The sequence below is a fragment of the Microcoleus sp. AT3-A2 genome (genome assembly GCF_036705685.1).
Taxonomy (GTDB): domain Bacteria; phylum Cyanobacteriota; class Cyanobacteriia; order Cyanobacteriales; family Microcoleaceae; genus Microcoleus.
Genome location: NZ_JAUBVF010000052.1, coordinates 1 through 46,406, shown reverse-complemented (window position 1 = coordinate 46,406; position 46,406 = coordinate 1). Strand labels below are relative to the sequence as shown.

Sequence of the window (46,406 nt, the reverse complement as noted above, 5' to 3'; positions counted from 1 at the left end):
TTAGCAGGCATTCACTTTTTCTGAATATCATTATGTTATATTATACCAATATGCGTTTTAAATGCACAACAGCTTATTAGAAGCAAAAGGCATCATTATTCTCGGTGCTGATTCAAAATTTTACAGTTTCAACACTAATAAAATTCACCTAAAACGCGCTTTATCTGAAGCGAGAGTAGCTACTGCTCCCTATGAAGTCATTTCCGATGCTAACCATGTCCAAGGAATTTGCGAGCGACTCAGTACACCCTTAATTGTAAAACCAGCAATGCTGTCTGGAGGTAGCTATGGGCTTTCTTTGAAGTCGGTTGTCTACAGTAATGAACAGATCAGCACACAGGTTAAATATTTACTACAACCAAATCACGGAGGAATGGTATTTACACCCGACAGTATCTTTGTCGAACAGTTTATCAATGGTCTTGAATTTACCGTCTTTCTCATCGGTTCTTATCAGCAGCCAGAAAATATCAAAATCTATCCACCTGTAGAAATTATTTTTAATTCTGACTTACCCGAAACCGAACAGTTTTTATCGCACGATCGCTACTGGGGAAAAGATGAGGGAAAAACATCTTGGCAAATGGAAAAACCCTTTGTTCATTACAAACTCGTTGCTTCTAAGCTGAGTGAAAGACTTTGTGATTTAGCTAAACGTGCTTACTGTGCAGTAAGTGGCAATGGTTATGGACGGGTAGATATACGAATGGATAAAGTATCTCAAGAACTATTTGTCTTAGAAGTAAATGCAAACTGTGCCATTTCTTCCAAATCTTTCTCTACCTTCCTTGATCCATTAGAAACACCAGTTGGTACTATCTTGCATCTTTCTGATACGCCCTTTGCACAACTGATGTCAGAAATCATTGCTGAATCTTTGGCTAGAAATTATAAAAAGGCTCAACCATTCAATCAAAATGAATCTAATTTGGTTTCTCAAAGAACTGAATAAATACATCGCTCCCTACAGATGGTTAGCCAGTATTCTCATCGCTCGTGGACTTTTTGAGGCAGCCTTTGACTCCTCAATTAGAATTAGCTTAAAGTTCATTATCGATGCTGCCATCATTCCCCAAAATTACCATCTCCTGATTTTAATTCTTCTATTATTGGGTGCGGGAGCGATTTTGTTTGTGTTCATCGGATTATTGGGAGATTTCTGGGCAGCACGGTTTAACATTTCCGTCACCAACAATATCCGCCATTCTATGTTCGAGCGCCTGCAAAACCTGTCTATGGAGTTTTTTGGGCGACGTTCAGCCGGAGATATCGTCAACTGTTTTTCAGCCGATACCGAAAAAGTAGAAAATAGCTTGCTCTACGGACTAATCCTAATTTTAGAACTCTCTAGCATCGTATTTTCTACTATTTTTATGTTTTTCCTCAATTGGCAGTTAGGTCTAATTAGTTGTATCGGGTTAACCTTTTGTGTTCTTGCACCCGCCCAAGTTAGTCAAAAAGCAACGCAAAAAAACTATCAACTGAGAGACAAACAAGGAGAAATTGCTAATGTCGTTCAAGAAAATATCCTCTCTCAATCAGTTGTTAAACTGTTTGGCTTGCAGCCCAGAACAATTAAGAATTTTTCCAAGGATTTGCAGACACTAAAAAAAGTTTATGTTCAAGCCAAGTTTTCCTCTTATTTAGTCCAAAGGATTCCCACTCTAGTCTTTGTCTTTGTCCAACTAGCCGTTATCAGTATCGGCGCGGTTATGACCTATCGAAATATCATTACAGTTGGAACCCTCGCCTCTTTCCAAGTTTTATTAGTAGGTTTAAATTTAAATATTCTCAGCTTTACCTTTTCCCTCCCCTACCTCATAGAAGGCATAGCTGGGATGCAACGCATTAATATTTTATTGGCTGAAGTTCCCCAAGTCCAAGACGCACCTGATGCGATTGAATTACCTCATTTTTCCCGTGAAATTAGCTTTAATAATGTGACCTTCAACTATTCCTCAGATAGAAAAGGCGTTAATCAGTTATCCCTAACCATCAAAAAAGGAGATTTTGTGGTATTTGTCGGACATTCCGGTGCGGGGAAAAGTACCATTGTTAATCTCCTAACCCGCTTCTATGACCCCAATCAAGGTAGTATTCTTTTTGACGACATTGATTTGCGTTCCTGCACTCAAAAATCGCTGCGCGAGCAAATTGGGCTGGTTTCTCAAGAGGTAATTTTATTTAACACTTCCATCCGTGAAAATATCAGAATGGGCTATTTAGAAGCCACCGATGAACAAGTAGAAACCGCCGCCAAAAACGCCGAAATTCACGAATTTATTTTGACCTTACCCCAAGGTTACGATACCCCTGTGGGTGACAGAGGCGGACAGCTATCGGGGGGACAACGGCAAAGAATCGCCCTCGCTAGAGCATTAGTTAGAAATCCTGCTATTTTGATTTTAGATGAAGCTACCTCAGCCCTCGACCCATCAACAGAAGTTGAGATTATGAATACGATCGAACACCTTACTAAAGAACTTACAATTATTATGATCACCCACCGTATGGCTCATGCCCTGCGTGCTGATAAAATGTTTGTGCTGGAAAATGGCAGTATTGTGGTATCAGGTTAGCCATACAGATTTGATTCAACAAAAAAGAACCCGTACCACACTTTGGCAACAAGTTAATGGGGGAAATACCGATGCTATGGGAATTGCCAGTATCTAGGGCGGTGCAGTCAAATCAAAATATAATAAACTGCTACGCAGCTTAACAGTCACCCTGGGTTCTGAGGGAAGGGTTGAGGGTAGCCCCTCAACCCTTCCCCGCTAAAAATATTAGTGTTATTTTCGATCGTCGATACAGGGCGAATAATTTTTGACGATCGACAAACAGTTCCGTCCATCAGCCGTTCTCTCGTAACTAATACTGTCTGCGATGTCTTTGATTAATTTTAGACCCCGCCCGCCCGGAGAGTGAACATCGACTTTTTCCGAAATATCTTTGATTTTTTTCTCTAAATCAAACGGATCGCCCGAGTCCCAAATTTTAATCTCTAAAGATTCAGCGAACACCGCCACCTGAATGTCAACAGGCAAATCCGCTGGTTTGCCCTTGTGGGCGTGACGCACCGCATTCGTAAAGCCCTCAGCCAAAGCTAACTGGCACCTTATCCACACACTTGTAGGAATTCGCGAGTCGTACAATTGTGCAAACCACGACAAAACCCAGCTTAATCCATTCAGACCTGTATTGACTTGAATATCCGCTTTTTTTAGCATCGGCAACTTTTCGGAACCCTTACCCTTTAATTCAATCACGCTCACCACAGAAGTTCTTCATCGGCCGGTGGGCAAAATACAACGAGACAAAATACAACCCTATAAAATACAACGAGACAAAGTATAACGGCGGCAAAATTGAATGGTAGTTTGAGGATACTAGCTTTGGTGGGCCGTGGATAAATGTCTAATCCACTAATCGGTTGGTCACTATACCATAAATAGCATTTTTATGTCAACCAGCGCCTGTGGCAAATAAAAGTCTATAAAAATTTATATTCTGAGTATAAACTGAGTGAAGTTCGATCGCGCCAAATTTCCATCAAATTTTAACGTAAATTGAACTCAACGACCCGCCCTCAAAAGCAATTACCTCGAAAGCGATGTCAATAAACTATACTCAATCTCAGACAAGGGCGCTGACAGGATATATTTTAAATGACCCCCAGACCTTGAAAAACTTGTAGTACCTAAGTGCCCATGTTTCAAATTCTGGTTATTGACGATGATACGGCTGTTCAAGAACTGCTGAGAAGAACCCTGAAAAAACAGGGTTACGAAGTAACAGTAGCAAGCAATGGCGAAGACGGTGTAGCCCAGGCGCAAAAATTGCGTCCGGCCCTGATAATTTGCGATTGGATCATGCCGCGCTTGACCGGCATCGATGTCTGCCGTCGAGTTAAGGCAGATCCGGATCTGTCAACTACACAATTCTTTTTGTTGACTTCTTTGGGTTCGATCGCCGATCGAGTCAAAGGCCTCGACGCCGGTGCCGACGATTTTATCTCGAAGCCGATCGAACTCAACGAGTTACAGGCGAGAGTACGCGCCGGATTGCGGCTGCACCAACTCAGCCGAGATTTAAAAATTGCCAAGCAAAATCTGGAAGCAGAGTTAGCTGAGGCGGCCGAGTACGTGCAATCACTGTTGCCAGATCCGATGACGGAACCTTTCAGCATCGAGGCAAAATTCATTCCTTCCCGGCAGTTGGGGGGAGATTGCTTCGACTACAACTGGCTAGATGGCGATTATTTGGCAATTTACTTGCTAGACGTAGCCGGTCACGGTTTGCGGGCGGCGCTGCCTTCTGTGGCCGTGCTGAATTTGTTGCGATCGCGCACTCTGCCCAACATTGACTATTACAAACCCAGCGACGTTTTGCGCGCCCTGAACACCACCTTCCAGATGAGCTACCAAAATGACAAGTATTTCACCATCTGGTACGGCGTTTACAACCGCATTTCTCGCCAGCTAGTTTATGCCAGCGCCGGCCATCCACCGGCCGTGTTGATTTCCCAGTCGCCTGCGAGCACTGCTAAAATCCAGCGATTAAAAACCCCCGGAATGCCGGTCGGAATGTTCCCCGACGCCCCCTATGTCGATAATTGCTGCGATGTCGAGGATTTGAGCACTCTCTACATCTTTAGCGACGGGGTATACGAGATCCACCAACCTGACGGCAATATCTGGGGGCTTGACCCTTTCGTAGATTTGTTAGCAGCTTACAACGGTGCAAGTGCCGACCAGTTAGAGCTGGTTTTGAACTACATTCAAAAGTTGAACGCTAAAGCAGTTTTTGATGATGATTGGTCTTTACTCAAGGTAAACTTTGGCTAGCTGATTTCTTGCAGCGCATCTGCGACAAAATAGCAAGAAGGCAGCAGCCAAAAGATTTAGTTAGTTGAGAGAATTTTGCTATTAAAAGCATCGCGGGTCGGAAATATCTCGAAAACTCGATCCATGCTGGTGAGTTCAAATAAGATGCGGATTTGCTCGTTGATAGAACAGACAACTAATTGACTCCCAGCGGCCCGGACTGTTTTGAGCGCCAAGACTAAAGCGCCCAAACCAGAACTATCCATAAATGTCACATCAGTGAAGTCTATCAATACCACATCGGCTCCCGCTTCCACTAGGTCGCTAATCTCTTGGCGGAATTGACTTGCCTTGGTGCCGTCTAAAATGCCAGAGGGCTGAATAATTTTAACTACAGGACTCATATTTTGCGGTGGGAATGTCAGAATTTCTAGCCAGACTAGGCTAGTATAGCTGCGAGATGGACTCTGATCCAAATAAGAGAGGGGGAAAGCACCAGAGCCTGAGAGCGGGAGAATAGTTTTGAGTGCAAAAGATGGTGCTCGTCGCGGATCGTAACGCTGCTCAGAGTCGCAGCCCTTCGCCGGGAGTGAATTTTAAGATAGGGACAATCTTTGTCCTGCCGAAGGCCTTCTGGTATTAATCAAACTGGGCTAACTTTGGCGCGGTAGAGCAGTTTTTCGCCTTGTCTGTAGCCTGTGTAGCGGACTTTGACGGGTTCTCCGGGATCGGCTGTTCCTTCCATGAGCTGGTGCTGTTGGGGGTTGTAGGGAATCTCGGCTCCGACTGGGGCGATCGACTCCACTCCCCAATGCTCTAATAACTGCTCGACGGGCCGCAGCAGGGGCAGTAGTTTCTGAGCCCGCAAGTTGTGATTTTCCTGAGCTTTGCTTGCTGCAGTCGGCCACTGCAACATCCAAGATTCTAAAATTTGCACGCTAGATAGCTGGAATTCTTGCATCAAAGATTCTCGCTGCTGTTCGATCAAAGCTTGCAGGCGCTGATATTCTTGTTCGAGGGCACTCGGTGGTGCCTGTTCTAACTCTACATAGTTTGGCGCCAAGGTTGCGAGCAGTTCGGTTAAGGAAATTTGCAAAGCTTGACTAATTTTGAGCAGGATGTCGGCTCGGGTTTGCAAAGCTAAGCCGCGACGCAGGCGACTTAGCTGGATGTCGGAAACTCCTGCTTTTTTGCTGAGTTCTCGATCGCTCGAAAGCCCCGCCTGTTCCATCAGGCGTTGCATTTGAGGAGCATAATCTGGAATATTGGCAGTCACGAAAAACTCATCCAAATTAACTATTAGCCGGGAAGTCCCGGGTGTATATTTAGAGGGGATTAATCAGAGCGCTGTGCCCCGTACCCCGTTGGGAATTACTCCTTGGGATGAAAGGCTCGTCGGGTTTCGGTACCGAAACCGACAATTATTCTTTTATACCCCAAGATGATCGGGAAATACTCTGATACTATATTAGCAAGTGGGGGTGGAACTACCTCACTATAAAAAGCCTTTGAAAAAAAGGAAAAAGAAGCCTGCGGTCTAACTGTACTCAGTTGACCGTCAGGTTTGTTCACTAAATGGACATATTCTCGATCGTAAACTGTCACGAGCCTTAAGGAAATACATCTGTGGGGCGGGCTCGGACGCCCACCCCACAACTTTTTTTGTGGCTATTTGACGGCAACTTTTTCGGCGGTGGCTGTTGCAGTTGTCGCAGAACCTTGCAAATGCGCTTCTAGGAACCACAAACGCTTGTCAATTGTCCGCGAAATTTCGGTGTAGAGATCCGCTGTATCGGCATCGCCTAGTTCGTCTGCTTTGCCGATGGCGACTCGCAAGTGTTGGGCGTAGGGTGCGTAGCGATCGGCCAAAGCCGTCACATATTCTTTCCCGTCTAAAATGTCGAAAGGAAATTCTGGCAAAATCGAATCTGCAGCGGCTGTGCGGGCTGTTCCTACAGCCAAACCGCCCAAAGCTGTGACCCGTTCGGCAACCAAATCGATGTATTCTTCGAGTTCTGTTGCCATTTCGTCAAATAGCAAGTGCAACTGGTAGAAGTCCATGCCTTTAACGTTCCAGTGAGCTTGCTTGACTTGAGTTTTTAAGTCCAGAGTCGTTGCCAGCGTGGCGTTGAGCAGCCCGACTACTTGAGAGCGGGTGGCTGCTGACATATCGATGCGGGTAGGGTAAAGATGTTGTTTGTGGTTGTTGGTAGTCATAGGTTTTTAGCTTGTTATTAGTGATTGTCGATCGAATATCTTAGAAAGGTTTGGGCGATCGAATGTTTGCCTGTCGTGAATTTCTATTGAGAGGCTCAGGCTAAGTGCATCTGCAACACCGCACGGGTAGCTCGGCGTACTTTACAGCGGATAGTTTCTAAACCGAGACGCTGGCAAGCTTCGTAGCGGTGGCAGCCGGAAAATCCGTAATACTGTCCATCTACTTCTAGCACATCGATGGGTTCGTTTAAACCTACCTCGCGGATGGATTCCATGAGGGCGGCTACTTTGGTTTGGTCGTTGACTCGCGGCAGGGGGCGGCGAATCTGGTTGAGGGGAATTTCTTCTATCCTCATGGCGGGTCTCTTTTTTGCTTGTACTTAAATCATACTCGTAATGACTTCGACTTGGCAACAAAAATTAGGACTTACGCAAAAACCTGGTTTCTGCGGGGAATATGGGGGTTAGAAAATCCCAACTACTGCTATCTGGCCCGAAAATCCCATACAAATAGCTATGAATTGGCAACACTCAGCACAGACAGGATTTTTCATGCCTTTCGATAGATCGATCGACCTCAACCTTCTAGGTACAGTAGGAGAAAAGATAAATTGTGGCTTGAAATTATGGCATCCTCCCAACCCCTCAAAGGAATTGAATTGATCGACTGCGCCAAAGCTAACGCCCAACAAGGAATCGCCACCGCCGCGAAGCTTTGTGGCTACGGAGGCGACCTCAGCACCTTCGAGCGGGAACTAAAAAAGGCTTGCCAAGACATCGGCGTCGAAGTCAAGGAGTTAAACGACTTGATTACGAATCAGCAGATGATGAAACAAGGAATGGGCATTGAAATCGCTCCAGATACTCCCTCAGAACTCTAGCCTCAATCTCCACCGCACCAGTTTTAGAGCTAAGATTGCCCTGACAACAGTATTTTGAGTCTGCTAGCTGAGGCAGGCTAGAATGTTTTGCATGGGAGGTTCCGACTTTTGGCAGGAGTCGTGTTTTCTCCCGCGAAGAGGGTGCTTTCTGGAGGGTGCACAGATTGTTAGGAGGACTGTCGTGTCAGATCAGCAAGACCGAATTATGCGTTTGTTTATAGAGGAGGCTAAGGAGCACCTCGATACTCTAGAAAATGGTTTAGTGGATTTAAAGTCCACGATGAAAGACCCCGAAAGCGTCCAAGAGATGTTTCGAGCCGCCCATTCCGTGAAAGGAGGGGCGGCTATGCTTGGCTTAGATAGTATTAAAACAACCTCTCACCGCTTGGAAGATTGTTTTAAGGTGCTCAAGGACGGGCCCGTCAAGCAGGTTGACCAAACGGCAGAATCCCTATTTTTAAAGGGAGTTGATACGCTTAAGGACTTGCTGGGGCGACTGGAGGGGCCTTTCGGCTTGAGGAATGAGGAGGGAGAAAAACTTGTGCAGCAGGTGATGCCTGTTTTTGCTCAACTGGAAACTCACCTCAATAAATTGGCGTCGGGCAAAGTGCAGGCTGCTGGGTCTGGCGCCCCCGCCGCTGCAACAGCGGGCGCTGTGCCGGCGAATTTTGCTGTTGAAGTGATGACTTTACTCAAAGAAATGTTGCAGGTGTTCAAGCAGAAAGAATCGCCTGCTAGTCGCTCTGAGTTGACGGCTGTGTGCGTTCGCCTCTATAAGTTGGGAGGTAAAATTGAGACTTGGCAAAATTTAGTTAAAACCGCTAGAGCGGCGATCGTTAATCCCAAAAACTCTTATAAAGTCTTAGCTCCGCTGATTATCAAAGAACTCAAGGAAGCTGGCGATTTAGTACAAGTGGGGAAAGTCAAGGCGATCGTTCCGAGTAAAAATTTGCTACTTTTGGCAGCAAGCCCAAAACCAGCAGCCCCAGCAGACCCAGTAGCCCCAGCCGCAGCGTCGAAGCAAGTCGCACTTCCCGCCGAACCGAAGGCCGTAGTCAAGCTTTTGCTCAAAACTTTCAACAAAAAGCAACTCTCGGAAATCGCCAAGTTACTGGTTAACGCCATCAAATCCTCGAACTAGGAGGTGTTGCAGTAGAAGATAGAATCAAAGCAATATTTGTGAGGCGGATAATTTTCTGGTGGGTGCTGGCAGCCGCTCGTTGAGCAGTAACTCGAAAAAATTCACTCACTCGATATTTTTGCCCTCTACCTTCTACTGTTGGGCAAGCCTGCGTTAGAATTAGTGAATATGTAGGCGTGCAATATTGTACCAGAATTAAAAATCGAGCAGGCTTTATAAGGCGGTAGCTGTGAAACCAATTAGTTCATTAGAAGATGCTTTAAACCGCTGTCAGGCGATGGGAATGCGCTTGAGCCGCCAGCGTCGATTTATTCTAGAACTTTTGTGGGAGGCAAAAGAACACCTCTCGGCTCGCGAAATTTACGATCGCCTCAACAAACAATCGCATTCGATCGGGCATACTTCTGTGTATCAAAATCTAGAAGCTTTGTCGAGAGCAGGGATTATTGAGTGCATAGAACGCTCGGAGGGACGCTTGTACGGCAATGTCAGCGACTCTCACTCTCACGTCAATTGTCTTGATACGGCTCAGATTCTGGACGTTCATGTGGAACTGCCGATCGACTTGATCGAGCTAATCCAAGAGCAAACGGGTGTCAAAATTGTAGACTACCGGATAGATTTCTACGGATATCGCTCGGCAGAGTCCGCTACGCAAGCATCGACTGTCAGCGATACGCCCAAGGCTTCGTAACGGATAAAGCAGCGGCTGTGGGAAGGAAAACCGATATTTGTACTGGGCTGATCGGTCGTATAAAATGATTCAAGTATTTAGCTCGGTTTGATCGGTTTTTTTGCCGTGGCCCACCGGAATTCGGCACAGTAGAAAAAAAATGAAAATAGAAAAATGAAACTTGATCGACAAGTTTGGCGATCGGGAATAAAATTTACGACTAAACCAAAAAATCAGTTCTACCGGCTACACGTAAAAGTGTAAACCAAATCCGGCTGTAGTGTCCCCTTGATTTTTTAATCGGCTTGGAGGAGACGAAAGTTTGTGTGGTTGCGGTTGAAACCGCTGAGTCTGATAAGGGAATTTCTGATCCGGATTTAATATTAGACCTTAGTTTAATCGCTCTCACAATTCATGTGCAGAGTCAATTCTAAAATCTAAAATCTAAAATCTAAAATCTAAAATTGCTCGACTGACGGGGCTTTATACTGTTTTTTCTGCTAAACGGCCCCGGGTTCTGTCAATAATTGTGTGATAACTGGTATGATTTACGTGCTTCGAGAGCCTAAAATACTCGGAAGCAACCAGTGGGGCCAGACACAAACCTCACTATAAAACGCCGTAGAGGGAAAGATTGCCAGTACCTTGAAGGAAGTTCTCGATCTCCTTGACAGGAGTTAGAAGCCCACATCACAATCTATGATTTGATGTGGGAGTGTCACGTGAAGAGTGCGCATTACAGGACAGGCTGAAGTAATGGCGAGACGACAATCTGACCAATTCCACATACCACCGCAATACAACCCATCCCCCAAACCGACGGCACAGTTCAGTGCAGAGGCGACAGGTGATGCGAGTTCCTCAGTAACGGCGCAGCCGACCGAGGGAAAAAGAACTTTTTGGCAGTGGCAGCTTATCTGGCTGAGTCTCCTGGTGGGATTTGGAGTAACAGGTGCCGCTGCATTTCTGTGGTTGCTGACGATGCCGCCGCCGCCCAATTGCCAGCAACTGTCGCCACTGGCGGCGGATGGAGAGCGACTTTACTGCGCTCAACAAGCTGCTAAGTCGGGCAAGCTGGAACAGCTAGAATCGGCAATGGCACTGGTGCAGGCTTGGCCAAAAGAACATCCGCTATACTCGCAGGGTCAACATTTGATAGGGGAATGGTCGAAAGCCATTCTGGGATTTGCCAGAGCAAAAATTGAGAAGGGCGATTTGAAAGGCGCCCTGGAGATTGTGGCGAAAATTCCGAAAACCAGTCCGTCTTACCCCGAGGTAGAAGAGGCTGTTACTGCTTGGGAAAAAAATTGGCAGGAGGGCCAAAAACTCTACGATACAGCCCTAGCAGCTTTGAAAAGTGAGGATTTAAGGAAAGCCTGGGATTATGCTCAAGCTCTATTTAAGCTGGAAAATATTTTCTGGAGTCAGAAGCGTTACAACGAGCTGATCCAGCAGATTTCTTTGGAAAGAAACGGCTGGCAGCGCTTGCAAGAGGCTAGAGATTTGGCGAAGGACGAAACTCCGCAAAAGTTCGCTGAGGCGATCGTCCTGGCTCGTAAAATAGACTCGCAGCTTTTTGCCCGCGCTAAAGCTGAGAAGGAAATTGAGGGCTGGAGTCGGACTTTGCTGGCAATGGCTACTAAGCGGTTGGAGGCGAAAGATTTGCCGGGGGCGATCGAGGCTGCTTCTGTTGTGCCGCAGGATTCGCTACTGTTTGCGGAAGCTCAAGATTTGATGCAGTTGGGTAGGGCTCAGGCAGTGACCTGGAACCAGTCGATATCAACTCCGCTGCCACAACACATTTTTAGCTTGCTCGAAGGGCAGGGGGCTGCTAGCCAAATAGCTCCGGGTCGCCCTCTGTACAAGCAAGCTCAAGTTCAAATTGAAACTTTACAGGTGCAGTTTCAAGATTTGCTGCGGCTACAAGTGGCGAGTACGATCGCTAGTTTCGGTCAGATAGGGACGTTTGGACTCGCGATCGAGCAAGCGCAAACCATCGGACTTAAGCAACCGCGGCGGATTCACGCTCAAACTTTGGTGGCTGCTTGGCGTCGGGAAATTCAGCGGATCGAAGACGAATCTTTTCTGACTCTGGCGAAGCAGTTGGCCCAAGCGCAGACGGTTGAAGGACTCAAGGGCGGTATGGCTCAGTTAGTCCTGGTTGCTCAAAACCGCCCCCGCAGGATAGAAGCGCAAACTCTCTTGGCTCAGTGGACGAAACGCATAGAAGTTATTCAAGATCAGCCTTTTTTGGATGAAGCGATCGCCCTGGCGAAGCAAGGAAAACTTAGTGCTGCTATTGAAAAAGCTTCGCAAATTAAGAGCGGTAGGACTTTGTACGCGAAAGCTCAAGATAATGTCTATCAGTGGGTGAGCGAACTGCAAGTTGCTCAAGACCGACCGATTCTCGATCGAGCTGCGGAATTGGCGTCTCAAGGCAGTCTAGGAGCGGCGATCGATACGGCTTCCCAAATCGGTTACGGTAGGGCGCTGTATTCAGAGGCGGCAAGTGCGATCGGGCGCTGGAGTGCTGAACTCAGAGCCAACAGTGCACCGCCGCCGGAACCCGCTCGCGATTACGCGCCGGCTCCTGCAGAGGAGTACGCGCCAGCTCCTCGACAGGAGGAGTACGCGCCAGCTCCGCGACAGGAGGAGTACGCGCCAGCTCCGCGACAGGAGGAGTACGCGCCAGAGCCAGAGCCTTACTATCCGCCTGCTAGACAAGAGGCCCCGGCTCCCGAACCTTACTATCCGCCTGCGAGAGAGCCGGAACCTTACTATCCGCCTGCTAGAGAACCGGAACCAGAACCTTACAATCCGCCCGCGAGAGAGCCGGAACCTTACTATCCGCCGGCCAGACAAGAAGCCCCGGCTCCGGCTCCGGAACCTGCTGCTCCTCCGGCTCCGGCTCCGGAACCCGCGCCGCCCTCGATTCCTGAATCGGCTGGGCCTCCTGATGCTAATTTGCTCCCGGAGTAATTGGGTTTTCGCGCGATCGGTCTCTAAAATCTCAAATCTAAAATCAAGTGAGTAATTTCCAAGTGCTGACGATCGAGGGCGACCCCATTTTCCGGCTGGGGCTGCGAGTTGCTTGCGAGCAGTATCCAGACTTGCAAGTTGTTGCAGAGGTTTCAACGGCAACCGAGGCTTTGCGGGTTGTAGAAGCTCGCTCTATCGGCTCTGGAGCTGCCAAGAAGCCTGCAGATTTGGTAATTCTGGCTGTTGAGACTTTAAATTTGCGATCGGGCCAAACAGAGGCCCTGGCTTTTTGTCGCGAACTCAAAAGTTTGTACCCCAACCTGCCCCTGTTGCTGCTAGGCGGGCCGCTGACACCCGATCTGTTGGCGGAGGTACAGGCGGCGGGCGCGAATGGCTATTGTCCTAAAGGTAGAGATATTTCCCTGACAATCGAGGCTATTCGCGCGGTGGCATCTGGTCGCACTTATTGGGCGACGGATGCGGGCACTAACCCGGAAATAGAACTAAATGCAGCGGTTGTTCAAACAGTAGAAAACTCCGCAGTAATTGCAGATAAAAATGCAGATAATTCTACAGTTGATACGCCAGTACACAAAAAAATGCTGGCTTATTTTTGTCAGTCTGGACTACGGGAAATAGATGCAACTTTGGCGGTTGTCCAAGCTGATTTGCAAGAGATTAAAGCGGCAGCTCCGACAGATTTGCCCTCTATTTTAGATGGGGTTGTACTCAGCGGGCGCCGCAGAGAATTGCTGGCTGCTCGCTGGATTGTCAGTCAGTTATTATTTGAAGGAAAAGGGGAGAAGGAAGAAGGAAGAAGGAAGAAGGAAGAAGGAAGAGGGAAGAGGGGAGAAGGCAGAAGGGAGAGGGGAGAAGGCAGAGGGGAGAAAGAAGAAATTAGAGGCGAGAATTTGTTAAATAATTCTCAATCGCAATTAGCTAATTCCCAAGTTTTGGCTGAATCTTTGGTGGTTGCAACTAATTGGCAAGGTAGCTTGTTTGACTCGGCGGCAGCTAAATGGCAGTTTGATTTGGTGAATTTGACTGGCTTGCCTTTGGAAATCGATATTTTGCGATCGCCCAAAAAGCGTGAATTGATGAGTTCCATCCTGCGGAAGTTAAAGGATTTGCTGGAGGAATTGCGCTTTTCGCAAGTGCAGGAAACTCAATTGTCGCAAAAAATGCCTGCTATTTTACGGGATTTGTGGGAGGCGACAATCATAGATTTTTTTGGCAGATACTATACATTGCCAACGGGAGAAAATCTGGTTTTTGATGGCAGTCAAACAAGCTTGAAAGTTGCAGAAAGTCAAGGGGAAAGCGCTGGTTATCTCTTGGCAGGCAGCGGCGTAGAAATTGTGCCGATGCTGCTGGCAGATGCTGATGTAGTTGCAGCACAAATCCTTGACAAAATACCGATGACAGTTGATTTTTTTGCACATTTGCTATTTGAAATTCCTCTAACAGTTGACAATATTTCTTGTGTTGCTGGCAGCCCGGAAGCAATGCAGCGAGCTGAAGCTTTATTAGAAAATTTGGCAATTCAAGTTGCTAGCGGAGTGGTACAGCCTCTACTAAATAATTTGGCAAATATTGAAGAAATCAAGCAAATTTTTTACGATGGTAAGTTGATTTCGACGCGAGAAATTGAGAAATTTCGCAATGATTTGTCGTGGAGATATAGCTGGGATAGATATTTTGTGGAACCGAAAGCTATTTTTGAAAGCAGGTTTTGGCTGTTTGTTTTGGGCGATTCTGGAATTAAGAGAATTTCTATTTATGCTCCGAGAAATCTGGAGTTAGCACAGTTGTCTGGGTGGCAGTTAGCCTTGACTTTGCTGCTGGAAACCAGGGATGCGATCGCACCTAGAGTTCGCGCGGTTATTTCGCTGTTGGGTGCTGGCGTTGTTTACTTTTTGACTCAGGTTATAGGGCGGGGAATTGGTTTGATAGGGCGGGGAATTATCCAGGGTATTGGTAATTCTTTGCAAGATAGTAAGTTTGGGAAAAATGGGTGATTAGTCATTAGTCATTAGTCATTAGTCATTAGTTGGTAGTTATGAGTGAGCTAAAATATTTATAGCTGGTGGTATGATAACTAAATGGTAGACAGTTGACCAAAAGCAATTGGATCCTGGGCCCCCGGATTTATCTGTGGGATTAATCTAAAATTTAAAATGGGTTGACTTTTTATGAGTATTATGATAGCGATAGATGCCGATCGCATAAACAGTTTAGATTTGTCTCCGGTGCGGACTGTGATTGAAAAGTGGCTGACCGAAGGAGTGATCGCCCAAAAGGAACAACAGCTACAATTTGAAATTGAGTATCCCCGCGAAGAGTTAGATCCGCGAGAAATTTCGGAAATTCCCGAAGTGCGGCTGTGGTTTATTCGCTTGGATGCTTGTTACCCTTGGCTGCCATTTTTGCTGGATTGGAAAGCGGGAGAATTGGCGCGCTATGCGGCGATGTTGGTGCCGCACCAGTTCCACCGCACCCAAGGTATTCAGTACAATCCTGAAGCTTTGGAAATGTTTTTGATGAACAAAATTTTTGTGTTGACTGATTGGTTGAATCAGCAGGGAATCCCCAGTAAATCGAAGTTGATGGCCATGTCGCAGATGTTTGGTTATGATTTGGAAGATGCTTTTTTTGATGTGATCGTGCCCCACAAATAAGCGATTGCGCCTCAAATTAAAATCGTCCTAATTAGGTATAGGTAGGCTACTCTATACCTTAAGAGTTACCAACAAAGGTATAAACCCGGTTTCTTCCCTTGTGTGGCGGGCTTTCCAGTCCGCCTCCCCAGCTATATGTTCTATCCACAACAGCTTGATTAAGCTTAACAGCAACCGTACTCAGACTTTAATACAATCCTTAAACCAGCGCGCCTCAAAAAATTGTTGCTGGACTTCACAATTTTCTCAGAATTGATAGTTAGTTTAAATAGACAACGATCGCCCTATTCAATCGATCGAGGAAATTTACCATGACAACAGATTACCTCATCGTCGGCAGTGGTTTATCAGCACTGGTTTTCGGAGCTTTGATGGCAAACTCCGGCAAAACCGTACACATCCTCGAAGCTCACGAGCATCCCGGAGGCTTTGGTCACACCTTTACGATGGCCAAAAAATACACCTTTAATGCCCAATTCCACTACGTTTGGGACTGCGGCGAAGGACATACAGTCAATCGAGTTCTCAAAAAGCTCGGTCTCGATCGAGATGTCACCTTTGAACGGTACGATCCGAATGGCTACGACCACATGAGAATGCCTGGATATGCGCTCGATATTCCCTCGGAACCAGAGGAACTGATCCGCAGATTGTCGGCGCTGTTTCCCGAAGCGGGCGAGAGAATTCGCCAATTCGTCAACGAAGTCGAGAAAACCGGCAGCGGACTCAGAAAACTCGCTCCTCCCGTCAAACCAATTGAATTGCTCAAAAATTTCGGTGACGTATTCTGTGCTGTCCAACACCTCAACAGTACACTTCAGGACGTTTTCGACAAGTTCCAACTCCCGCAAGCCGCCCAAACCCTATTAGCCCTGCAATGGCCAGACTTTTTGCTGCCGCCAAATCAGCTTTCTTTCTATGCTTGGATTGCCTTGTTTAGAGGCTATCAAGAAGGTGCATTTTACCCGACGCAGCATTTTGAAGATGTCATCAATTCTTTAGTTAATGTCATTGAATCCAACGGGGGGAAAGTTCTATTAAATCATGAAGTCACGAATTTTAGGGTAACAAACAGAACAGTAACTGGTGTTGAAGCGATGGATTTGACCACCCATCAAACCCATGAATTCACGGGCGACACGGTGATTTGCAACCTTGACCCGAAAAGAGCAGCCAAGATGATTGGAGAGGAACAGTTCTCTAAAACAGTGCGACGGAAACTCAACTATGAGTATTCTGCCTCTAACTACATGGTGTACTGCGTTGTCAAAGATATCGATCTCCGAGACTATGGATTTGGCAAGTGGAATACGTTTCATTCTGAGCACTTGGATCTAAATGAAGCTTTTGCTCAAATGTATGAGCAAAATGATTTTTCTCGTCCGAGCTTTGCAATTACAACGCCAACTTTACTGACGGAAGCGCGGCGGGATTGTCCTGAAGATTGTCAAATTGTCGAATTTCTGACTGTTGCTAATTACAGCTATTTTAAACAGCTTTGGGAGACCGATCGCAAAGCTTACAGACAGAAAAAACAAGAGATTCTGGACTCGATTTTAGATGTTGTGGAAAAACACTATGTTCCGAATTTCCGCAAACACATGGTCTTTCATATTACCGGAAGTCCGACGACTAATGAGCGCTTCTGTTGGTGTCCTAACGGTAATTCCTACGGTTCCAGCCTGACGCCACGCAACATGGGAGTCGATCGACTAAATCATGAAACATCCCTCAACAATTTCTATTTCTGCAACGCCTCCTCGGGCTATCCAGGCTTTGCACCGACATTTTGGACGGGGGCGCTGCTTTATCAACGTTTATCCGGCGATGCGATTTTAGGCTAAGGAAAATTGGCAATTGGTTATTTTCCTGTTTCTCTCGTTCCTTGGCTTTGCCAAGGAATGAATTTCACTCTTGCTCTGCCTCCTCTTAAAAATCTTTCGTTTCTGATCTCGTTCTCTCGTTCCTTAGCTCTGCCAAGGAATGAATTTCTGGAGGCTCTGCCTCCTCTTAAAAATGACCAGGCATAGCAAGAGTGAAATCCGTTCCCAGATAGAACCCGGGAACTAAAATTTCTTCCTTCTTCCTTCTTGCTTCTTCCTTCTTCCTGACATCCGTTACATCCGTTACATCCGTTACATCCGTTATATCCGTTACAGAATCCGTTGCCGAACTTCGTTCTATCAATCTAGGAGTGAACTATGAGAATTGCAATTGTTGGGGGCGGAGCGAGCGGTATGGCAGCAGCCTACTGGCTCGATAAACAGGGGCATCACGTCACGGTGTTGGAAAAGCAGCCGATTTTAGGCGGACACATTCGGACGCTTAACAAAAATGTTGCGCCAAATCAATCTGAGTGCAATGAAATATTAGAAAATGGGGTGCTGGAATTTCCCACTGTGTTTTACAATTTCGTGGCTTTTATGCAGGAGCTAGGGGTTGAATTAGAACCAGTGCAGATTGGTTCCGCGCTGTTTCTTAAAGATGGCGATCACTTTTTGTCTAAGGTCTCTATCCGGAAAAATTTTACCGGAATCCAACGCCTGATCGAGTATTTGCGGCTCGATAGTATCTACGCTCGTTCGGCTGCATTTATTTTAAAAATGCGGTTTGCTAAACAGCACGATTTCTACGATATGCCACTTTCTCAGAGTTTGAAAAGCTCGTGCGTCCGCAATTATTGGCTGAAGTTGCTGACGATGTACAGCTACTCGATACCGTTTGAATCGGTCGACAATTTTCCGGCCCAATTGGCGCTGCCTGTGCTGCGCGACTATGCCTCGGTCAACTGGGTGAGGATTAAAGGCGGGGTGTATTCTTACATTGAAAAGATTCTGGAGCGGTTTAAGGGCGATATACGGCTGAATGTGGAGATTGCCCAGACTTTCAGAAGTGCTGATGCTGTAAAAATTGTGCTTTCTAATGGGGAGAGTCAGGAATTTGATAAGGTGGTTTTTGCGATGCCACCAGACCAAGTGATGAGGCTATTGTCTGATCCGACGGAGGCGGAAACGAAGCGGTTTTCGGCGTGGAAAGCTAATTATGCAACCACGGTACTGCATTCGGATACATCAATGTACGATCGCTACGGTATCCGTAAGTTATCAGAATTTGATTTTTTCGAGACGGACAACGGATGGGGATATAATGCGAGCTTAAATCAGCTTTGCGGTATCTCCTCGCCACGAGAGTACAGTTTAGCATTTCAATTGGAGGAGTCGATCGCCAAAAAAGAGATTATTCACATTCAGAAACATCACACGCCGCTGTACACTGTCGAGTCTTTTCGATATCGAGATGAAGTTATAGAGACTAATGGCGAGAACAACACTTATCATGCGGGAGCTTATTTGGGGAATGGTTTGCACGAAGGAGCTATTACCTCTGCTTTGCGAGTCGCGAAATTAATTGGGTGAGCTCAATTGTGATGCTACAAACTCTTGCAAATATCAGTAAATTTCTTGCCGGTGCAACACTCTCACAAAAGTAATGATGTCGGCATCAAAAGTTAAACCAATGCGAGAGTCGTCGACTCGGATGCGAAATTAATTTTTGGCCTTGCCTAAGCTGCGACACCACGTGCTGCAGTTAAGTAGACATCATTGCTCAAAGATGGGGGGATTGTTGATCCGGCTAACTGAGTACCCTCAAAGTTGGTTCCCGTGAAACTTGCGCCGCTCAAGTCGGCTTCGCTCAAGTCTGCATAGCACAGCCTAGCCCAATCGAGGTTTGCTTGCACCAAAGAAACCCCCACCAGATTTGCCCTGGTTAAATCTGCTCCCATCAACTGGACGCCCCGCAACTGAGCCCCGCTGAGATTGGCGGCTAACAAGTTCGAGCCTTCCAAATTTACCCCGTTCAGTTTGGCTTCGCTCAGGTTGATGCCATTGAGATCCGTCCTGCTCAGGTCGATGCCATTGATATAAGCTTTGCTGAGATAGATGCCTGTTAGTTGAGCGCCAAAAAGCTTTGCACCGCTGAGTTTTGCCCCTCCGCAGTTGGCCCAATTGAGGTTTGCTCCCGTGAGGTTCGCGCCCCGCAGGTTGATGAATTGCAGGTCGGCTGTACACAAATTGGCGTTCCAGAGGATGGCGCTCCGCAGGTTGCTACCGATGAGTTGGGCGCCACTCAACTTTGCTCTGGGTAGTTTTGCTTTGACGAGGAAAGCTCCGCTGAGATTGGCTTTTGTAAGCTCTGCGTCCGCTAGTCTGGCTTGGCCCATTTTGGCAAAACTCAAATTTGCTCGGTAAAGGTTTGCGCCGTTGAGTTCTGCTTTGGTCAGATGCGCCCGACTCAGGTTAGCTCCCGACAGGTTAGCCCTCGAAAGGTTTACGCCAACCAACATAGCTCCGCTGAGGTTTGCTCCGCTGAGGTTTGCGTCAGCAAAGTCTCTGTTTCCATTTTCGTACTCTTTGAGCAGCTCGGTTACTTCCATACGGGTCACATTCCTAATAGCGGAAATTTATCTAGAAATAAACACTCTTTATAGATATTTTATATCTAACCGAGCGGATGCGATCGCACTTTCAAGAAAGCTGACAATTAACTTTATATTTATACATATACTTTGTGCTTTTTCCAGAGTCCCGACAGTTTTGAGATCATAGTCTGAAACCCTTGATTTATCGTGGGTCTCTAGTGTGCTTCGGCAAGCGTTGCGATCGTACTGAGATTCGTGAAACCGTTATTCTCAGTAAGTAAGCCATCAAACACTGTCCGAAGTGTTAATCAATAGTTAAAATCAATATTCTTGTTGTCCACTGTGGCTCACAGCTTTTTTAAACCGAGACTGCAAATTTGTTGTTGTTTTTCCGTCAGGTGTCGCGAAGGCTGGCATGGTCATAGCTCCATATTTGATCTACTGTCATTTTTCATTAAAATTAAATGTCGAACAACAGCTTAATCAGCGAGAATTTTTCTCGGTTGTCTCGCAGCAGTGAGACGATCGTGCTTTTCAAGATTTCCTTTAGTCGATCGGGCTGAAAAGTAATTTCAGACATTGTACTTCTGAGGGATTTATCGATCGACCTAACGGTAGAGGCTATTCGCTCAAAACCTAGCGGATAATATACAGCAGATTGTACAAAACCAACAGCGAGTAATTTCTGTATACGATCGCCCTCTCTACTGGCAGTTAGGCAGATGTGTCAATCTATGTTATGCTGAGTCAAAATTGAGGAAAGATCATGTCAAAAGAAAGAAGAAGCAACAAAGAAGTCAAAAAGCCAAAGAAACAACCTGATGGTGTTGCTAAGCCGAAGGATGACAAAAAAAATTATGGTAGCACGGACGGCCGCAAGTAGAGATAGCTGGCACTCTCGGAACTGTAATTAATTTTGTTTAAGTTTTATTAGTATCAATTTTTAACAAATTTAAATATCCTTTTTTGGGATAATCCGAAAACAGGTTTATTATATTTAGGGAATATGCAGTGCTAAACCCAAAGTATAATGAAATCTGTTTTTAGTAAGGAATATGAAACCTTCCGTTGCTGTATGATTGCGGCTCGTAAAGAAGCGCAACTAACTCAAGAGTCTGTTGCTAAATCTCTTAAAAAGCCCCAGTCCTTCGTAGCCAAATATGAAAACGGTGAACGACGGTTAGATGTAATTGAGTTTCTGTTAGTTGCTCATGTAATTGGTGTAGATCCTTGCGATATTATTAGGAAAATTTCACAAAAAATATCTGAAGCATCTTGTGAGAGCGAGATATGAATACGCAAGATGTAATCAGACTTGCATCCCAATATCTATATCGCTTATCGGGTAACACTTTCGACGTTTTAGATGTATCTAAACCTGTTACCGTAGACGCAGCGGTGAACCTGTCTAAAGTTATCTCAAAGCTTTCGCCTTTAGTCGGAAATTTAATCGAATTTAACACCGTTGAATGCTTGAATCAACAAAATGAGTTCGCTGAATTTGGAAAGTGGTATAGGCAAGATCTGGGCTTTCCAGATACTATTTTCCTCGGCATAGTTCAACCAACGCCAGGATTAGAAATTAAAGCGTGGTTCCCACTAGCAACAGAGATAACAGCACGTTTCAAAGATAGTCAAAATCACTTTAGCTTCAATCAGACCTATGTTGCTATTCTGGCATGGCTATCCGATAAAATCATTTACGGCAAGCCTCGCATTCTTGATGTGTGCGTTGTCTCTAGTTTATCGGTAGCTGTAGCGAGAGATACCCACTATCACAATCCGCCGGATTATCTTGTTTTAGAGCCGGAAGATACAACTCAAAGAACAACAAATTTGCAACAAACAAACACCAGTGGATATAAATTCCAAGGCTCTGCTGAGGAGTTTTTAGAAGCTGAGAAAATAGTTGATTCATGGGGTACTCAAGGAAAAGTCTACAAACCAACTAGAGAGTATCAGCGGCTTCTGCCGGAGCTAAGGATACGCTATGAGTATAGACTAGATACAAATTTTGCAAAGATGGACAGAATTGTACATCCAGGTATTGAGGAATTTAAGCGACGTGTCTACAATATTGAAGTTTCCGGTATGACCGTTGGTCGGTGGAATAAGCTTTTATCAAGTCGCCTAGAAGGGAGCATCAAGAAATCCCTACAAGATTATCTACAGATTAGAGAAGAGAGTATTGATGAAATTATTGATTAAATCTCTGTACACCCTAGTAGAAATATTCGGGGTCTATCTCGAAAGAAAAGGCTTTGCGTTTTAGTTTACGTGCTGACAAAGCTGCACTAAAAAGTCCACCAAAAGGTTCCCATATAACATCGTTTTCATCGCTCGATGCCTCAACAATAAGGTTCATCAGATCCAGAGGTTTTTGGTTGAGATGTAATGCTTTTCCAGAGATAGTTTTAACTCTCTCATCGCCCCGTAAAGCTTGACGATCCCAAACGTTTGTAAAACCGTGAGGGCATCTAAACTTCGATCGCATCTTGCTCTATTCTTGTCCCGTTAGAGGCTGATTGCCATCGAGCGAAAAGTATGGTTTTCCTTGAGGACTACCATACTCATTTGCATAGTTCACTAGCCTTTCAAACATCTCGGTCGGAGGGAAATACCACAAATGCCCTTGATCGAAGTATTTCCTGGTTGCTGCATCCACCACCCCGCAAGCATTATTGGCCCGTCGTAACGGCAACCCTGAGCATTTCCACTCTCGCAATAACCACGCCTTTAAGGTAAGTTCATTAACTGTTACTTCTCTAACGTATTGAACGCAGACTTCTGTAACGACGGGGAACCTGCGAATTTTCTGTGTGTTAACATTCCCTGCGATATGACCTTTGCCCTTGTTCCAAATATTGGAATTGACATAGCGCCAACCATATTTTTCTAGAAGTGGATGCACAATAGCCCAACCAATCTCTGAATTCCAAAACCAGAGTGTTGTGCATGGCAGGGCTGCTTTTGACCATGCCTCGATATGAGGTTTATACCAATTAGGTAAATCAATGTGATCTGAGGTATCTCCTTCAAACCCAAGAATACCGTAAGCTCCATCTGAAACAATGACAGTAGGTCGCTCCCAATTGTCGTAGTGATGGAGACTATCGCCGAGATATAAAGTAACGTATTCGTCACTCCATGCAGAAAAATTAAAATTGGTATTGAGATTAGCTACTTTGCCACGACCAAAAGTGCTGCTCGCTTTGCGTTTTAAACTGCTGGGAGAATTCGCTTCAGGGTTACATCGACTCATTTGTTGATTTACGTGGTTCTAAAAATTTAGTAACTAATACCTTATCCTATTTTGGGATATCTGGTTGGTAAGACCCGTACAGTGTCGAACCCTGAGAGGCGACAGCCTCAGTGTTTCAATCCCTAATAGGGATTTATTGTGATTGTGGCAAAAAAGAGGTAAGAGCTCGCTCAACCTAACAAATCCTCAAAGGTAACTTTGGTCGCTCTACCCAGCCTACAAAAATTTTATATTTAAGTGGAAATACTTAACTTTACTAAATATGTACGTAAAGGCACAAAATGATGACTAACTATCTATCGCACAGAAAATTGTGATATGATACACGAAATTTCGCTCGGTGTAAATTCTACAGTCAATAAACTGACTCGATATCAATTTTTTTTATGATTCATAAAAGTAAATTACCAGTATAACTGGAGGCCGTTGAAATGTATGGTTTAGTTAATCGTGCGATTCAAGACATGGTATGCGAGCGTTTTGATGAAGCTACTTGGGAAAAAATTAAGCAGAAAGCGCAAGTCCTAGACAAGCAATTTCTCATTTTAGAAGCTTATCCTGATGATTTGACTCATCGTCTAGTTAAATCTGCCAGTGAAGTGCTTGGCTTGTCGGGTGCAGAAATTATGCAGGCATTTGGCGAATACTGGGTGAAATTTACTGCTACAGCAGGTTATCAAGAAATACTAGATATGGCTGGAGATACATTACCCGAATTTCTAGAAAATCTAGATGATTTACATATTCGGATTGGGGTGCAATTCCCTAAGTTGCGACCACCATCTTTTGAATGTACAGAAGTTGCGCGAAATGTTATCGAGCTGCATTATCGCTCTACACGGGAAGGTTTCGCACCAATGGTAGTCGGGTTAGTTAAAGGTTTGGGCGATCGCTTCGAGACAGCAGTTGAGATCGCACACACTCAATCCCGTGAAGCAGGATTCGAGCATGACATATTTCGGATTGAGTACAGATCGGAAGAGATTGTAAATGATTCATGACTAAGCCGCTATATACACTGAATCCCCAGATGTTTTGCGATATATTTCCATTTCATATAGGATTTAATCAAAATCTGGAGATTGTCCAAGTTGGCGAGGTATTGCAACGGACTCATCAGATACCGTTATTAGGTGAACAGATAGATCGACATTTTCAAATTCATCAGCCAGCGATCGCATTTAACTTTTTGACGATTCAGCAAAAACTCAAATCCTTATTTATTCTGGAATCCCGACATAACTCTCTACGATTAAAGGGGCAAATGGTCGCTCTGAAAGAGGAGCGGGTGATCCTTTTTATCTGCTCTGTGTGGACTCCCGACTCAAGCCTACTCTCGAAATTAGCGGTTAAGTTGAAAGACTTTGCAATCCACGATTTGACTCCCGATTTTTTGTTTTTGCAACAAACTAGCCAAACAGCAATTCGGGAAGTTCAAAGCCTTACAGAAGAATTAACTAAGCAGAAAAACCAGCTTCAAGCATCACTAGAGGTTCAGAAAGAACTGACTTCTTTATCCCAAAGTCAAGCACAACATTTAAAGCAGGCATTGAGTGAACTCCAACAAACGCAATCACAGCTAATTCAAGCAGAGAAAATGTCTAGTTTAGGCCAGTTAGTTGCAGGAATTGCCCATGAAATTAATAATCCGGTCAACTTTATTCATGGTAACTTAAAATATCTGCAAGAGGATGTCCAAAACCTAATAAATTTATTACACCTTTATCAGAAATACTATCCGCAGCCACTATCGGAAATTGAAGAAGAAGCCGCCATAATAGATCTCATTTTTTTAGAACAGGATCTTCCTAAAATTCTTAATTCTATCAAAATTGGCAGTGAACGCATTCGCAAAATAGTTAATTCTCTCAGAAATTTCTCCCGCCACGATGAAGCGGAAATCAAACCTGTAGATATTCATTTTGGAATTGAGAGCACTTTGTTGATTTTGCAGCATCGACTGAAATCTAATGGTGAAGATCTAGAGATTCAAGTGATTAAACAATATGGTGAATTGCCTTTAGTCCAGTGCTACGCATCGGCAATTAATCAGGTATTTATGAATATTATCAGTAATGGCATAGATGCTTTGCGAGATGCACAAAAAAATTGTGCTGACTGGAACAAAGAACCCACCATTATTATTCGGACTTTAGTTAATGATTCTCAGAATTTGGTAGTGAGCATGGCTGACAATGGTATGGGTATGGAACAGTCGGTAATCAACAAGATATTTGAGCCATTTTTTACGACGAAGCCAGTGGGAAGTGGTACGGGTTTGGGATTGTCAATTAGTTATTCGATTGTGGTGGAAAAGCACGGGGGTAAGTTAAGCTGTATTTCTGCACCGGGAGAAGGAGCAGAATTTGCGATCGAGATTCCGCTCTAAATTCAAACCTGTAAGTTGAAACTCAAGCGGGCTGAAGCGGCTGAGTTTCTTAAGAAATTGCTTCCTATCCTAAGTTTTGATGAGCCGATCCCTTGACGCTTTTTTGGGCAAACAATGCAAAAAATATAGTTTGATCCGATCGCCCAAATGTATCACAGCGATATCTCAGTCACCGCAATATTACCCTCAAAACACACGTCAACATCAGTCCCTGCCGCCCGATCGCGCGATCCATACTCTCCCGCATAATAAAAGTATTCTCCCTCCACCCGGTAAACCACAGGCAGCGGCTGCGTCGAAGGCTGGCAAAACACTATTTCCGGTTCCGCACTTCCCGGCGCTAAATGCGGCAAATTCACATTCCAGAAACACCCAGACTTTGGTTCCCGGTTGAGCAAATCCCCCAACACCCGCGATGTCCAGCGAGTAGCGACATCCCAGTCTATTTCGAGCGGCCTTTTAATCCGGTGGGAAATTGCGATTCCCGGAATACCGTGCATGGCTGCTTCCCGCACAGCCGCAACCGTACCCGAAATGTACACGTCAACCCCCAAATTACCGCCCGCGTTAATACCAGAAAGCACCAAATCCGGCTTCGCACAAACGTGATGAAGAGCGATGCGGACACAATCGGCAGGTGTTCCCCCTACAGCATATTCCACGGACGATCGCCGATCGACATGAATTGGACTGTGAGCCGTCACTTGATGCCCGCAGCCGGACAATTGCCCCTGCGGAGCCACCATAATTGTTTTGCCTTCTACAGCCTGCAAAAGTGCTTGAATTCCCGGAGCATCGATGCCGTCGTCGTTGGTTAAAATTATCGTCATTATGTGTCGGTTTTATAGAACCGATTTGAGAGCGCAGATGCTGGCAACCTTCTGGTAGCTTTAGCTCAAATTGGTTGTTGGTTAGTGGCGATCGTCAGTATGAGCATTGCCACACATTTATATCATGGCATTAATTGAACAGTTGCCCCAAAAATGTGGCGCGCCACATTTTAGCCCAGTCGCACCTTGATATGACAGCTAAAGCGACTTGTTACGCGCCCCTGTGCAGCATTCATGACATCAGTATCGATGCAAACATTTAATCACATAATTTTTTCCTCGGCTCTCCCCGATGCTTGGTCTTAAAAGTAGCAGATGATATTAAGTATCTAAAAGCTGAACGTTGAAACCCTCGATCGTGCTAAATTATTAGCTTGCGTTATCACAATAAGTACGAGAGAGCCGATAATAAGTTAATGTCGATTCCAATTGGGCTTTGACGCAGGGGATGGGATAATAGATATGAAATCTTTATCAAAGATAGTATCTAAGTTACAGTCCTCATTTCCCATTCATAAATCAAATACTTATCTACACTGTTACCATTATTACATTTTAACTCAGGAGAGCCACATGAGCGAACCCACTAAAAGCAATACCAAAGCAGGGTGTCCGCCAGTTCCCCAGTCGATTATGACCGCCAGTCGGGAAGAACTGGACAACCAGCTAGAGATTTTTGAAGGCCACTTACCAGACGACGTACAGGGTCACATCTTTTTCATTGGGCCAGTGGGCACCGTTGAATCAGGCGGTCTCCCCTTTAAAGACGGAGACTCATTCTTGAATGGCGACGGCATGGTTTACCGACTTGATTTCGATCAAAAAGGTAAAGTAACTTTGAAGACAAAGATTACCAAGCCACTAGATTACCATTTTGACGAAGCAACTAAAGGCACTAAGTTGGGATTTCGCAATCATGGGATCTTAAGGTTTTCCTTACTTCTGGGCGCTCGCAACGAGTTAAATACAGCTTTTCTGCCCGTAAAATTCTCTCAAGACGAACCTGAGCGCCTGCTAGTAACTTATGACGCGGGTCGTCCTTATGAAATTGATACAGATACCCTTGAGGTGATTACTCCAGTTGGGTCAAATAAAGAGTGGCGTCCTGAAATTAATCTGCCCTATCTATTTCCACCCATTTTTAGTACCGCACATCCTGCCTTTGATACCTACACCCACGAAATGTTTGCAGTCAATTACGGCAGGTCATTAGAAAATTTTATTGACACCGTTCCTTCCCTTGAGGAAGTAGATAAACTTTTTCCAGAAGTCCGTCAATTTTGGGAACAATTTAAAGGTTTAGAAGATTTCGTCTATCTGATTCGTTGGGATGGCGTAAATCCTTTAGAGCGGTGGACACTTGTCAACCCCGATGGTTCACCCGTCAGCATTAAGCAAACCATCCATCAGATGGGAGTAACCAAAGATTATGTGGTGTTGATGGATACATCCTTTAGTACTGGACTCGCGCAGATACTCAACAATCCTTTTCCAGACCACAAGGAGCGAGAAAGAATTCTCAGACACTTGTTAGAAAGTGCGCCTTCACCCGACTCTATCCTTTATATTGTCAGTCGCAGTGAATTGACAAAGGGACAACACCCTGCGATGAATGAACCGGAAGTTAAAGTTGTCGTGCGAAAAGTGGTGATTCCTCTCGAAGCTTCTCACTTTCTGGTTAACTATGACAATCCTGACGACAAAATTACGCTCCACATCTCTCATATTTGTGCTTGGGATGTTGCTGAATGGCTCCGCACCTATGACCTTTCCCCCTATCCGCCCCACGATGCCGTGTCTTCTCCCTGGCCTGGGATGGAACTCAATATGATGGATATCAGCCGCCTGGGACGCTACGTAATTGATGGCAAAAGCCAGGAGGAAACACCCATTGAGTCAAAAGTTATTTCAGATCAAAAATACACCTGGGGCCCATCATTATACACCTATCTTGACAGACTACCTTCCGGCATGACTCCCGGACATCTGGATAATATTTACTGGAGTTCTTTTGGACTTTGGAAGGATTTGATGACGCAGTTTATGTGCTACTTATACCGGAACTATAAGTACCAGCAAGTGCCACACTCACAAGTTTTGAGCCTCGCTGAAAAGGGTATACCACCTTGTTTGTTCCGACTACAAACTTGCTCAATGGATATCGCCGATCAATACCAGTTTCCTCCGGGCTACATGGTGAGTTCGCCACAGTTTATGCCGCGCCGTGGAAACCAAGGGAGTTCAACAGATGGTTATATTGTATGTACCGTTTTCGCTCCAGAAAGAAATGAAATTTGGATTTTCAATGCTGAGGCTTTATCGCAAGGAGCAATCTGCAAACTTTACGATTCATCCGATTCACCCGTTAAGTTTGCCTTCACATTGCACACAGCTTGGTTACAAGAGATAGGTTCTCACTCAACTACATACAAAATCTCGTTGAAAGAAGATTATGAGGACTTAGCAAAGAACTTCCAATACCCTCCGGAGTTCGAGCAAGAGATTCAGGAGTTGTTTGCTAAAGAGTTGTACCCGCGTTTTGCAAGGGAGTAAAAATTTGCTCGCAGCTAGATTCATGGAGAATCGGGCTGCGAGCAATAATAGTTTATTAAAAGGTAAAGGTAAAAATTAATGATAGGTATTTCAGGTTACGAAATTAGAGAAAAGATTTACGACGGGGTTAGAACGGTTGTTTATCGAGGTATAAGAAATCGGGAGCAACAACCTGTTATTGTTAAAATCATAAAAGATGAATATCCTACCCTAGAACAAATCACCAATTTAAGGCAAGAGTTTATAATTACTCAAAATTTAGATTGTGAAGGGCTTGTCAAAACATACAGTTTAAACAATTATCAAAATAGTTATGCTCTAATCTTAGAAGATTTTGGCGGTCAATCACTTGCTAATTTTATAGCAGCTAATAAACTGTCAATAATCCAGTTTATTAGAGGCGCGATCGCTCTATCCGAAACTTTGATCTATCTCCATCAAGTACCGATCATTCACAAAGACATTAAGCCCTCAAATATCATTATCAATCCAGCGACCGGAAAAGTAAAACTGACTGACTTTAGTATTTCATCGCGCTTGGAATTGAAAAACCAAAGCATTAGCAATCCCAACTTGCTAGAAGGGACTCTCGCTTATATGTCACCCGAACAAACGGGGAGGATGAATCGAGCAATTGACTACCGCACCGACTTCTACTCTTTGGGAGTGACTTTCTATGAAATACTGACCAACCAGTTGCCATTTACTACCACCGATCCGATGGAGTTGGTTTACTGTCATATTGCCAAACAACCAGTCCCACCTAAAGAGGTAGCAGAAATTCCTCAAGCGGTTTCAGATATTGTCATGAAACTGTTAGCAAAAAATGCGGAAGACCGATATCAAAGTGCGGCGGGATTAAAATTTGACCTGGAAACTTGTTTGCAGCAATTGCAGACAACTGGCAAGATTGAAAATTTTCCCATCGGTCAACGCGATCGCGGCAACCAATTACTCATTCCCCAGAAGCTTTATGGTAGAGAAACCGAAGTCCAAATTCTTCTAGATGCCTTTGGACGAGTCAGCCTCGGTGCTACCGAAATGATGTTAGTTTCCGGTTATTCCGGGATTGGTAAAACTTCAATCGTCAATGAAGTTCATAAACCAATTGTAGCAGCTAGGGGATATTTTATTGCGGGTAAGTTTGACCAGTTTAAGCGCAATATTCCCTATGCGGCGTTAATCCAAGCATTTCAAGAATTAGTTCGTCAGCTATTAACTGAAAGTTACGAACAGATTGCTATTTGGAAAGAAAACTTATTAAAAGCGCTAGATAATAACAGTCAAGTTATTATTGATGTTATCCCGGAAGTCGAACTAATTATCGGTAAACAGCCTGAAGTTCCTCAACTGGGTTCATCGGAGTCACAAAACAGATTTAATCGGGTATTTCAACAATTTATTCGCGTTTTTTGTCAACCCGAACACCCGCTAGTCATATTCCTAGACGATTTACAGTGGGCAGATTCGGCATCTCTAAAGTTAATTCAACTCTTAGTCACTGACCCAGATAGCAAATATTTGTTAACGATTGGAGCTTATCGAGATAACGAAGTCAGTCCCGTTCATCCTTTAATTCAGACAATAGAAAAAATTCAAGAAACTGAAACGGTGGTGAATAATATCACCATTCAGGCGCTGGCTTTGGATAGCGTCAACCAATTAATCGCCGACACTCTGGATGCCAGCGTAAATTCAGACAAAATAAAAGTTTTTTCAGAGTTACTTTTTAATAAAACCCAAGGCAATCCGTTTTTCTTAACGCAGCTACTCAAAACCCTGTATTCGGAAAATCTGTTAGTTTATCAGGTAAATATAGACCGTTGGGAGTGGGATATTCAACAAATCCAAGCAATTGGTATCGCAGATTTCAATATCGTTGAACTGGTTGCTCGCAATATTCGCAAACTCCCTGAAACAACCCAGAAATCATTAAAATTAGCGGCTTGTATCGGCAACCAATTTAACTTAGAAGTTTTATCAATTGTCAATGAAGAATCAAACTTAGCGACGGCTGCTCATTTGTGGGAGGCAATGCAAGCGGGTTTGATTCTGCCGCTGTCTGAAAATTACAAAATTCCTATAGTCTTTGCCCAGGAAGAGTTGGCATCTATACGCGATATCAAAGTTGACTACAGATTTTTGCACGACCGCGTGCAACAAGCAGCCTATTCTTTGATTCCAGAGTCAGACAAAAAAGCCACTCACCTGAAAATTGGTCAACTGTTGCTGAATAATACAACAGAGCAAGAGCGAAAAGATAATATTTTTGCTCTGGTTAACCAACTGAATTTTGGCACAGATTTGCTAACTAATCAGTCAGAAAAAGATGAGTTGGCTGAATTAAACCTGATTGCTGGACAGAAAGCGAAGGCAGCTACTGCATATGAAGCCGCTGTTAATTATTTGAATGTAGGTATAGAACTCCTGAGTCAAGATAGCTGGGAAAGTAGATACGATCTGACATTTAATTTTTATCGGGAAGCGGCGGAAGCCGAATATCTCAATGCCAATTTAGAACGAGCGGAAATTTTGTGCGATCGCACTCTCCAAAAAGCCAAAACAATTCTCGAACAAGTCAACTTATACGAACTGAAAATTAGGCTTAACCTCGCTAAAAACCAGAACAATTCTGCGGTAGATACCGGACTGCAAGTTCTAGAAATGCTGGGAGTGGCCCTATCCCAATCACCCCCCCAAGAGTTAAATATCGAGGAGTTAGCGAACTTGCCAGAAATGAGCGATCGCTACAGGCTAGCGGCAATGCAAATTTTAATTCTTATATGGCCTCCTGCTTGTTTTGGATCGAGCGCAATGGCGCTACCGATTCTATATACTATGATTGAACTCTCGATTCAATACGGAAATTCGTTGGTTTCTATTTACGCTTATTCTATTTATGGTTCACTCATATCTTGGCTAATACCAGACATAGATTCTGGCTATAAACTGGGTCAAATATCTTTGCAGTTGTTGGATCGGTTAAATGGAAAAGAGTTTTTATCTAAAATATTCGTTAATATTTTTATCAGTAATCACCATCAAAAAGAGCCTCTGGCAACTACTATAGACCCCTTGCTTCAAGCAATTAATAACGGCTTAGAAGTCGGTGATATAGAATATGCTTGTCATGCTGCTGATTACTATTGCTCACATCTGCTTTTTAAGGGAGAGCATCTGGATTATGTGCAAGAGCAACAAAAAAATTATAGCGATTTAACAGCTAAGCTGTCCCAAGAACATCAGCTTTATCTCATCAAAATTATCGGTCAGTTAGTGGCAAATTTAATGGGTCGAGCAGACAATAAATTGCTATTAATTGGCGACCTGTTAAATGAAGAAGAGACAATCGCATATCTTCAAAGTATTAATAATACAATTGCCTTGTTTAGAGTGTTTTTTGCTAAAACCATGCTTTGCTATTTGTTCCAAGATTATGCAATGGCTATAGAGCATGGTATTACAGGAGTCAATTATTCAACAATGCTCCACAGTAACTTTAGCTTTTCAGAACATATTTTTTACTATTCTCTGGCTCTTTTAGCTCAGTATTTTCAGGAAACTGAGGAAAAGCAGCAACAATACCTGAAACAAGTAGAAGAAAATCAGCAAAAGATGAAATATTGGGCGTTCCATTGCCCAGCCAATTACCAGCATAAGTATGACTTAGTAGAAGCAGAAAAAGCCCGCGTATTGGGGCAATCTTTCTCAGCAATGGAATATTACGACCGGGCGATAGATGGAGCCAAGGAAAATGGATACGTCCAGCACGAAGCCCTCGCCAATGAACTAGCAGCAGAATTTTATTTAACTTTAGGTCGTCAGAAAGTAGCGCGTACCTACATGATAGACGCTTACTATGCTTATATTCGCTGGGGAGCCAAGGCAAAAGTTAAGGATTTAGAAGAGCGCCATGCTGAATTACTCGCACCTATCGTCGGTAGAAAAAATAGCCTGACGAGTGGAAGAGACGAAACGGTTGTTCAGACCAGAACCACTGTCACTTCTACCACTTCAGGTGCTGCAAACGAGCTGGATTTATCAACAATTATCAAAGCCTCCCAAGCTCTCTCAGGGGAAGTTCATTTAGATAAGTTAATCTCGAAGTTGATGCAAGTCTTGCTGGAAAACGCCGGAGCAGAAAAGTTTTATTTCATCATACCTGACCCAGCAGGTAAGTGGAAAATTGAAGCTCAATGTACGGGTGAACAATGTCAATTAATATCCAAGTCAGCGACTGAAAGTCAAGAGATTCCTCTCTCGCTGGTTAATTATGTAGAACGCACGCAAGAAACTCTTGCAATCGATGATGCAACCACTGAAACCAGGTTTGCCTCTGACCCGTATATTATTCAGCAGCGACCTAAATCTATCTTGTGTAGCCCCCTGATTAATCAAGGTAAGTTGGTGGGCATCTTATACCTAGAAAATAATTTAACAGCGGGGGCTTTTACGCGCGATCGCTTAGAAGTCCTCAACATCATTTCCGCCCAAGCTGCGATCTCCATCGAAAATGCCCGTCTCTATCAAACTTTAGAAGAAAAGGTGCAACAACGCACCGCCCAACTCGCCCAAGCAAACCAGGAAATTAGCAGCCTCAATAACAAACTTAAAGCCGAAAACATCCGCCTCAGTGCTGAGTTAGAAGTCACCAAACGACTGCAACAAATGATTTTGCCCAAACAATCAGAACTAAATAAAATTAAAGGATTAGAAATAGCTGGATATATGCAACCTGCCGATGAAGTTGGTGGCGACTACTACGACGTGCTAACCCAAAATGAGCAGGTAAAAATTAGCATCGGCGATGTTACGGGACATGGTTTAGAAAGTGGCGTATTAATGATTATGGCGCAAACCGCCGTCCGCACTCTCCAACAAATGAACGAAACCGATCCGGTGAAGTTTCTTGATGTGTTAAACCGCACCCTTTATGCCAATATCGAGCGCATCGACTCGTCTAAAAACATGACCTTGGCTTTGTTAGATTATCAAGATAGTAACTTTACCATCAGCGGTCAACATGAAGAAATAATTGTAGTCCGTACTGATGGTAACATCGAACGGATCGATACAACGGAGCTCGGCTTTCCTGTCGGATTAGAGGAAGATATTGCTGATTTTGTTTCCCAAGTTCAAGTGCATCTTAATCCAGGGGATGTAGTAGTGCTTTACACAGATGGAATTACCGAAGCTGTAAATATAAATAAAGTGTATTACGGCATAGAAAGATTGTGCCAAGTGACCAAAGAAAATCGCCACAAAACGGCTGAAGAAATTCGACAAGCAGTAATTGATAATCTGCTGCAACATATTGACAAACATAAAGTTTTTGACGACATTACGTTGGTAGTCATAAAACAGAAATAACGCAAGTTGGTAATTGGTAATTGGTAAATTGTTTGAGCGTCCGACAATCGAAACCGACTTCACGCCCAACAATTTTGGAAAGGGTGCGCGGACTCAGGAAGGTGCGATCGAAAGCTGAGCGCCACGTCTGTGCTAAATTGGGCGATCGGGCGAATTGGTATAATTAAAGGCAACATCAGCGCTTTCATGGGTCAAACGCTGCTTTTACCTGTGTGGAATGTCACGCCTTCTTCCAACGGTCGATCGACTTTAATGCGAATGTCGAGCAGCAATTCGGTTTATGTAGCATCATTAGCAATGTTTGCTCCTAAAAGTCAAGGAGGAGTAGAACAATATCCGACTTTAGAAGAGTGGGAAAATATTTTAAATACCAAAGGTTTAGCGGGGCCGAGAGATTTGGCACCAACTCCGCAAGACGAAAATCCGCTGCAAAAAATTTACGGCCGCGTGGCGGGAGTAGCTGAAGGTTCGGAGTGGAAAGCTAAAATTACTGATAATTCGAGAACCGATTATTTAACTATTCCCAAGCGCGGCGAGTCGTTTTCCTATGCTTTGATCACTACGGATACGGGTACTTTTGGAACTGGTCAAATTCAAAGCGCTAAAATGTTAGCTCGCTATCCCGATACTGCTTATTTTGCTCACGGTAATTACGGGATTCAATACAACTTAACTTTTCCACTTTACAACAAATCTCGTGAATGTCAATCTGTTACTATTAAAATGCAAAAACCGATTAAAGCAAATACAGAATCGGGGGGATTGATGTTTTACGATCCTCCCGAAAATCGGATATTTTTCCGAGGTACGGTGCGGGTGATATTTAATGACGATACGGGCAAGACTTTGACGCGCTACATTCACATCGTGCAGCGCAGGGGACAGCAGGGAGAACCTTTGGTGAATGTGAAGATGAAGCCGGGGGAACGCCGTTTGGTGCAGGTGGATTTCTTGTATCCGCCGGATGCGACGCCTCCGCAAGTCTTGACTGTGCGATCGAGTAATTAGTTATTGGTTGACGGTATATTTACACTGTGGGAAACGTGGCTGAATTTCTAAAAACAAAAAGTACGATCGCTACTCGACGGGCTCGCCCTTAACATATAAAGATTCGAGAAACTTAACGGCTTCATCAAGCACAGATTCCGGTAACTTCTCAACAATCGCGATCGCCCTTTGACGGATTTCTCGATCGACTGCTTTGGATTGCTGCGAGTCAGTGTTTGCTAAACTGCTACTTTCCAATCGCTTTTGCTTCGATAAAGCTGTTTCTGGAATGAAACCTTCCGTCCCCGATCGAATTTAACACCAGTTATTTAGAATTGATTAAAAAAAAATATAGTTCGATCGCCCAAATGTATCACAGCGATATCTCAGTCACCGCAATATTACCCTCAAAACACACGTCAACATCAGTCCCTGCCGCCCGATCGCGCGAGCCATATTCTCCGGCATAATAAAAGTATTCTCCCTCCACCCGGTAAACCACTGGCAGCGGCTGCGTCGAAGGCTGGCAAAACACAATTTCCGGTTCCGCACTTCCCGGCGCTAAATGCGGCAAATTCACATTCCAGAAACACCCCGACTTTGGTTCCCGGTTCAGCAAATGGGCCAACACCCGCGATGTCCACCGAGTAGCGACATCCCAATCTATTTCCAGTGGCCTTTTAATCCGGTGGGAAATTGCGATTCCCGGAATACCGTGCATGGCTGCTTCCCGCACAGCCGCAACCGTACCCGAAATATACACGTCAACGCCCAAATTGCCACCTGCGTTAATACCCGAAAGCACCAAATCCGGCTTCGCACAAAGGTGATGAAGAGCAATACGCACGCAATCGGCAGGTGTTCCCCCTACAGCATATTCCACGGACGATCGCCGATCGACATGAATCGGACTGTGAGCCGTCACCTGATGCCCGCAGCCGGACAATTGCCCCTGCGGAGCCACCATAATTGTTTTGCCTTCTACAGCCTGCAAAAGTGCCTGAATCCCCGGAGCGTCTATGCCGTCGTCGTTGGTTAAAATTATCATTGAAAATTTGTCTATTAGTAACGTTATTGTGTCACTGGCGGGCGAGTCGAGGCAATCTCAAATTGTAGGGTGTCGCGGGGATTCTGTCGATTTTAGATTTTAGATTTACTCCACAGATGAATCTTGGAGATTGAACAACAGCCTAAATTTTGGGTTCTCCACGCCGTACTTTAGTGGCTCAAACCCGCTATCTGCGCCCGGGAAGAGTTACTAATTCCATATTTACTTTCGCGTACATCAGGCGATCGACCAACACATTTCTCAATATTTGTATAATATATTACTTACTGTTAGTAAGATTACGTAGTCAGCGGTTGTGACAACCGATGATACCGAAAGTTGCAATAACGGATAGTTAGGCGTGGAATGCCTCAGCAGCAGTCATCCTAGCCTTGGCGATACAACCAAGTTTACGAAAGGTTTATTCTTAAACCTCGCAAAATATTGTTTTGGTAAAGGTATCAAAAATGTATAGACAAAGACCTTTACATGATAGATGATGTAAACAGAGACCAGAAGGAATCAATAAAGTCAATCCCCAAAGGATATAAAAAAGGTATTACTCTTATGAAAACCAACTTCGCCCAACCACTAACCGCCTGTATAGCTACTGCTGGTTTAGTTGTTGCTTCTTCCTTACTAACTGCAACGCAAGCCCAAGCATTCAGTTTATCCGTGGCTCCTGAGTACGGTACGACCAACGGCATTGGCACCGGCGCTACTGCAACATTGGACTTCAACGTTGTCCAAAGTGGAGCCGACTTACTTTTGAATTTGGGCATCACCAATACCACTGGCACTCAGGCTACAGCCGGTGGTGCAACAAACTCTTCTCTCGTTGGCGTGGCCTTTGACGTATTGACGGGCGTTACTGCATCGGTTAAATCGACCGCAGGCAGCAATTTTACAGCGTTTTGGAACAATGTTGATATTAGTGGCTTGCACAACGGTTTCGACTATGGCATTAGCATTCCGCGCAAAGAGTTTGAAGGTGGAAACGCTAATGAAGGCTTATATAAAAATCAGTCTACTTTGGTTAGCTTTTTGCTAACTGGCAGCAGTCTAAGTGCGGCTCAGGCAGAAAATGCTTTCTTGACGGGATTTCAGAATGGTACGCTCAAGGCAGGGGTTCGCTTCCAGCAGGTAGCTGGGTCTAATGTTGGTACCAGTGACAAAGTTATGGCGGGAGTTTCCGCTGATGCTGAGCCAGTGCCAGAACCAACCACTATTGCAGGTATGGTGATGGGGTTGGGAAGTTTAGTCGCAGCCCGCCGCAAGCAAGCAAAAAAAGCTCTTGCTTAAATTTTCTCAGGGGTGCAGGCCATCCATCGGTAGAAAAGCTTGTAGCATTTCGAGTGAATTCAGGTTAACTTCTAGTATCAACTCATAAGAGCCAGGGCAGCTATCCCGCCTCTGGCTCTTATTTTTGCTTTGGAATTACAAAATGTAGATTTTGTCAAGGTGAAAAACAAAAAATTTGCGATGCCCGAATTTCCCCAAAAATTGACGTAAAATTCCCCCATCCCCAGAAAATATCAACCAACTTGTGGTAAGGTTTTTTGTCGGTTGCTATGTGGCAATCTTCTGAAAGTTCAGTTAAACGCGCTCACAGCAATGTTTTTGCCAATTTTCCCCCTAGCTCAAACAATCCCCGCACCTCCCGCCCAACAACAACTGATCATCGACCCAGAAGCGCCCGCACCCGAAAACGAACTCGATTTGCCGCCACAGCCAAGCAGCAGCCCGCTGAAAACAGTGACAATGCCCCAGCAAGTGCGCGTTTTACCCGGACAACTCGACAACATCCCGGTTTTCAACAGCAACAGCCCCGAAGTTGTGCAAACCGAAGGCATTTTGCTCTCCACATTTGGGCCCGAAGGAAAACAAGTACCTTCTGCACACTTAAACTTTCCCTTCAAAGGCCGATTTGACATCTTTGCCCACCACATCGCCAAAGCTAAAAATCGCGCCGAAACTCGCACCTTATTTCAAGGAATAATTGTCCACAATCCCAACTCCGAACCTGTTACTTTAAATGTCTTGCAAGGAGCGACTTATTTAACTCGCCCGGATGCCTTGTTTGTCGATTTGCCGTCGTATTTAGAGAATCGATTTGGCACTGTGTTTGCGGGGCCTGGAAGCCGCATCACCAGCGATGTGCTGCGGGGATACAGACAAGCCATTTTGCCCGCTGCGATCGAGATTCCGGCGAATCAGAGCCGAATGCTGATGAATTTGCCGATACCTGTGGGGAATGTCACGCCTGCTTCCAACGGTCGATCGACTTTAATGCGAATGTCGAGCAGCAATTCGGTTTATGTAGCATCATTAGCAATGTTTGCTCCTCAAAGTCAAGGAGGAGTCGAACAATATCCGACTTTAGAAGAGTGGGACAATATTTTAAATACCAAAGGTTTAGCGGGGCCTAGAGATTTGGCACCAACTCCGCAAGACGAAAATCCGCTGCAAAAAATTTACGGCCGCGTGGCGGGAGTAGCTGAAGGTTCCCAGTGGAAAGCTAAAATTAGTGACAATTCGAGAACTGATTATTTAACTATTCCCAAGCGCGGCGAGTCATTTTCCTATGCTTTGAGCACTACTGATACGGGTACTTTTGGAACTGGTCAAGTTCAAAGTGCTAAAATGTTAGCTCGCTATCCCGATACTGCTTATTTTGCTCACGGTAATTACGGGATTCAATACAACTTAGCTTTTCCGCTTTACAACAAATCTCGCGAGTCTCAATCGGTGAGTATTAGAATACAAACACCGATTAAAACAAATACAAAATCGGGGGGATTGATGTTTTATGAGCCGCCGGAAAATCGGATATTTTTCCGAGGTACGGTGCGGGTGATATTTAATGACGATACGGGTAAGACTTTGACGCGCTACATTCACATTGTGCAGCGCAGGGGACAGCAGGGGGAACCTTTGGTGAATGTGAATATGAAGCCGGGGGAACGCCGTTTGGTGCAGGTGGATTTCTTGTATCCGCCGGATGCGACGCCGCCGCAAGTCTTGACTGTGCGATCGAGTAATTAGTTTGTAGTCAGTAGTCAAAGGTTTGTAGTGAGGACTTTAGTCCGCATCAAGAAAAACTAAAATGTAGTCCATTTGGCTTTTTTTACCTGCTCAGGCACTTGCCCATGTAGCACTCTCATCAGCTCTTCTATCACTCCCTGTGTTCGCCACTGCAAGTAAAGCCAATATACGGCCCTTGTAAGGGGGCCAATCCTTGGGTAGGTCTTACCAATTGCAGCCATTTTTTAGTTGATAGAAGATTCCATCTAAGATTTCTCTTTTTGTCCAGTTACATGGTTTTAGTTAGCTTCTTCCTGGGCAATATCTCATGTAGTATGGGTTCAATTATTTCCCATTCTGAATCCGTTAGACTGCTACAATAAGGCATGGCTGCTGCTGGATAATGCTTTTGCGGTCACGTATAACAGCGTAAAAGATGTCAAACGGGTTTTATAGAGGCTCAAAACCTTTGCACCTTGGTTGTTCGTCTCTGGCTAAATTTGGGAATTCACCAATAAACCTACTATTTTTCAAGCTGTGTAGCCTCGTTTTTCCACTGCGTACACTTTTTCAGCAAGCCCTAAGTAGAAATCATTGACAAACGTCTTCAGATGAAACCCTTGCATGACAAGGCTTTCAGAGATAGCGTGAAAAGTAAGGACAACATCCGTTGCACCAAAAAGTCGCGCCACTCCGTTCTTAGATTGAACCCGATCGCCTTTGACCAGTTTGTTTGGTTTAAAATATAATAAAGTTTTTCCTGAATCATGAGAAAATAAATTTTACTGGCATATCTATAGGGGAACATCCATCATGGCAAGAAGTAGTAGCGGATTTTGGAGCGATTTCTGGAAGTTTTTAGTTCAGGGAAATGTCCTTGAACTGGCAGTTGCCGTCATCATTGGTGGAGCCTTTGGAAAAATCATTGATTCTTTAGTCAAAGATATTATTACTCCCATTCTTCTTAATCCTGCTTTAACGGCTGCGGGAGCTAAAGACCTGGAAAGTTGGGCACCAGGAGGTATAAAATGGGGTGTTTTCCTGGCATCTGTAATTAGTTTTGTGATTATCGCCTTTGTTATTTTTCTATTACTCCGAAGCGTAGAATCTGCAAAAAAAAGATTAATTCGTCGGCAAGCAGCAGAAGCAGAAGCAGAAGTTGCACTTGTTGATGCTGCTACTCTCAACCAGGAAAAGATGACAGAAGTTTTAGAACGCTTAGCAAAAGCATTGGAATCGCGTGGTATTTAGAGCCTACGTAAGTAACCAAACGAAATTAATTAGATAAAGACTCTTTACGTTGTAAGGATTTCAGGGGATATTTTGTGTGATTAATTTTGTACAACTACTTAATACTTGATTTTTAGGGGATGCAGGCAAAAGTTTAGGCTGTTATCTCCTTTTTTGCACACTCACACTAAAGATATTTCAAAAGCCTTCTTTGCGATTTCGTAACCGGCATCATGAATCCAAAGTTTGGTGGTGATAAACAGTATTTTTCATAATTTTTCTTTTACGTATTTCCGAATTGGGTGCTTTTTTAACGCTGAGAAATTACACGTTATTAACGTTCAATTTGGAGATGCTTTCTCTATTATCGAGGGTATGGCTGTAGGCATAGTTCAGGCCTATAGAACCCATTTGACATCTATTCCAGACTTATTACCACAACTAGGTTTGGGGCGAATCAGTAGAATCCTAAATTTAGGCTAGAATAGTTGCCCTGTAAGGATTTTACAAAAGATGTCAAATGGGTTATATAATAAAAATCCTTTTTGCAATACTGAGATGTTCCCGACTGAAGTCCTGACTACGAACCTCAGAGTAAGGTTTGTAGTCAGGACTTTAGTCCTAATTAAAGTGTCAAAGATTGAGGATTGGTCTCAATCAATTTCGCTAAATCTTGCAGGAAAGACGCCGCATCAGCACCGTAAATAATCCGGTGATCGCAAGTAATATTCACCTGCATTTGGCGCTTCACTCCCATCAAACCTTCCTCGTTTGCTACTACTTGCGGCCGCGAAGAGCCGATCGCCAAAATCGAGCCTTGATTCGGCGGCAAAATCGCGTCAAACTTATCTACTCCAAACATTCCCAAATTGGAAAGAGTAAAAGTTCCCGTGCTGTATTCATCGGGTTTTAACTGTTTGGTGCGGGCGCGATCGACTAAATCCTTCCAAGTCCGCGAAAGCGAATAAATATCGAGGCGATCGGCATTTTGCAACACCGGCGTAATCAAACCGCCTCCATCCATCGCCACCGCTACCGCCACATTAATATCAGCGCGGTATTGAATTCCCGACTCCACATAAGAAGCATTCAGCAGAGGATGTTTTTGTAAAGTTACTGCTACAGCCTTCGCCAGCATAGCCGTCATCGTGACGCCCTTCGACTTAATTTGTTTGTAGAGTTTGTCGAGATTATCAGTAGTAATTGTGTAACCGACGCGGAAAGACGGCACGCTCAAACTTGCTTCCATATTCCGCACCACCGCATTTTGCAGCGCATTCATCGGTACTCTTTGGCCCGAAAGTGCCACCGAGGGGACTGGTGCGGGGGCGGGTTTGGCTGCTGCGGGGGCGGGTGCTGCGGGTGCGGGTGCGGGTGCTGCGGGGACTGTTACCGGTTGCTGAACCGGAGCGGGTTGGGCTTTGCCGGCTGCTGCTTCCACATCCTCTGCGACAATGCGACCGTTGGGCCCGCTGCCTTTGATAGAATTCAAATCTACTTTAAACTCTTTGGCTAACTTGCGAGCGCGGGGAGAAACGACGCTGCGGCCGTTTTGGCGGCTGACATTTTGCTGCAAACCTGCTGACGATGTAGCTGCGCTCACAGGAGCGGGGCTGGGAGCGGGGGCTGCTGCTGCGCTTGGAGCGGCGGCTCCTTGCTGCTGAGCGACAGCGATTTCGGCTTCTGTTTCTGCTACTAGGGCGATTGCTGTGCCCACCGGAGCAACTTCGCCCGCAGGTACGATAATTATTGCTAAATAGCCTTCGTAGAAAGACTCCACGTCCATGTCGGCTTTGTCGGATTCAACGACTACCACCGTTTCGCCTTTTTCTACTTTGTCTCCGGCGGATTTGACCCAGGAAACAATTTTGCCCTCTGTCATTGTCGAACTCAGGGCTGGCATGAAAACTTCGCGAATCATCTGTAAAAAGTCCTTGTGTGTTGGTAATAGGTAATAGGTAATCGGTATTTGGCAATTGATAATTGGCGACCGGCCACCGGCAATACTTATTATTATGCCAGTCTCTCGAATTCTTGATGTGTGACTGTTGACTCAAAATCAATTGCCAATTAGCGATCGCCAATTACCACTTACCAATTTCTAAATATCACCTCGAATTTCTTCGACTATGCCGTCGCGGAGGAGAATTTCTACTTGCATTTTTTGAATCAAGTTTTCTCCCAGCCCGACAGTGAACGTGCCGTCAATTTGACCTTGACTCACTTCTTGCTCGAGGTCTAGCACCTGCACTTGCTGAAGCTGTTGCAGGTTTTGGTTTTTCTGTTCTAGCAGTTCGCTTTTTCTTTGATTCACCTGCACTTGAATGTTTTCTATTTGCTGCTGTACTTGCGGGCCTGGGGGCTGTAGATTTTGCTGTTTGATTTCTGAAATCATCCGCTGCCCTTGCATTTCTAACTGTTGTAGCTGAGAGTCTATTTGGTTGATTTGGGCTTGGAGTTGCTGTTGAGCTTCTTCTTTCCAGCGGGGAGTAACGATGACTTTAACGTTAATCGATCGCTTCAAGAGTAATTGTGGTTCCATAAAGTTGTTGCTTGTCAATTAGGAATTAGGCATTAGTCATTAGTTGGTAAACATGAACTAATGGCCCAGGACTGAGGACTCGGACTCGGGACTCGGGTATTGGGATAATTTTTTCTTTTCCATTCCCCAAGTCCTGCGAATATTTCAAAACATCCCGTCAATCATATCGCGGTAGTGTTGCGTCACAACCGGGCGCTTAATTTTCAGGGTCTGGGTCAACATTCCATTTTCGATCGAAAATGGCTCCTGAATCAACCGGAACGGGCCGATGCGATCGTCCGCGCGGTATCCAGGGCGATTTTGCACCTCTCGGTTCAATTCTTGGCGGAATAAATTTTGAATAGTCTTGCTATTCCAGTCAATTTCGTGTACAGGGGGATTCTGAGTTTCTGCCCATTTCTGCACAGATTCTGCATTGGGGACAATTAAGGCGCCGACGGATTTCTGGTCTTGACCTACTAGCATAATTTGGTCGATGTAGGGGCTGCGGACGCAGGCGTCTTCTATGGGCTGGGGTTCGATGTTTTCACCGTTGCTGAGGACGATCGTATCTTTGGCCCGCCCGGTCAAGATTAAGTCGTTTCCCGGTGTCAGCCAGCCCAAATCCCCGGTGTCGAACCAGCCTTCGGAGTCGATCGCCTTGGCAGTCGCTTGGGGATTGAGATAGTAGCCCTGCATAATTTGCGGCCCCCGCGCCAATACTAAGCCGCGCTGGCCTGTTGGCAGTTGCTGTCTGGTTTCTGGGTCTACTATTTTAATTTCCGTATGGGCGATCGGTTGTCCAGCGGAACCTTTAAGATTGTGCCAAGGGCGGCGGACTGTTAAAACCGGCGAAGTTTCGGTTAAACCGTATCCCACCAACAAGCCGATATTCGCTATTTCAAAGAAATTGTCTAAATGCGTTGCCAAAGAACCGCCACCGCTAATCGCCCATTTTAAGCGTCCCCCTGTAGCTTGCCTGACTTTTTGGTAAACCAGTTTTTCGGCGAGGGCGTGCACGGGCGACAACAGAATGCTTTTGGTCCGGGCGATTAGTTTTTCAGTAGCAGAAGCAGGTTTTAAATTGAGAGTTAATCCTTGGCAAATGCGGCGGTTCTCGATGTATTGCTGGCTGGCAGATAACAGGAAATCCACCAATTTTTGTTTGTTAGGCGGCTGTTCCCGAAATTGCTTTTGTACGGCCTCATAAATCGATTCCCAGATGCGCGGAACGCTGACCATGTAATGGGGTTTGTAAGTTTTAAAGTCTTGTTTGAAATAGCGAATATTGGTGTAAATTTGCGTGCATCCTTGGGAAAGCAAGAAGTATTCGACGCTGCGTTCGTAGGCGTGCCAACTAGGCAGAATGCTGAGGGCAGATTCGCCGGCTTCGGGCTGGAGAACTGTGCCCAAGGTGGTGAGTTGGTGCAGCAGGTTCCCGTGAGTCAGCATGACGCCTTTGGGTTTGCCGGTGGTGCCGCTGGTGTAGAGGAGGGTGGCGAGGGTTTGAGGCTTGTGGTTGGTGGGTTTGAGGGGGCGGTTTGCCCCTGTGGTCATGACTTGGGAAAATTTGACTGTGCTTAGGGTTTGGCTGGTTTCCGGTTCTTCGTCGGAGAGGAGGACGATGAGTTGGATGGGCAAATCCGGGAGGCGGTGTTGCAGTTTTTTGAGTAATGCCAGGTTTTCGACTACCAAGGCGGTGCTGCCGCTGTCTTGGATGATGTAAAGGAGTTCTTCGGGGTCGGCGGTGGCGCCTCGAACGGCGTTGGCGGCCCCGGCCATCATGATACCTTGGTCGGCTATCAGCCAGCGGGGACTGTTGTCTGCGAAGAGGGCGACGCGGGGAGGGACTGCTTCTTCGGGATTTGGTTCGATGCCGAGGGCTTGTAAGCCGGCGGCGAATTGCTGGATTTGCTGGTAGAGGTCGGTGTAGGTGAGTTTGATTTCTGGGTCGGTGTGGGGGTCGTGGAGGGCGACGGTTTGAGGAAAGCGCTGTTTGACGATCGCCCAAATTTCGGGTATCGATTGGATGGAACTGTAATCGATTAGCTTGCTGAGGTTCGCACGATCGCGATCAGTCATTTCAGATGATGTGTAAGATGGTGGGCGGTTCATAAGGTATCTTCCTGAGTTTTCGGAGATAAAATTATTGGCTATAAGTTGAATATGAGAGCTATTTTAGAACTTTATGGCAGTATCGTGACAGTTTGCCAACCTGCCATTGTCTATTTAGAAAATTAGAGAGGCAAGATGATAAAATTTATAGTTGCACAGCAACACATTAATTTATCAAGGTTGATCGTAGTTGCTTTTAGTGCGATCGGCCTAGCATCATGTGGAAATAAACTGTCTGTGAAGGCCGCAGAAGTGCGATCGGCAAACAAAACATTTGCTGATTGGTGCCGCCAAAAAGCCGATTTGAGTCCTGAAACTAAACATACTGTTGATGTGCTGTTGGAGAAAGCGGGGACTACTGATTGTGTTGAGGGCGATCGGAAACTTTCAAGTTTCACGACACTGTATCTCACCAACAATAAAATCAGCGAGACCAAACCGCTAGCATCCTTGACTAACCTGACAGAGCTCTACCTCGGCAATAATCAAATCAGCGACATCAAACCGCTAGTAGCATCTTTGACCAAACTGAATCGGCTCGTCCTGTACGAGAATAAAGTTAGCGACATCAAACCGCTAGCATCCTTGACTAACCTGACTGTGATCTACCTCGACAAGAATCAAATCAGGGACATCAAACCGCTAGCATCCTTGACTAACCTGACTGTGCTCTACCTCGGCAATAATCCAATCATCGACATCAAACCGCTAGCATCCTTGACTAAACTGACTTCGCTCAGCCTCGATAATAATCAAATCAGGGACATCAAACCGCTAGTATCCTTTACTAACCTGACTCGGCTCTACCTCGACAAGAATCAAATCAGCGACATCAAACCGCTAGCATCCTTGACTAACCTGACTGTGATCAGCCTCAATAATAATCAAATCATCGACATCGAACCACTAGCATCATTGACTAAACTGACTTCGCTCAGCCTCGACAACAGTCAAATCAGTGAGATCAAACCACTACAATCCTTGACTAACCTGACTTCGCTCAGCCTCGGCAATAATCAAATCAGCGATATCAAACCGCTAGCATCCTTGACTAACCTGACTGTGCTCAACCTCCTCAACAATCAAATCAGCGATATCAAACCGCTAGCATCCCTGACTAACCTTAACTCTCTCTACCTCGACAAGAATCAAATCAGCGATATCAAACCGCTAGCATCCCTGACTGGGAGCATGTCACTTTTGCGATGAGTATAAATACTCGTCAACTCCAGCATGACTTTTTTACGGATCATCAGTATAAT

The 46,406-nt window shown here is 45.0% G+C and carries 37 protein-coding genes; 22 read left to right on the top strand and 15 right to left on the bottom strand.

Annotated features, from left to right (window positions below; translation table 11 throughout):
• Positions 1-61 precede the first annotated feature (61 nt).
• Together QUB37_RS22890 and QUB37_RS22885 are read left to right on the top strand one after the other, a co-directional pair.
• Positions 62-952, top strand: a complete 891-nt coding sequence (locus QUB37_RS22890) for an ATP-grasp domain-containing protein (protein ID WP_333166479.1) — start codon at positions 62-64, stop codon at positions 950-952.
• Positions 918-2,579, top strand: a complete 1,662-nt coding sequence (locus tag QUB37_RS22885; protein ID WP_333166476.1) for an ABC transporter ATP-binding protein — start codon at positions 918-920, stop codon at positions 2,577-2,579. Before QUB37_RS22890 ends, QUB37_RS22885 begins: the two co-directional genes overlap by 35 nt.
• A gap of 213 nt (positions 2,580-2,792) precedes the next feature.
• Here the strand turns inward: QUB37_RS22885 and QUB37_RS22880 are convergent, their stop codons facing one another.
• Positions 2,793-3,278 (bottom strand): ATP-binding protein, encoded by a 486-nt coding sequence (locus QUB37_RS22880; protein ID WP_333166473.1) that lies wholly within the window; start codon positions 3,276-3,278, stop codon positions 2,793-2,795.
• A gap of 432 nt (positions 3,279-3,710) precedes the next feature.
• Here QUB37_RS22880 and QUB37_RS22875 point away from each other — a divergent pair, with 432 nt between their 5' ends.
• A complete protein-coding gene (locus QUB37_RS22875; protein ID WP_333166469.1) occupies positions 3,711-4,847 on the top strand; it encodes a SpoIIE family protein phosphatase in 1,137 nt (378 codons plus the stop codon).
• Between the two features lie 56 nt (positions 4,848-4,903).
• Here the strand turns inward: QUB37_RS22875 and QUB37_RS22870 are convergent, their stop codons facing one another.
• From QUB37_RS22870 to QUB37_RS22855, 4 genes are all read right to left on the bottom strand, one after another.
• Complete coding sequence (locus QUB37_RS22870) at positions 4,904-5,230, bottom strand: STAS domain-containing protein (RefSeq protein ID WP_333029330.1); 327 nt, start codon at positions 5,228-5,230, stop codon at positions 4,904-4,906.
• Positions 5,231-5,469: 239 nt separating this feature from the next.
• Entirely contained in the window at positions 5,470-6,102 is a 633-nt protein-coding gene (locus QUB37_RS22865) for a helix-turn-helix transcriptional regulator (RefSeq protein ID WP_333166466.1), read from the bottom strand.
• 392 nt (positions 6,103-6,494) lie between these two features.
• Positions 6,495-7,043: a DNA starvation/stationary phase protection protein Dps gene (dps, locus tag QUB37_RS22860; protein WP_333166464.1), complete on the bottom strand. Its 549-nt coding sequence runs from the start codon at positions 7,041-7,043 to the stop codon at positions 6,495-6,497.
• Between the two features lie 95 nt (positions 7,044-7,138).
• Complete coding sequence (locus tag QUB37_RS22855; RefSeq protein WP_190656154.1) at positions 7,139-7,399, bottom strand: sulfiredoxin; 261 nt, start codon at positions 7,397-7,399, stop codon at positions 7,139-7,141.
• Positions 7,400-7,669: 270 nt separating this feature from the next.
• Here QUB37_RS22855 and QUB37_RS22850 point away from each other — a divergent pair, with 270 nt between their 5' ends.
• The 7 genes from QUB37_RS22850 (at position 7,670) to QUB37_RS22820 (ending at position 17,239) form a co-directional block, all read left to right on the top strand.
• Entirely contained in the window at positions 7,670-7,924 is a 255-nt protein-coding gene (locus QUB37_RS22850; RefSeq protein ID WP_333166462.1) for a hypothetical protein, read from the top strand.
• 82 nt (positions 7,925-8,006) lie between these two features.
• On the top strand, positions 8,007-9,065 hold the full coding sequence (locus QUB37_RS22845; RefSeq protein WP_333166460.1) for an Hpt domain-containing protein: 1,059 nt from the start codon (positions 8,007-8,009) through the stop codon (positions 9,063-9,065).
• 229 nt (positions 9,066-9,294) lie between these two features.
• Positions 9,295-9,759 (top strand): Fur family transcriptional regulator, encoded by a 465-nt coding sequence (locus QUB37_RS22840; RefSeq protein WP_333166458.1) that lies wholly within the window; start codon positions 9,295-9,297, stop codon positions 9,757-9,759.
• A gap of 735 nt (positions 9,760-10,494) precedes the next feature.
• On the top strand, positions 10,495-12,717 hold the full coding sequence (locus QUB37_RS22835; protein ID WP_333166456.1) for a hypothetical protein: 2,223 nt from the start codon (positions 10,495-10,497) through the stop codon (positions 12,715-12,717).
• A gap of 47 nt (positions 12,718-12,764) precedes the next feature.
• A complete protein-coding gene (locus QUB37_RS22830) occupies positions 12,765-14,735 on the top strand; it encodes a DUF3685 domain-containing protein (RefSeq protein ID WP_333166453.1) in 1,971 nt (656 codons plus the stop codon).
• Between the two features lie 174 nt (positions 14,736-14,909).
• Positions 14,910-15,395, top strand: a complete 486-nt coding sequence (locus tag QUB37_RS22825) for a CRR6 family NdhI maturation factor (RefSeq protein ID WP_333166451.1) — start codon at positions 14,910-14,912, stop codon at positions 15,393-15,395.
• A gap of 311 nt (positions 15,396-15,706) precedes the next feature.
• The gene (locus QUB37_RS22820) at positions 15,707-17,239 is read left to right on the top strand and encodes an NAD(P)/FAD-dependent oxidoreductase (protein WP_333166449.1); all 1,533 of its coding nucleotides are present in this window, start codon (positions 15,707-15,709) and stop codon (positions 17,237-17,239) included.
• A gap of 166 nt (positions 17,240-17,405) precedes the next feature.
• On the opposite strand, the gene QUB37_RS22815 is transcribed toward QUB37_RS22820, so the two are convergent.
• Positions 17,406-17,582: a hypothetical protein gene (locus tag QUB37_RS22815; RefSeq protein ID WP_333166446.1), complete on the bottom strand. Its 177-nt coding sequence runs from the start codon at positions 17,580-17,582 to the stop codon at positions 17,406-17,408.
• 14 nt (positions 17,583-17,596) lie between these two features.
• Between QUB37_RS22815 and QUB37_RS22810 the strand changes: the two genes are divergently transcribed.
• Positions 17,597-18,811 carry an FAD-dependent oxidoreductase gene (locus QUB37_RS22810; protein WP_333166442.1) on the top strand — a complete coding sequence of 405 codons (1,215 nt, stop codon included), beginning with the start codon at positions 17,597-17,599 and terminating at the stop codon, positions 18,809-18,811.
• A gap of 146 nt (positions 18,812-18,957) precedes the next feature.
• On the opposite strand, the gene QUB37_RS22805 is transcribed toward QUB37_RS22810, so the two are convergent.
• Complete coding sequence (locus QUB37_RS22805) at positions 18,958-19,830, bottom strand: pentapeptide repeat-containing protein (protein WP_333166440.1); 873 nt, start codon at positions 19,828-19,830, stop codon at positions 18,958-18,960.
• 1,015 nt (positions 19,831-20,845) lie between these two features.
• Between QUB37_RS22805 and QUB37_RS22800 the strand changes: the two genes are divergently transcribed.
• Positions 20,846-21,109 (top strand): helix-turn-helix transcriptional regulator, encoded by a 264-nt coding sequence (locus QUB37_RS22800; RefSeq protein ID WP_333166438.1) that lies wholly within the window; start codon positions 20,846-20,848, stop codon positions 21,107-21,109.
• On the top strand, positions 21,106-22,023 hold the full coding sequence (locus QUB37_RS22795) for a hypothetical protein (protein WP_333166435.1): 918 nt from the start codon (positions 21,106-21,108) through the stop codon (positions 22,021-22,023). The genes QUB37_RS22800 and QUB37_RS22795 overlap by 4 nt, the downstream gene beginning before the upstream one ends.
• Positions 22,024-22,036: 13 nt before the next feature.
• On the opposite strand, the gene QUB37_RS22790 is transcribed toward QUB37_RS22795, so the two are convergent.
• Both QUB37_RS22790 and QUB37_RS22785 read right to left on the bottom strand, forming a co-directional pair.
• Positions 22,037-22,309, bottom strand: coding sequence for a DNA methyltransferase (locus tag QUB37_RS22790; protein WP_333166433.1), 273 nt, complete (start codon positions 22,307-22,309; stop codon positions 22,037-22,039).
• Positions 22,310-22,315: 6 nt separating this feature from the next.
• On the bottom strand, positions 22,316-23,077 hold the full coding sequence (locus QUB37_RS22785; protein ID WP_333166431.1) for a site-specific DNA-methyltransferase: 762 nt from the start codon (positions 23,075-23,077) through the stop codon (positions 22,316-22,318).
• 431 nt (positions 23,078-23,508) lie between these two features.
• Here QUB37_RS22785 and QUB37_RS22780 point away from each other — a divergent pair, with 431 nt between their 5' ends.
• Together QUB37_RS22780 and QUB37_RS22775 are read left to right on the top strand one after the other, a co-directional pair.
• A complete protein-coding gene (locus tag QUB37_RS22780; RefSeq protein ID WP_333166429.1) occupies positions 23,509-24,078 on the top strand; it encodes a heme NO-binding domain-containing protein in 570 nt (189 codons plus the stop codon).
• Positions 24,075-25,466, top strand: coding sequence for an ATP-binding protein (locus QUB37_RS22775; protein ID WP_333166427.1), 1,392 nt, complete (start codon positions 24,075-24,077; stop codon positions 25,464-25,466). Before QUB37_RS22780 ends, QUB37_RS22775 begins: the two co-directional genes overlap by 4 nt.
• Before the next feature lie 152 nt (positions 25,467-25,618).
• Here QUB37_RS22775 and surE (QUB37_RS22770) read toward each other — a convergent pair whose 3' ends face one another.
• Positions 25,619-26,296, bottom strand: a complete 678-nt coding sequence (gene surE, locus QUB37_RS22770) for a 5'/3'-nucleotidase SurE (RefSeq protein WP_333166425.1) — start codon at positions 26,294-26,296, stop codon at positions 25,619-25,621.
• Between the two features lie 573 nt (positions 26,297-26,869).
• Between surE (QUB37_RS22770) and QUB37_RS22765 the strand changes: the two genes are divergently transcribed.
• From QUB37_RS22765 to QUB37_RS22755, 3 genes are all read left to right on the top strand, one after another.
• Positions 26,870-28,849, top strand: coding sequence for a carotenoid oxygenase family protein (locus tag QUB37_RS22765; protein ID WP_333166423.1), 1,980 nt, complete (start codon positions 26,870-26,872; stop codon positions 28,847-28,849).
• Positions 28,850-28,927: 78 nt separating this feature from the next.
• Entirely contained in the window at positions 28,928-34,219 is a 5,292-nt protein-coding gene (locus QUB37_RS22760) for an AAA family ATPase (protein WP_333166421.1), read from the top strand.
• Between the two features lie 129 nt (positions 34,220-34,348).
• The gene (locus QUB37_RS22755) at positions 34,349-35,227 is read left to right on the top strand and encodes a DUF3370 domain-containing protein (RefSeq protein ID WP_333166419.1); all 879 of its coding nucleotides are present in this window, start codon (positions 34,349-34,351) and stop codon (positions 35,225-35,227) included.
• 69 nt (positions 35,228-35,296) lie between these two features.
• Here the strand turns inward: QUB37_RS22755 and QUB37_RS22750 are convergent, their stop codons facing one another.
• On the bottom strand, positions 35,297-35,464 hold the full coding sequence (locus QUB37_RS22750) for a hypothetical protein (protein WP_333166416.1): 168 nt from the start codon (positions 35,462-35,464) through the stop codon (positions 35,297-35,299).
• 115 nt (positions 35,465-35,579) lie between these two features.
• Positions 35,580-36,254 (bottom strand): 5'/3'-nucleotidase SurE, encoded by a 675-nt coding sequence (gene surE, locus QUB37_RS22745; protein ID WP_333166413.1) that lies wholly within the window; start codon positions 36,252-36,254, stop codon positions 35,580-35,582.
• A gap of 567 nt (positions 36,255-36,821) precedes the next feature.
• On the opposite strand from surE (QUB37_RS22745), the gene QUB37_RS22740 reads away from it, so the two are divergent.
• From QUB37_RS22740 to mscL, 3 genes are all read left to right on the top strand, one after another.
• Positions 36,822-37,556 (top strand): PEP-CTERM sorting domain-containing protein, encoded by a 735-nt coding sequence (locus tag QUB37_RS22740; protein WP_333166410.1) that lies wholly within the window; start codon positions 36,822-36,824, stop codon positions 37,554-37,556.
• A gap of 312 nt (positions 37,557-37,868) precedes the next feature.
• Positions 37,869-39,299 carry a DUF3370 domain-containing protein gene (locus QUB37_RS22735; protein WP_333166407.1) on the top strand — a complete coding sequence of 477 codons (1,431 nt, stop codon included), beginning with the start codon at positions 37,869-37,871 and terminating at the stop codon, positions 39,297-39,299.
• Positions 39,300-40,091: 792 nt separating this feature from the next.
• A complete protein-coding gene (gene mscL / locus QUB37_RS22730; RefSeq protein WP_194067975.1) occupies positions 40,092-40,529 on the top strand; it encodes a large conductance mechanosensitive channel protein MscL in 438 nt (145 codons plus the stop codon).
• 604 nt (positions 40,530-41,133) lie between these two features.
• Here the strand turns inward: mscL and QUB37_RS22725 are convergent.
• The 3 genes from QUB37_RS22725 to QUB37_RS22715 all read right to left on the bottom strand — a co-directional run bounded on the left by QUB37_RS22725 (position 41,134) and on the right by QUB37_RS22715 (position 45,144).
• On the bottom strand, positions 41,134-42,429 hold the full coding sequence (locus QUB37_RS22725) for a dihydrolipoamide acetyltransferase family protein (RefSeq protein WP_333166405.1): 1,296 nt from the start codon (positions 42,427-42,429) through the stop codon (positions 41,134-41,136).
• A gap of 180 nt (positions 42,430-42,609) precedes the next feature.
• Positions 42,610-43,050 (bottom strand): YlqD family protein, encoded by a 441-nt coding sequence (locus QUB37_RS22720; protein ID WP_333166403.1) that lies wholly within the window; start codon positions 43,048-43,050, stop codon positions 42,610-42,612.
• Positions 43,051-43,194: 144 nt separating this feature from the next.
• Positions 43,195-45,144 (bottom strand): long-chain fatty acid--CoA ligase, encoded by a 1,950-nt coding sequence (locus tag QUB37_RS22715; protein ID WP_333166401.1) that lies wholly within the window; start codon positions 45,142-45,144, stop codon positions 43,195-43,197.
• A 135-nt stretch (positions 45,145-45,279) separates the two neighbouring features.
• On the opposite strand from QUB37_RS22715, the gene QUB37_RS22710 reads away from it, so the two are divergent.
• On the top strand, positions 45,280-46,353 hold the full coding sequence (locus QUB37_RS22710) for a leucine-rich repeat domain-containing protein (protein ID WP_333166398.1): 1,074 nt from the start codon (positions 45,280-45,282) through the stop codon (positions 46,351-46,353).
• Positions 46,354-46,406 lie beyond the last annotated feature (53 nt).

What these genes read in the sequence shown, in the direction of transcription:
- QUB37_RS22890 (WP_333166479.1), top strand. Translation starts at nt 62, where the DNA reads ATGCACAACAGCTTATTAGAAGCAAAAGGCATCATTATTCTCGGTGCT.
- QUB37_RS22885 (WP_333166476.1), top strand. Translation starts at nt 918, where the DNA reads ATGAATCTAATTTGGTTTCTCAAAGAACTGAATAAATACATCGCTCCC.
- QUB37_RS22875 (WP_333166469.1), top strand. Translation starts at nt 3,711, where the DNA reads ATGTTTCAAATTCTGGTTATTGACGATGATACGGCTGTTCAAGAACTG.
- QUB37_RS22870 (WP_333029330.1), bottom strand. Translation starts at nt 5,230, where the DNA reads ATGAGTCCTGTAGTTAAAATTATTCAGCCCTCTGGCATTTTAGACGGC.
- dps (WP_333166464.1), bottom strand. Translation starts at nt 7,043, where the DNA reads ATGACTACCAACAACCACAAACAACATCTTTACCCTACCCGCATCGAT.
- QUB37_RS22855 (WP_190656154.1), bottom strand. Translation starts at nt 7,399, where the DNA reads ATGAGGATAGAAGAAATTCCCCTCAACCAGATTCGCCGCCCCCTGCCG.
- QUB37_RS22850 (WP_333166462.1), top strand. Translation starts at nt 7,670, where the DNA reads ATGGCATCCTCCCAACCCCTCAAAGGAATTGAATTGATCGACTGCGCC.
- QUB37_RS22845 (WP_333166460.1), top strand. Translation starts at nt 8,007, where the DNA reads ATGTTTTGCATGGGAGGTTCCGACTTTTGGCAGGAGTCGTGTTTTCTC.
- QUB37_RS22835 (WP_333166456.1), top strand. Translation starts at nt 10,495, where the DNA reads ATGGCGAGACGACAATCTGACCAATTCCACATACCACCGCAATACAAC.
- QUB37_RS22825 (WP_333166451.1), top strand. Translation starts at nt 14,910, where the DNA reads ATGAGTATTATGATAGCGATAGATGCCGATCGCATAAACAGTTTAGAT.
- QUB37_RS22820 (WP_333166449.1), top strand. Translation starts at nt 15,707, where the DNA reads ATGACAACAGATTACCTCATCGTCGGCAGTGGTTTATCAGCACTGGTT.
- QUB37_RS22810 (WP_333166442.1), top strand. Translation starts at nt 17,597, where the DNA reads ATGAGAATTGCAATTGTTGGGGGCGGAGCGAGCGGTATGGCAGCAGCC.
- QUB37_RS22805 (WP_333166440.1), bottom strand. Translation starts at nt 19,830, where the DNA reads ATGGAAGTAACCGAGCTGCTCAAAGAGTACGAAAATGGAAACAGAGAC.
- QUB37_RS22800 (WP_333166438.1), top strand. Translation starts at nt 20,846, where the DNA reads ATGAAATCTGTTTTTAGTAAGGAATATGAAACCTTCCGTTGCTGTATG.
- QUB37_RS22795 (WP_333166435.1), top strand. Translation starts at nt 21,106, where the DNA reads ATGAATACGCAAGATGTAATCAGACTTGCATCCCAATATCTATATCGC.
- QUB37_RS22790 (WP_333166433.1), bottom strand. Translation starts at nt 22,309, where the DNA reads ATGCGATCGAAGTTTAGATGCCCTCACGGTTTTACAAACGTTTGGGAT.
- QUB37_RS22785 (WP_333166431.1), bottom strand. Translation starts at nt 23,077, where the DNA reads ATGAGTCGATGTAACCCTGAAGCGAATTCTCCCAGCAGTTTAAAACGC.
- QUB37_RS22780 (WP_333166429.1), top strand. Translation starts at nt 23,509, where the DNA reads ATGTATGGTTTAGTTAATCGTGCGATTCAAGACATGGTATGCGAGCGT.
- QUB37_RS22775 (WP_333166427.1), top strand. Translation starts at nt 24,075, where the DNA reads ATGACTAAGCCGCTATATACACTGAATCCCCAGATGTTTTGCGATATA.
- surE (WP_333166425.1), bottom strand. Translation starts at nt 26,296, where the DNA reads ATGACGATAATTTTAACCAACGACGACGGCATCGATGCTCCGGGAATT.
- QUB37_RS22765 (WP_333166423.1), top strand. Translation starts at nt 26,870, where the DNA reads ATGAGCGAACCCACTAAAAGCAATACCAAAGCAGGGTGTCCGCCAGTT.
- QUB37_RS22760 (WP_333166421.1), top strand. Translation starts at nt 28,928, where the DNA reads ATGATAGGTATTTCAGGTTACGAAATTAGAGAAAAGATTTACGACGGG.
- surE (WP_333166413.1), bottom strand. Translation starts at nt 36,254, where the DNA reads ATGATAATTTTAACCAACGACGACGGCATAGACGCTCCGGGGATTCAG.
- QUB37_RS22740 (WP_333166410.1), top strand. Translation starts at nt 36,822, where the DNA reads ATGAAAACCAACTTCGCCCAACCACTAACCGCCTGTATAGCTACTGCT.
- QUB37_RS22735 (WP_333166407.1), top strand. Translation starts at nt 37,869, where the DNA reads ATGTTTTTGCCAATTTTCCCCCTAGCTCAAACAATCCCCGCACCTCCC.
- mscL (WP_194067975.1), top strand. Translation starts at nt 40,092, where the DNA reads ATGGCAAGAAGTAGTAGCGGATTTTGGAGCGATTTCTGGAAGTTTTTA.
- QUB37_RS22725 (WP_333166405.1), bottom strand. Translation starts at nt 42,429, where the DNA reads ATGATTCGCGAAGTTTTCATGCCAGCCCTGAGTTCGACAATGACAGAG.
- QUB37_RS22720 (WP_333166403.1), bottom strand. Translation starts at nt 43,050, where the DNA reads ATGGAACCACAATTACTCTTGAAGCGATCGATTAACGTTAAAGTCATC.
- QUB37_RS22715 (WP_333166401.1), bottom strand. Translation starts at nt 45,144, where the DNA reads ATGAACCGCCCACCATCTTACACATCATCTGAAATGACTGATCGCGAT.
- QUB37_RS22710 (WP_333166398.1), top strand. Translation starts at nt 45,280, where the DNA reads ATGATAAAATTTATAGTTGCACAGCAACACATTAATTTATCAAGGTTG.